Raw genomic sequence first — 56,613 nt, 5'->3', positions numbered from 1 at the left:
ACGCCGGCGGAACCCGCCTGGTGATCGTGGAGTCGCCTGCGAAGGCGAAGACGATCGCCGGGTACCTCGGGCGCGGCTACATCGTGGAGTCCAGCATCGGCCACATTCGAGATTTGCCCGAAAAGGCCGACGACATCCCCGAAAAGTTCAAGGGCGAGGCATGGGCCAGGCTCGGGGTCAACGTGGACAACGAGTTCGAGCCGCTCTACGTCGTCAACCCGGACAAGAAGTCGCAGGTCTCCAAGCTCAAGCAGCTGCTCAAGGACGCCGACGAGCTCTACCTCGCCACCGACGAGGACCGCGAGGGCGAGGCCATCGCCTGGCACCTCCAGGAGGTGCTCAAGCCGAAGGTGCCCGTGCACCGCATGGTGTTCCACGAGATCACGCCGCAGGCCATCCAGGACGCGGTGTCGAATCCGCGCGCCCTCAACCTGCGCCTGGTGGACGCCCAGGAGACCCGGCGCATCCTCGACCGCCTCTACGGCTACGAGGTCAGCCCCGTCCTGTGGAAGAAGGTCAAGCCGCGCCTGTCGGCCGGCCGCGTGCAGTCGGTCGCCACCAGGCTGGTCGTGGAGCGCGAGCGCGAGCGCATCGCCTTCACCTCGGCCGACTACTGGGACCTGCGCGCGCTGTTCGACATCGGCCGCGACGAGGACCCGCGCAGCTTCGGCGCGACCCTGACCTCCCTGGACGGCCGCAAGGTCGCCCAGGGCCGCGACTTCGCCAGCACCGGCACGCTCAAGAGCGCCGAGGTCCTGCACCTCGACGAGCAGGCCGCCCGCGCCCTGTCGCAGCGCTTGGAGAACTCCTCCTACGCGGTCACGTCGGTCGAGAGCAAGCCGTACACGCGCCGGCCGTACGCGCCGTTCCGCACGACCACGTTGCAGCAGGAGGCCAGCCGCAAGCTCGGCTTCTCGGCCAAGTACACGATGCAGGTGGCCCAGAAGCTCTACGAGAACGGCTACATCACCTATATGCGTACCGACAGCACCACGCTGTCGGAGACCGCGCTGGCCGCCGCCAGGAGCCAGGCGGGGCGGCTGTACGGCGCGCAGTACGTCCCGGACAAGCCCAGGGTGTACGCGAGCAAGGTGAAGAACGCCCAGGAGGCCCACGAGGCGATCAGGCCCTCCGGGGACGAGTTCCGCACGCCGGGGGAGACCGGCCTCAGCGGTGACATGTTCCGCCTGTACGAGCTGATCTGGCAGCGCACGGTGGCCTCCCAGATGAAGGACGCCGTCGGCGAGTCGGTGAGCGTCCGCATCGCCGGCACCTCCAGCACCGGCGAGAAGGCCGAGTTCAGCGCCTCCGGCCGGACGATCACCTTCTACGGCTTCCTCAAGGCGTACGTGGAGGGGGCCGACGACCCCTCGACCGACCGTGACGACTCGGTCAGCCGCCTGCCCAACCTCGCCCAGGGCGACGCGCTGACGGCGCTGGAGCTGGAGGCCGAGGGCCACTCGACCCGCCCGCCGGCCCGCTTCACCGAGGCCTCGCTGGTCAAGGAGCTTGAGGACCGCGAGATCGGGCGCCCGTCGACGTACGCGTCGATCATCGGGACGATCCTCGACCGGGGGTATGTCTTCAAGAAGGGGACGGCGCTGGTGCCGTCGTTCCTGGCCTTCGCCGTGGTCAACCTCCTCGAGCGGCACTTCGGCAATCTGGTCGACTACGACTTCACCGCCGAGATGGAGAAGGTCCTCGACGACATCGCCAACGCCCGCGCCGAGCGGGTGCCCGAGCTGCGCCGGTTCTACTACGGCGACCAGGGTGACGACGGGCTGAAGGAGCTGGTCAGCGACCTCGGCGAGATCGACGCGCGTGAGATCAGCTCCTTCCCGATCAAGGGCACCGACATCGTCATCCGGGTCGGCCGGTACGGGCCGTACCTGGACCGGGACGGCGCCCGCGTCAACGTCCCCGAGGATCTCGCGCCCGACGAGCTCACCGCCGACAGGGCCGAGGAGCTGTTCACCCAGCCGAGCGGCGAGCGTCAGCTCGGCGTCGACCCGGCCACCGGGCGGGTGATCGTCGCGAAGTCCGGGCGTTTCGGCCCGTACGTGACCGAGATCCTGCCCGAGGAGGAGCCGCCGCCCGCCGAGGGCGCCAAGCGGAAGGCGAAGAAGGACGTCGCCAAGCCGCGCACGGGGTCGCTGCTCAAGTCCATGTCGCTGGACACGATCACGCTGGACGACGCGCTGAAGCTGCTGTCGCTGCCGCGCGCGCTGGGCGAGATCGACGGCGAGGAGGTCACGGCGCAGAACGGCAGGTTCGGCCCCTACATCAAGAAGGGGACGGACTCCCGGTCGCTGGCCTCGGAGGACGAGCTGTTCACGGTCACGATCGACCAGGCCAAAGAGCTGTTCGCGCAGCCCAAGACGCGGGGCAGGGGCCGTGCGGCCGCCGCTCCGCCGCTGCGTGAGCTCGGCGTGGACCCGGTCTCCAAGCAGCCGGTCGTGGTCAAGGAGGGCCGTTTCGGCCCGTACGTGACCGACGGCGAGACCAACGCGTCGCTGCGCAAGGACGACTCGGTGGAGCAGATCACGATCGAGCGTGCCGCCGAGTTGCTGGCCGAGCGCCGCGCCCGGGGCCCGGCGCCTAAGCGCCCGCGGGCCAAGGCGGGGGCGAAGGCCGGAGCCAAGTCGTGAGATACCGGGATGTGTGAGCGGGGCGTCGCCGATACGGCGGCGCCCCGGTCTCGTTCGCGGCCCCGGTGGACGCCCGCGCCGCGCAAGCCGGGCTCCTTCGCGGGGCCACGGCGGGCGCGGCGGGCTCAGGCGAACGCTGCGGGGCTCAGCCGAACAGGGTGCGGCCCCAGTAGTCGCCGGCGTCGCGCAGGCCGGGAGGGCAGGCGAACAGGGCGCTGGAGACATGCTTGATGTACTCGTTCAGCTTGTCCTTGCGCGCCAGTTCCATCTGGATCGGCACGAACTGCTTGTGCGGGTCGCGCTGGTAGGCGATGAAGAACAGCCCCGCGTCGAGCCGTCCGAGCCCGTCGGAGCCGTCCACGTAGTTGTAGCCCCGGCGCAGCAGGTGGGCGTTCCCGTGCGTGGACGGGTGCGCGAGCCGGACGTGGGAGTCCATCGGGATCATCGGCGTGCCGTCGGGCTTCTTGGCCGCGAAGTCGAGCTGGTCGAACTCCTTCTTCTTGCCCAGCGGCGCGCCCTCGCCCTTGTCGCGGCCGAAGATGTCCTGCTGCTCGGACAGCGAGGTCCGGTCCCAGGTCTCGATGTTCATGCGGATCTTACGGGTCACCATGTAGCTGCCGCCGGCCATCCACGCGGGGCCGTCCCCGGGGGCCACCCAGAGCTGGTCGCGCAGCAGGGCGGCGTCCTCCAGCTTGAGGTTCGCGGTCCCGTCCTTGAAGCCCATGAGGTTGCGCGGGGTGGCCTGGGCGCGCGAGGTGGAGGACGTGCGGCCGAAGCCGAGCTGGGACCAGCGGACCGACACCTTCCCGAAGCCGATGCGGGCGAGGTTGCGCACCGCGTGCACGGCGACCTGCGGGTCGTGGGCGCACGCCTGGATGCAGATGTCGCCGCCGGAGATCTCCGGCCGCAGGTCCTCGCCGGGGAACTTCGGCAGGTCGGCCAGCGCGGCGGGCTTCTTGGCGGCCAGGCCGAACCGGTCGTCGAACAGGGAGGGCCCGAAGCCGATGGTGATCGTCAGCCCGGACGCGGGCAGACCCAGTGCCTCGCCGGTGTCGTCGGGCGGGGCCTCCACGGCGCCGCCGACCGCGCCGAACGTCCCGGCGTCCTTGCCCTGGGCCATCCGCGCGGCCGCGGCCGTCCACTCCTGCAGGAGGTCGACGAGCTCGGCGCGATTCTTGGTGATGACGTCGAAGCTCACGAAGTGCAGGCGGTCCTGCGCGGGCGTGACGATGCCGGCCTGGTGCTCGCCGTAGAAGGACACCGGGTCGGAGGTGGAGGCGGCGGCCGCGGGGGCGGGCCCTTCCATCACGCCGCGGGTGGCGAGCGCGCCCGCGCCGGCGGCCGCGACGCCCGCCGCGCCGATGCCGAGCAGCCTGCGCCGGTTCATCTGCGTCATCGGACCTCTCCTGCCCGCGCGCGGCGGCGGCGAACGCGCGTCACTTGGCCACCACCGCGGCGACCCTGCTGATCGGCTCGGCCAGCGCGTTGATCGCGTCGGAGAGCTCCTTGAGGTCTTCCTTGGACAGGTCGGTGTGCAGCTTCCAGCCGTCGCCGTCGTGGTGCTTCTCCAGCGTCGCCTCGGCGGCGGCGAACTTCTCGTCCAGGGTCTTGGCCAGGGCGGGGTCGCGCTCGTCCAGGACGGGGCGCAGCGCGGCGACCGCGGCCTGCGAGCCTTCGAGGTTGGCGGCGAAGTCCCACAGGTCGGTGTGGGAGTAGCGGTCCTCCTCGCCGGTGATCTTCCCGGTGGCGACCTCGTCGAGGAGCTCCTTGGCGCCGTTGGCGAGCTTGAGCGGCGGCACCTTCTCCGACGAGGCCAGCTCGACGATCTTCTTCACGTCCGCCATCAGCTTGTCGGCGACGGGGCCGTCCTTGCTGATGTCCTTGGTGATCCACAGATCCTTCTCGATCTTGTGGAACCCGGTCCACTCCTCGCCCTTGGCCAGGTCGCCCTCGCGGGCGTCGATGGCGGGGTCGAGGTCGCCGAAGCTCTCGGCGACCGGTTCGATGCGCTCCCAGTACGTCCGCGCGACCGGGAACAGCTTCTTGGCCTTGTCCATGTCGCCCGCCTTCACGGCGTCCACGAACTCCTGGGTCTTGGTGAGCAGCGTGCCGGCCTGGCTCTTGACGTACCGCTGATAGTCGGTGGTGGCCTGGGCGAGCTTGGCGTCGCCGCTGAGCGGCGCGGCGGCGCCGCTCACCTTGAGCGGGTTGCGGATGCCCTTGCCGATCATGCCCGGCTTGCAGGCGGTCTCGTAGGTGCCGGCGGGCAGTTCGATGAGGACCTCACGGGTGAGGCCGGGGACGACGTTCTCCACCTCGCCCATGACGCGGTCGCCGGCCGCGTAGACGTAGAACTCGGTGACCTTGGTGCCGCCGTTGGTCACCGCGAAGGTCGAGGTGCCGGCGGGCAGGTCGGTGGCCGAGACCTTGCAGTCGGTGTCGGAGGCGGCGACGCTGATCTTGCCCGGCTTTCCCCCTGCCTGGGCGGAGGTGTCCGCGCCGCCGCCCGTCGAGGAACACGCGGTGAGCCCCGCCAAGGCCAGCGCGCCGGCGGTGAGGACGAGGGGGGTGCGCATGATTCTCCAGAGATGGTCGAGGTGGTGCGGCCGGGACGCGGCGCGGCAGGAACGTCTGTTCATGAGATGGCGTCTGATCATGGGAGCGTCACGAGGAGGTGGACGCGGGCGTCGCGGACGGCGCGCGGGAGGCGTCCTTCTTGCGGGGCGGCACGAGGAACAGCACCAGCACCGGCACGAGGTAGGCGACCCAGGCGATCGTCTCGAGGATGGTGGGCTGCGGGGTGAAGTTGAACATGCCGCTCAGCAGCGTGGTGTACCAGGCGTCCGGGGGAAGGGCGCCGGACAGGTCGAACGCGGGAGCGGTCAGAACCTGCACCACGCCGGACTCGATGAGGTCGTGGACGCCGTACTTGAAGATGCCGGCCGCCACGATGATCAGCAACAGGCCGGTCCAGGTGAAGAACTTGGTCAGGTTGATGCGCAGCGCGCTCGCGTACAGGGCCCAGCCGAGCACGACGGCGGTGAGCAGGCCCAGGCAGATGCCGATCAGCGGGGACGCGCTGGTGGTGGCGCCCTGTGCGGCGGCGAAGAAGAGCAGCGCGGTTTCGAGGCCCTCGCGCGCCACCGCGAGGAAGGCCATCACGACGACGGCGGTCGCGCCGAGGTTGAGCGCCTCGGTCAGCTTGGCGCGCAGGTCGCCGGACATGCGGCGGGCCGCCGTCCGCATCCAGAAGATCATGAAGGTGACGAAGACGGTGGCGGCCAGCGAGGCGATCGCGTCGAAGAACTCGTGCGAGCGCGAGTCGAGGTTGGCGGCGGTGAAGGTGAGCAACGCGCCGAAGGCCACCGACAGCGCGACGGCGGCGGCGACCCCGGCCCACACGAGCGGCAGCCGTTCCCGCCGGTCGCTCTTGACGAGGAAAGCGACAAGGATCGACACGACAAGGGTCGCCTCAAGGCCCTCTCGAAGACCGATGAGATAACTGGCGAACACCGCTGCTCCTCGACGCTTGCTTAGCCTTACCTAAATTAGGACAGACTTACCTTAGCCTTGGCAAGAGCGCGCCCGTCAGCAGGGGCGCCCCTTTTATCGACGGCAGGGAAGGCCGGCCGGCGCCTCCTCGGCATCCCGTTCCCCGTGGCCGGCGCGGGAACGCGTCCGGGTCGGCAAAGCCTGGAGGCCGCCGACGTCCGCCCGGCGGGCGCACACGTTCGGGAGAACGTCATCTCGAGGCGAGTGTCTGTTCACCGTGGGGAGGCTGCCCGAGATGTGCCGTACGTACCTCCGGAGCGGGCGATTTCTCCCACTCCGGGAGCGGCATGCAGGTCGCGGGAGGCCCTCTGTGGCGCAGAGGTGACACTTGAGTGGCCTGAGTGCCATCCGGTGCCTGTGAGATCATCCGGCGATCGACCGCACGCGCCGGGCGGGGCCGGGTCCGCGCTCGTGGAACCAGGAACCTGTCCTACTTTTCGCCACATCTTTCCTGCGAGGGGCAGGGACTGGTAATACCCTCAGGTGAGGACCACGCGGGCGAATCCGTCTTGCGTTCGATCCGCCCCATGCCCAGCGAGCACCTGGATACGCTGACATCATGACCACCTCCGGCCGGTCCGCCTCGCGTCGCAGACCTCCCCACGTGCTGGCGAACGCCCCCTTCCGCCGGCTGTGGACGGCCATGGCGGTGTGCAGCCTGGGTGACTGGCTCAACATCATCGCGATCACCGCGTTCGCGGCGTACCTGACCCAGGGGGCGGGGTACAAGGCGCAGAGCCTCGCCATCGGCGGCGTCTTCGTCGTCAAGATGCTGCCCGCCATCGTGCTGGGGCCGCTCGCGGGCGCGTTCGCCGACCGGTTCGACCGGCGCCTCACCATGTTCCTGGCCGACCTCGCGCGCTTCGCGCTCGTGCTGTCGATCCCGCTGGTCGGCAGCTACCAGTGGATCATCATCGCGACGTTCCTCGTCGAGTGCGTGAACCTGTTCTGGGTGCCCGCCAAGGACGCCACCGTCCCGAACCTCGTGCCCAAGGACCGCCTGGAGGAGGCCAACCAGCTCAATCTGCTGGTCACCTACGGCACCGCGCCGGTGGCCGCGGCGCTGTTCGCCGTGCTGTCGGTCAGTGTCGAGGTGCTCGGCAAGGCGGTCCCGAGCATGGTCCTGGAGCCCGCCCACCCCGCGCTCATCGTCAACGCCCTGGCCTACCTGGTCTCCGCGTTCCTGATCTTCACGCTCCGCAGCATCCCCAAGGGTCACACCGCCGCGGTCGCCACCCCGTCGGTGCTGCGGCAGATCGTCGACGGCTGGCGCTTCGTCGGCGGCAACCGCATGGTCCGCGGGCTGGTCATCGGGATGCTCGGCGCGTTCGCCGCGGGCGGGGCGGTCATCGGCGTCGCCAAGGTGTACGTCGTGGCGCTCGGCGGCGGGGACGCCGCGTACGGCACGGTCTTCGCCGCCGTCTTCCTCGGCATGGCGTCCGGCATCTTCTTCGGCCCCCGGCTGCTGCGCGAGCTGTCGCGGCGGCGCCTGTTCGGGCTGGCGATCGTCACGGCCGGCGTCGTGCTGGCCGGCACCGCGCTCATCCACAACCTGGTCATCGTCGTCATGCTGGTCGTCGTGCTCGGCGCCTGCGCGGGCATCGCCTGGATCATCGGGTACACGCTCATCGGCCTGGAGGTCGAGGACGGCATCCGCGGCCGCACCTTCTCCTTCCTGCAGTCCATGGCCCGGGTGACCCTGCTGCTCGTGGTCGCCGTCGCCCCGGCCCTCGCCGGCGTGTTCGGCACCCACGTCATCACGCTCGGCGCCCACCTGGACTACCACTTCGACGGTCCGAACCTCGTCATGCTCATCGGGGCGTTCGTCGCGATCGTCGTCGGCGCGCTCGCGCTGCGCCACATGGACGACCGGCGCGAGGTGTCCATCACCTCCGACCTGATGGCCGCCTTCCGCGGCGAGCGGTACGTGTCCGAACCCGCCGAGCTGTCGCACGGCCTGTTCATCGCCTTCGAGGGCGGCGAGGGGTCGGGCAAGACCACCCAGTCGCGGCTGATCGCCATCTGGCTGCGCGACCAGGGCTTCGACGTGGTGCAGACCCGCGAGCCGGGCTCCACCAAGGTCGGCATGCGGCTGCGGGCCATCCTGCTCGACTCGGCGCACCAGGGGCTGTCCGCGCGGTCGGAGACCCTGCTGTACGCGGCCGACCGCGCCGAGCACGTCGAGAAGGTCATCCGGCCCGCCCTGCACCGCGGGGCGATGGTCGTCTGCGACCGGTACGTCGACTCCTCGCTCGCCTACCAGGGAGCCGGGCGCGAGCTCGACCAGCAGGACGTCGCCAAGGTGAACTCCTGGGCCACCAGCGGGCTGGTCCCCGACCTGACCGTGCTGATCGACGTGCCGCCGTCGGTGGGGCTGACGCGCATGGTCTCGCCGGCCGACCGCATCGAGGCCGAGCCGCTGGAGTTCCACGAGCGGGTGCGCCGGGAGTTCCGCGCGCTGGCCGCCGCCGAGCCCGACCGCTACCTCGTCGTGGACGGGCAGCGCACGCAGCAGGAGATCTCCCTGCTGATCCAGGACCGCGTCCGGGAGATCCTGCCCGACCCGGTCCCCCAGGAGACCGAGGCCATCACCGGCACGATGCCCGCCATCCGCGACTAGTCTTGCCTGCGTGACGGTCTTCGACGACCTGGTCGGCCAGGACGAGGCTGCGGACGTTCTCGGACGTGCCGCCGCGGCCGCCGCCGAGGCCCTCGCGGGAGGGCGCGGCGCCGGCATGACGCACGCCTGGCTGTTCACCGGTCCCCCCGGGTCGGGCCGTTCGGAGGCCGCCAGGGCGTTCGCCGCGGCGCTGCTCTGTCCCGACCAGGGCTGCGGCCACTGCGACCTGTGTCACCAGGTCGCCATCGGCTCCCACCCCGACGTCGAGACCGTGCGGCCCGAAGGGCTGTCGTACAGCGTCAAGCAGACGCGCGAGCTCGTGCTCCGCGCGGCGGGCGCCCCGACGCTCGGCCGGTGGCGCGTCATCCTGTTCGAGGACGCCGACCGCTCCACCGAGGCCGCCGCCAACGCGCTGCTCAAGGCCATCGAGGAGCCGCCGCCGCGCACGGTGTGGCTGCTGTGCGCACCGTCCCCGGACGACATGGTGATCACGATCCGGTCCCGGTGCCGGGTGGTCACCCTGCTCACGCCTTCGACGGCGGCCGTCGCGCACGTCCTGGCCACGCGCGACGGTGTCGCGCCCGAGGTGGCGGAGTTCGCCGCGCGGGCCACCCAGGGGCACACCGGCCGGGCGCGGCGGCTGGCCCTGGACGAGGAGGTACGGCGCCGGCGCGAGGCCGTCCTGTCGCTGCCGCGTTCGCTCACCGGCGTCGGCGAGTGCGTCGACGCCGCCGAACGCCTGGTCAAGACCTCCGCCGAGGACGCCGAGGAGGCCACCGCGCACCTCAACGAGGCCGAGACCACCGAGCTGCGCAAGATCTACGGCGAGGGCTCGTCGGGCAAGGGCCTCAACAGGGGGCTGGTGCGCGGCGGCGCCGGGGCGATCAAGGAGCTGGAGGACCGGCAGAAGTCGCGCGCGACGCGCATCAAGCGCGACTCGCTCGACGTCGCCCTGCTGGACCTGGTCGCCTTCTACCGCGACGTCCTGGCCGTCCAGTTCGAGGCCGAGGTGGAACTGTCCACCGAAGACCGCAGGGCCGACCTGGTCGCGCTGGCGCGGTCGAGCCCGCCCGAGGACACCCTGCGGCGCATCGACGCGATCATGCTCTGTCGCGAGCGACTGGCCGCCAACGTCAACCCCCAGATCGCCGTCGAGGCGATGGCCGTCTCCCTCTGGCGCCCCTGACCTCAGACCGGCCCGGTCGCCTGGATCGTCGACTCCGACGGTGACGGCGACGGTGTCGGGCCGGGAGGGAGGCTTGCGTCGGCGAGTCGTTCCATGAGCTCGCCGGCGAGGTGCAGGATACGGCGCTCCGCCGGAGACAGATGGTGCTCCATCGCCCGGCCCAGCCACGCGTCCCGGTAGGACATGTCACGCACGAGGGCGGCCATGCCCTCGGGCCTGAGGGTGATCAAGGACTGGCGTCCGTCGCCCGGGTCGCGTTCGCGGGCGACCAGCCCCTCGCGTTGCAGCTCGGCCAGGACGCGGGTCATCGACTGCGCCTGCACGCGTTCCAGCTCGGCGATCGCCTTGGGCGTCATGCCGCCCCGGTGGTACAGATGCGAAAGGACGCTGAGCTTCGCGCTGCTCAAGACCCCTTCCGGCCGTTCGGCCCGCAGCCGCCTGGCCAGCCGCATCGCTCCCCGCCGTACCGCCGAGACCTCGGCCCGCGCATCGTCCTCTTCCACGATCAGATAATACGCTTTCTCGTACTATCTAGCCGTCAATCGCGGGAATCTGATACGTACATGCTTATGAGTTGGCGCATACGCTTCGGCTGCCGGTCCCAGCTGCCGGACCGCTTCGCGGTGTTCCACGGGTTCCGCGCGTTCGTCGCCGCCGTGGGGACGTTCGCCACGCTCGCCGTCCTCGCCCGCTGGGCCCACGCGTCGTCCGGGGTGCTCGTCCTCGGTGTGGTGATCGCCTTCTCCCTGGACCGGGTGTCCCGTGGCGGGGCCGGCTGGAAGAGTCCGCTGGTGATCCTCGGGCTCCCGGCGGTGACGGCCTGCGTGGCGGTCGTCGGCGCGCTCATGCTCGTCAGTCCCCTGGCGGGGAGCGCCCTGTTCGTCGTGCTCGTCTTCGTGTCGATCCACCTGCGGCGGTACGGCCACGCCGCGTCGGCGTTCGGGCGGTTGATGGCGCTGCCCCTGCTGGGCCTGTTCATGGCGCCGGTCCCGGTCGGCGGCGACCCGCTCGCCGCGCTGGGCTGGTCGGCGGTGGCGGCGCTCGTCGCGGTCGCGTGGAACGGCGTCGCGGCCGTGACCATGGCGCGCCTGCGTCCCCGACCGGCGCCTCCCCGCGATGGGACGGCCGCCGTCCCACTCCCGTCGCCGTCGCCGTCGCCGTCCTCGTCGCCGTCCCCGCTCTCGTCCTCGGCGGCGGCGTCCGGGTCCGTGCACACCCGGCTGGCCGCGCAGTCGGCACTGGCCCTGGCGCTCGCCTTCACGGCCGGCCACCTGCTCTTCCCCGCCCACTGGCCCTGGACGGTGGTCACGGCCCTGGTGGTCACCATCGGAGCCCGGTCGCGGGGCCACGTCCTGCACAAGGGTGCCCAGCGCTTCGCCGGCGCCCTGGCCGGGGCGGGCACGGCGACGTTGATCGCCGGTCCGGTCACGGGGCACCCGGTGGCCGCGGTCGTGGCGATCTTCGCGTACCTGCTGGTGGGTTTGATCCTCCGCCAGGTGGACTACGCGTACTGGTCGTTCTGCATGACGAGCATGCTCGCCCTGCTGTACGGGCTGCTGGGCCAGGCCGGTCCGGCGTTCCTCGTCGGGCGTCTGCTGCAGATCGTGCTCGGCACCGTCTGCGCGGTCCTCCCGGCGTTCGTCCTGCTGCCGATCAGAACCGAGGCCGTCGTGCGCCGGAACCTGTCGCGCACACTGGAGGCGCTCGGCGATCTTCTGCAAGGCCCGCCGGATCAGGAAAAGCGCGCGCGGTTCGACGAACAGGCCGCGGCGCTGAAGATCGCCGCCGAGCCTCTGGTCGCCCTGCGGCGCGTCCTGCGGCCGTTGGTCCCCGTGCTGCCCGCGCACCGGACCCGTCCGGGGCTGGCGGAATGCGCGGAAGACCTGGCCGCATGCGGCGACCAGGTCGCCACGCTCACCGCCCCGCCACCGCCCCGTTCGTCTTCCACTCCTTCGGCGACCGCGGCACCCGTCACCCCGCCCGCCGCAGTGGAGCCCGGTCCGTCCTCCGCCCCGTCCCACCGCGCGGCCCGGATCGCGTTGCGCAGGAACATCGGAGCCATCCGGCTGACTCTGGGCCGTCGCCCCGCTCCCGCGTGGGTGCCCGTCGAACTCCCGCCGCTCGACCATGAGCAGCCGGCGGGCCAGGGCGCCGATCCGGTGCTGCGGGCCCTGGTCGAGCTGGAAGGCAGGCTGCGGTCGGTGCACGCCACCCTCACCGCCGGCCACGGCGCCTCCGGCATCTCTGGTGCCGCCGCCGCGGCGGACGCCCCCGCCGCCGCACCGCGATGAGCGGCGCCGCCCCGAAGGGTTGCCTCCTGCGACCGATCTGCGCGTAATGTGGGCCGGAAGCGCGCAGGCGCTGGCCGTACCGGGCGTGACGGCGAGGAGGCGGAGGCGTTCCGTGGGCATGATCATGGCCGTGAGCTTCACCCGCTACGGACGGCTCTACTATCTCGATCCGGGCGACCACAGTCCCAAGGTCGGCGACAAGGTCCTCGTGCCGACCGAGGCCGGGGCGGAAGTGGCCGAGTGCGTGTGGGCGCCGCAATGGGTGAGCGACGACGTCGAGGGCCTGCCCGTCTGCGCGGGCATCGCCGGCGAAGACCACCTTGAGCGGGACGAGGGTAACCGGCGGCGGCGTGCCGAGGCCCGCAGCGTGTCCAAGCGCCTCATCAAACGGCACGAGCTACCGATGAAGATCGTCGGTGTCGACTACCTCGACGCCGAGAACGTCTACACCGTGTACTTCTCGGCTCCGCACCGGGTGGACTTCCGCGCCCTGGTCCGCGATCTCGCCCGCAACCTGCGAGCGCGCGTGGAGCTGCGCCAGATCGGGCCGCGCGACGAGGCCCGCCTCCAGGGCGGCATCGGCCCCTGCGGCCGTGACCTGTGCTGCGCCACCTTCCTCAAGGACTTCGAACCCGTCTCGGTCCGCATGGCCAAAGACCAGGACCTTCCGGTCAATCCGCTCCGCATCGCGGGGGCCTGCGGGCGGCTGATGTGCTGCCTGAAGTACGAGCACCCGCTGTACCAGGAGTTCCGTTCGGCGGCGCCGCGCGTGGGGGCGGCGGTCGACACGCCCGAAGGGGAAGGCACGGTCATCGGCCACAACGTGCCCTCCGACTCGGTCGTCGTGCGCCTGAACGACGGGGGACGCCGGTGCGCCTGCTCCCGGGCGAGCGTGTGCTCGCCGCGCCAACAGCACGACGCGAGGTACGGCGGACGGGATACCGTCGAGGAGTGAAAGCCCACGTGGGCGGGGTACAACCAAGACGCCGTGCGGTTGATCGACAGCCGGCGTCGCACAACGGGGGAACGGCCCGCGGGGCCTCTGTGACAGAGGCCGGCGGGAATCAGCGGCAAGGGCCCGCCGACGGGCCCGCCGCGACGAAGACGTCTACAACGGGGGATGGGTGGCGGCGCGATGATGCGCTTTTCCGGCGCTAGCCGTACGGCTACCGCATTTGTGGCGGCGATGCTGTTCGCCTCGGCCTGCTCGGCGACGGGCGACGCGGGCAACCGCGCGGACGGGCCGACCTCGACCGGTGGGGACGCCGCCAAGGCCCCCTCGGCCGCGCTCGCGCCCTACTACGGGCAGAAGATCGCGTGGACGGACTGCAAGAACGGCTTCCAGTGCGGCAAGCTCGAAGTGCCCCTGGACTACGCGGCCCCGTCCGGCGACCGCATCGCGATCAGCGTGATCCGCCTCCCCGCGACCGGGAAGCAGCGCATCGGGTCCGTCATCCTCAACCCGGGCGGACCGGGCGGCTCCGGCATCGAGTACGCCCGCGCCGCCAAGACCGTGCTGACGCCCGCCATCCTCGCCCGGTTCGACACGGTCGGCTTCGACCCGCGCGGAGTCGGGGAGTCCGCGCCGGTCCACTGCCTGTCCGGCCCCCAACTCGACAAGTTCATCGGGCTGGACGGCACGCCCGACGACTCCGCCGAGGTCAAGGAGCTCGCCAAGGGCGCCAAGGACTTCGCCGAAGGATGCCAGGCCAAGTCGGCCAAGCTCCTCCCGCACGTCGGCACCGCCGACGCCGCCCGCGACATGGACGTCCTGCGCGCCGTCCTCGGCGACCAGGGCATGACGTACCTGGGCAAGTCGTACGGCACCTACCTGGGCACCGTCTACGCCGACCTGTTCCCGAAGAAGGTGCGCGCCCTGGTGCTGGACGGCGCCATCGACCCCGCCCTCGCCCCGGTCCCGACGGTCAACGCCGCCCAGGCGCGCGGCTTCGAGGTCGCGTTCCGCTCCTTCCTCGCCGACTGCTTCAACCAGACCACCTGCCCGTTCTCCCCGAAGAACACCGACGCCGCGCTCGCGCAGCTGACCACCCTGCTGAAGAGCACCGACGAGCACCCGCTGCGCAACAACACCGGCGACGGCCGCAAGATCGACGAGTCGTGGACGACCCTCGGCATCGTCACCGCCCTGTACGACAAGCGCTCCTGGCCCGTGCTCCGCACCGCCCTCGCCCAGGCCTTCCGCGGGGACGGCACCACCCTGCTGCGGCTGGCCGACATCCTGGTCGACCGTCACCAGGACGGCAGCTACTCCAACCAGACCGAGGCCAACATGGCCGTCAACTGCATCGACCACCCCTACCCGCGAGACACCGCCGCCTACGAGGACGCCGCCCGCGCGGCGCAGAAGGAGTCCCCGCACTTCGGCGCCTACGTCATGTGGGGCTCCCTGCCGTGCGAATACTGGCCGGCCAAGCCCATCGGCACCGACAAGCCGCTGAAGGCCGCCGGCTCCCCGCCCATCCTCGTCGTCGGCACCCAGCGCGACCCCGCCACGCCGTACGAGTGGGCCAAGGCCCTGGCCTCGCAGCTGTCCTCAGGAGTGCTCCTGAGCTACGACGGCGACGGTCACACCGCCTACCGCACCGGCTCGAGCTGCATCGACGCCGCCGTCGACCGCTACCTGCTCAGCTTGACCACGCCCAAGACCGGCACCCTCTGCCCCAAGGTCACCTGACCCCGCCATCCGCCCGCCACCGACGTGAGCGAGAACGCCCGGAAACCTGTAGACTTCCACACGCTGCGGGTACCCCGTGGCACGCCGCCTTAGCTCAGTCGGCCAGAGCGACGCACTCGTAATGCGTAGGTCAAGGGTTCGATTCCCTTAGGCGGCTCCAGCTCAGAGGCCCCTCCCAAGATCAGGAGGGGCCTCGTTGCTAACACTCTTGCTAACGCGGCCTGGTCGTTCGAGATCTCACTTTTAGCATTTGGGCTAGATCTCACTTTTGCCGTAATCGGTTATTCGAAAAATCTCGCACAGATGTCTTAGTGATGTCATATTGCTAATCCCCTCCTTCTGCTAGATATTTACTTCTGCGATGATTATTTGCGCACAGTCTAAAAATTCGAGCTGTCTCCGCAGACCGGATGACGTGGGCATATACCCGAAGGGTGATGGCAGGGTCGGCATGACCTAGCCGGGCCGCTACCACGTGCACAGGGACGCTGGCCAAGAGAAGTGTGGTCGCGTGAATATGGCGAAGATCGTGTAGGCGTGCGTACGGGAGTGGTTCCGCCGGCGGGTCGTCCTTTTTCTGCTTGTTGTAGGTATTGATGAGGTCGCGCATCAGGCCGGTCACCGTGTCCGGGTAGATGGGTACTCCCCGGCATCTCGCGGTCTGGTCTGGTCTGGTTCGGGCAGAGGGGTTCGGGGAGCGGGCGGGCGGTGAATGTTTCATCTCGGGATCGATGATCTTCAGGTGGCATCCCATGTGACGCAGAGGCACCGCCCGCGGCCGAGCCCCACGTCAAGGCGCGGTCACCCGCGTGAGGCGCCCCCGTCGCCGGACCTGGCGTGCCGCCCGCCATTGGACGGCTTCGGTGAGCGGGCAATCCGATATGCCACATTCGCCGGGAGTCGTGACAATATTTCTGACAGCATTGTCAGAGAGGTGCTGTCATTCCTGACGGACTCTGTCGCATTTTGCTGGATCTGGCAGCGAGCGGACCTCACGGGGTGCGGTGGGCGGCGCCGTACCTCGAGCCCGGGCCGCGCCGTCGCCGCAATGCGCCGGCCGGCTTCTCGGTGGTGACCGCGCACCGCGGTGCCGCCGGCGCCGCGCGAGACCCCTCCCCTGGCAACCCCACCCTCGAACGACCCCGGTAAGGACTGATACGAATGTTCGCCTTAACCACCCGCGGACGGCCGTGGCCGCGCGCTCTGGCCGCCTTCGTGGCCGCGCTCGCCTCGGTGGCCGCCATGATCGTGGCGAGCTCGACGCCCGCGTCGGCGGCCACCTCGACCGTGGTCGGCGTGGCGTCCGGCCGCTGCCTGACCGTGGCCGGCAACTCCACGACGCCAGGCGCCCGCGTCACCATCTACGACTGCAACGGGCAGGCGAGCCAGACGTGGACCTCCACCACGGCGGGAGAGCTCCGGGTGTACAGCTCCCCGAGGTGCCTGGACGTGGTCGGCCAGGACACCACGCCCCCGGCCACGCTGCAGATCTCCACCTGCACCGGGGCGGCCGGCCAGAAGTGGCGGATCAACTCCGACGGCAGCATCGTCGGCGTGCAGTCCGGCATGTGCCTGGACGTGAGCGGAGGCCGGACCACAAACAACACCCCGGTGCAGTTGTGGACGTGTAACGGGCAGAGCAACCAGAAGTGGACGACGTCCACCGGAAGCGCCGACACCCAGCCTCCGACGGTGCCGGGCAACCCGCGGGTGAGCGGCCTGGTGTGCGACTCGGTCACGTTCGCGTGGAGCGCCTCCACCGACAACGTCGGAGTGGCGTTCTACGACGTCTACCACGACGGTCAGCTGATGAAGTCGGTGAGCGGGACCACCCTGTCCACCACCCTCACCGTGGTCCCCGGTTCGACGTGGGGTCTGTACGTCAACGCGCGCGACGCGGCGGGCAACGTCTCCCAGGCGAGCGCGACGGTCACGATCACGCCACCGCAGTGCCAGTCCGACACCCAGGCGCCCACCGCCCCGAGCCGGCTCACCGGCTCTGCGTCCGGCACCACGGTGACGTTGCAGTGGACCGCGGCCACCGACAACGTCGGGGTCCGCGCCTACCTCGTCTACCGCGGCGGCACGCTGGTGGGCACGGTCACCGGCAACCCGCCGGCCACCACCTTCATCGACAGCGGGCTGTCGGCGAACACGAGCTACCAGTACTACGTGGTGGCCCGCGACGCGCAGTCCAACGTCTCGTCGCGCAGCAACACCGCGACCGTGACCACCGGCGGGGGGTGCGCCGACTCGGTGTGCGGGGTGACGCAGATCGCGACCGAGACCGACCTCCCGTGGGGTCTGCTCACGCTGCCCGACGGCACGATCCTCTACAGCCGCAGGGACGTCCACGACATCATCCACCTCGACCCGGCCACCGGGGCGAAGACCAACATCGGCACGGTGCCGAACGTCGACGACACCGACGGTGAGGGCGGCCTCATGGGGCTGGCCATCGCCCCCACCTTCGCCAGCGACCACTGGCTGTACATGATGCACACGACGTCGACCGACAACCGGATCGTCCGCATCAAGCTGGAGAACGACCAGCTCACCCTCAGTTCTGAGCAGATCCTGCTCACCGGGATCCTGCGCAACAAGTACCACAACGGCGGCCGCCTGCGGTTCGGCCCGGACGGCAAGCTGTACGCCAGCACCGGCGACGCCCAGAACGGCGACAACGCGCAGAACCTGAACGGCCTCAACGGCAAGATCCTGCGGCTCAACCCGGACGGCACCGTGCCGTCGGACAACCCGTTCGGCACCTACGTGTGGAGCTACGGGCACCGCAACCCGCAGGGGCTGGCGTTCGACTCGCAGGGCCGGCTGTGGGAGCAGGAGTTCGGCAACTCCATCATGGACGAGACCAACCTGATCACCAAGGGCGGCAACTACGGCTGGCCGGCGTGTGAGGGGACGACGGGCACCTGCGGCACCGCCGGGTACATCGCGCCCAAGCGCACCTACCCCGTGGCGGAGGGCTCCTGCTCCGGCATCGCCATCGTGAGCGACGTGATCTACATCGCCTGCGAGCGCGCCACCCGGCTGTACCGCGTGCCGATCAGCGGGAGCAGCCTGCCCAGCGCGCAGGTGTTCTTCAACGGCACCTACGGCCGGCTGCGCACTGTGGAGCCCGCTCCCGACGGCGGCCTGTGGCTGACCACCAGCACCCAGGGCGACAAGGACGGCATCCCGAACAACGGAAACGAGAAGATCTTCCACGTCACGCTCGGCTCCTAGCCGGCACGACGGCGCGGCCGGTGGTCTTCGCGGACCACCGGCCGTCCGGCCGTCCGGCCGTCCGGGCGCGGCCCGGTCCGCCGCGGCGGCCGGTGCCGGGCCACAAGGGGCGCCGCCACGAGCTCAGGAGCCGCCGAGCCCCGGTATAGGCGGCCAAGCGGAATAACGCGAAGAGCCGGTGTCCTTCCGCGGCCTTGAGGAAAGCACGGAGCCGGCCCGTGATCCAGATCGTTCCTGGCTCGTCGCGCTCAACTCGAGGTCGCTTCGCCCGCTCGACCGCCGACACTCGCCGTACCCATGCCGAGGCTGAGACTCCGGTAAGCCGTCACCGCGACGGGAGAGGGAGCCGCGGTCACCGAGTTCCCTGCGGGAGATGGCCGCAGCGGTCAGGCGAGGGTGATCAAGGTCAAGGCGGTGGAGGAGCCGGGCAGGATGTCGCGAAGGGCCATGTCGAGCCGCTTCCGGCTCACCTGTGCCAGGGTTGCGGTTATGACCGATACTCCCTGGGAGCCGCCGTTGGCCGGTGACGAGGTCGCGCACCTGGTGGGTGCGCTCGAGCGACTGCGTACCACCTTCCGCTGGAAGGCCGACGGCCTCGACGAGGATGGGCTGCGGACCCGCGTCGGCGCCTCCACGCTCACCCTCGGCCGCCTCCTCAAGCACCTGGCCGTGGTGGAAGACCACATGTTCAACGTCAAGTTCCAGGGCAAGTCGATCGGTTCACCGTGGGAGGAGCACTGGGAAGGCGGCGATGACTGGCAGTTCACCTCCGCCGACACCGACGGCCCCGAGCATCTGTATCGGCTGTGGGACGACGCCGTCGCCCGTTCGCGCGCAACGCTGGAGGCCGCGCTGGCCGGCGGCGGCCTCGATCAGCTCGCTCACATCTCCACTCCCGGTGGGGAGCACGCCAGCCTGCGCCGGCTGGTCTGCGACCTGATCGAGGAGTACGGCAGGCATACCGGCCACGCCGACCTTCTCCGCGAGGCGGTCGACGGCCGGGTCGGCGAGGACCCTCCTCCCGGCTGGGGCCCGGTGAGTTGAGCATCGGTCATGCCGGCTTGTCGGCGGCTCTGGGAGGTGTTCACGCCGGGTCGGGGGAAGAAGGCCCAGGCGGGAAGCGAACCATCGGGTAGGGCGCGGCGTAGGGCTTCGGGGCCGTGCGCCTCGACGGCCCGGGCGCACAGCGCATCCGATCAGCATCGGGATCGGCGGCACGGCGACCATCGGTTCCGTCTTCCGTGAGTCGCTTCGCCCACACGAGGAGCCGCCTTGCGCTTCCCCCTCTTGAGGGTGCTTCCTCGAACCGCTTTCCGGGTGTTTCCAGCTATGTGGGCGTGTTCTGGGACAGGGCGTTGAAGGCCGTCGTCGCTTGCTGGTCCAGGTGGATCCGGGTGACCGCGACGTTGTCGGCCAGGTGGGCGAGGTTGCGGGTGCCGGGGATCAGCAGCGTGGCCGGGCTGTGGCCGAGCAGCCAGGCCAGCCCGGCCTGAGCAGGGGTGATGCCGAGGCGTCCGGCGTGCGCGATGACGACGGGGTCGTCGGTGACGCTGGGCAGCCGGTCGAAGGCCGATCCGAGCGGGAAGTACGGCACCCAGGCGATCCCTTGCTCGGCGCACTCGGTCAGCATGTCCTCGTGGTCGCGGGTGAGGACGTTGTACAGGTTCTGCACGCAGACGATGCCGGCCGGAAGGGCCTGCCGCAGCTGCGCGAGGTCGACGTGGCTCAGGCCGATGCCGCCGATCTTGCCCTCGTCGCGCAGGGCGATGAGCTCGGCGAGCTGGCTGTCCAGGTCGACCAGTTGGTCGCCACTGGCGATGATGCCCGGTGGCACGTCGGCCCGGCGCAGGTTGACCACCGCGAGGCGCTCGGTGCCGAGGGTGCGCAGGTTGTCCTCGACCGACGCCCGTAGTTCCGCCGGCTTCTGGGCGGTGACCAGCCGCTCGGTCGGATGCGTCACCGCGCCGACCTTGGTGACGATCTGCAGGTCGTCGGCGTACGGATGCAGAGCGGTCCTGATGAGGTCGTTGGCCGCGCCGTAGAACTGGGCCGTGTCGAGGTGGTCGACGCCGAGTTCGATCGCGCGGCGCAGAACCTTGACGGCTTCCGCGGGGTCGCCGTGTTCGAGCTGCATGGCGCCGAAGCCGGCCCGCAGGACATCGTGATCGCCCAGCTTCCCGTACGCGTACGCATGCGTCGTGGTCATGATCGTGGACCTCCGGATACGATGACCGTAAGCGGAACCGATTCCGCTCAGTTCGGTCTGACCCTAGCAGAAGCGGAACCGATTCCGCTTGAGAGGTTGAGGTGATCGCGGTTTCCGAGTCCGAGCGACGCCCCGGCGCCCGCAGGGACGCCCAGCGCAACCGCCAGCGCATCATCGACGCGGCCACCCGCGCCCTCACCGCCGGCCCAGAGCCCGTCAAGATCGAGGCCATCGCCCGCGAGGCGGGAGTCGGCGTCGGCACGCTCTACCGCAACTTCCCCTCCCGCGACGCCCTGGTCGAGGAGGTGTACCGCAGCGAACTCGCCCGCCTGTGCGCCATGGCCGCGCAACTGGTGAGCGACCTCCCGCCGGCCGACGCCATGCGCGAGTGGATGCGCCGCTACCAGGACTTCGTCGCCACCAAACACGGCATGGCCGAAGCCCTGCGCGCGGTGATCGCCAGCGGTGCGATCAGCTCCGGGCAAACCCGCGAGCACCTCGAGGTCGCCATCGCCACCATCCTCGACGCCGGCCGGGCCGACGGCAGCCTGCGTGCCGACGTCCGACCGGCCGACGTCTCCGCCAGCATGGCCGGCATCATGCTGACCGCCGCCGACGTCGCCCAGGCCACCCGGATGCTGCAACTCCTCGTCGACGGCCTGCTCGCCCGGGATGTCGATGGCCTGCTCGCCCGCGATCGGTCCTGAAGGAGCCGCCACGCGGCCCGCCTTCGCCTCTCTGGCCGGCCGTTCAACCGCACCGCCCGTACCACCGCCGCCGGTACAACCTGTCGCGGGCGCCCGGGTGACAGGGCTGGAGCGACGCCTTGGCCGCCCTTAACGAACCCGCATGGCCGGCTCTGGAGGGGATTCCGGACTCGCGGGGCAGGGGTGCGACGAAGTGGCGTGTCCGGATCGGGACACGCGGACAACCGGGGCTCTTCGTGCCCCGTCTCTCCTGAGTCACTTCACTCACACAAGGAGCCATCTTGCGCGCCCGCCTCTTACTCGCCGGGGCCCTGGTGTCCGGCGGCCTGGTCGTCCCCTCTCTGCCCGCCGCCGCTGCCGCCGCGCCGCTCGGGGCCCTGGCCGCCAAGGTGAAGGCGGTGGTCGACGGCGACACCGTGGACGTGGTCTACAAGGGCAGGACACTGCGGGTGCGACTGCTGGACGTCAACGCGCCCAACAAGGGTCAGTGCTGGGCGGCGGCCGCGACCGCGCACACCGCGGCCCTGCTCGCCCCGAGGACGACCGTCCGCCTGCTCAAGGACAAGACGGCGCGCGACTCCGCCGGCCGGTACCTGTTCTACGTGTGGAACACCGCGGGGACGTTCGTGAACCGCAACCTGGTCCGCTACGGGTACGCCAAGGCGGGCCAGATGGGGGCCAACGCCAGGTACATCAAGCCGTTGCGCGAGGACCAGGCCGCGGCCAGGGCCGCCCGCCTGCGCATCTGGTCGGGCCGGTGCGACGGCGGCCCGCAGGCCACCCCCAAGCCCAGCCCCAAACCCACCCCCAAGCCCACCTCCGAGCCGCCGCCCCCGCCGTCCGGGAACGACCCGCGCTTCAGCACCTGCGCCGAGGCCAACCGCAACGGCTACGGCCCGTACTACCGCGACAAGGACCCGGAGTACCACTGGTACCAGGACCGCGACGGCGACGGCATCGTCTGCGAACGCTGACACATGCTCGAGCGCGCCTTCCCGAGACTCGGCACGATGACCAGGGTGGGAGACGCAGGCTTGTGACCTCAGGGGACGGCCGCGTGCGGCCGTTCAGGGCCTGAGTGTTCGCGGATGTGGTCGGCGTAGCCGACCGCGACCGTGTCGTAGGAAGCGCGGGTGTCCGCCAGCCAGCCGTCCCCGTTCATGGTCCGACACGGTAGTGCAGATCTGGCGAACAGCCGGATGTCCGTCATGTCGACGCGGACGGCGACGGGCTCCTCGCCGATCGCGTGAGGGGCCAGGGGCGGGTCGGTCAGGTTCACCGGCCACTCCAGCGATGGTCAGTTGAGCCAGATGACGATGCCGGTCAGGCCGTTGAGGACGGCGGCGACGCCGGCGCGCAGGGCGCGGGCGGCGCGGTCGGGGGTGAAGGTGGCGGGGTCGTACTCCGAGGACATGCCGAGTCCCTCGCCGCGGAAGGACGCTCCGGTCCAGTCGGCGGCGGTGACGTTGGCGGTGGGCTCGGCGAGTTCGGCGCCGATCACGAGGAACCGCTGGTCGAGGTGGTTGGGGGTGACCATGGCCAGCGGGTCGACCAGGTCGTTGCCGGCGCTGACGACCAGGTCGGGCTTCAGGCGGATCGCCTCGCTGATGCGGGCGATGTACTGGTCGGGCCGGGTGGCCGTGACGGCCTTGAGGCTGACGCTCTCCTGCTCGGCCCACTGCGTCACGGCGTTCACCAGCGTCCTGGTCTGGGGGTCGGTCCCCGCGGTGAGCAGCACCACTCGGTAACCCTCCGACGGACGGGTGCCGTCCCACGAGCCGGGGCGCGGGGTGATCGTCGCCTCCGGGGCGGGCGGAGCGGACCGGTCGAGGAATCCGGGGCCGAGGGCGCCCATCGCGCTCGGCCTGGCGTGCGGCCGGGACCAGTCGTCCTCGGAGCCGCATCCGCCGGCCAGCAGGGCGGCGGTCGCGACCGCCACGGCCAGCATTCCGGCGGGCAGACGTCGAGAGCGCATGGGGGTCGTCCTTCGGGCGTGACGGGAGGTGCGTCTACTTCCTACCTCATTGCGAGCCCTCATCCACTATGGGCGATATTTCGGTAAGACGTGGTTCTTGACCCGTTTCCAGGTGCGCCGCCGCTCGTTCATGTCGGCCGAGCAGATTGCGTTCGCCAACCGAAAGGAGTCACATGTTCCGCGCCACCCGGCGTCGTGCCTGTGCCGTCGTCGCCGCGGTGATCGTGGCCGTCCTGCTCAGCGCCGTACCCGCTCTCGCCCATGGATTCAGCTCGACCGTCTACGTCGACCTCACCTCGCCCGGCACCGGGCACGTCCGCGCCCGGCTCGGGCTGGAGTACGACCTGCTCGTCGTCTCAGCCGCCGACGCGCAGAAGGATGATCCGCTCTTCCGGGCGGGGACCGCGGCGTTCGAGGCCGGCGACGCGGCGCGGCAGGGCGCCGCGCTCGACGCCCATGCCGCCTCCGTGCTCGCGTACGTGACCGGGCGCTTCGACGTCACGGCCGAGGGCGAGGCGTGCGCCCCGTCCCAGGACGGCGGGTACACGATCGAGCAACGCGAGGGCGTCCCGTACGCGGTGCTGGTGCTCGACTACCGGTGCCCGGATGCGGCCGACTCGCACGAGGTGCGCAGCGGGCTGTTCCCGGACTCCGAGAGCTACGTGCGCGACAGCAAGACGGTGGTCACCTACGGCCTGGACCTGACGTCGGGGAGCGCCGCGCTCGATTCCAGGCATCCGTCGTTCTCCACGCACCAGTCATGGGCCGAGCGCTTCTGGGAGTTCTTCAGGCTCGGGGCCGAGCATCTGCTCACCGGGCTGGACCACATCCTGTTCCTGCTCGCGCTCATCGCGGGGTCGCGCCGCCTGCGCGAGATCGTGCTCGCGGCGACGACCTTCACCCTCGCCCACTCCGTGACCTTCATCCTGGCCGCCCTCGGCCTGGTGCGGCTGCCGGCGTCGTTCGTCGAGCCCGTCATCGCGCTGTCGATCGCGGTCGTCGCGGGCTGGCATCTGTGGCGGATCTGGCGGCGCCGGTCACACGCCACCGACCTCGTGCCCACCGGGCGCGGTCACTTCGGGTTGGACACCGCGGGCTGGACGCGCCTGGCGGTGGTCTTCTGCTTCGGCCTGGTGCACGGGCTGGGCTTCGCCGCGGCCCTGGGCATCGACCAGGCCTTCTCGTGGACGCTCCTGTGGTCGCTGCTGGTGTTCAACGTGGGCATCGAGGTCGTCCAGCTGGCGATCATCATCGCGGTCTTCCCGCTGCTCGCGCTGCTGCGCCGCCGCCGTCCGGTCGCGGGTCTGTGGACGACGGGAGCGGTCGCGGTGGGCGTGGCGGCGATGGGCCTGGTGTGGTTCGCGCAGCGTGTTCTCGGCATCTGAGATCGCATGCGTGTTCTCGCATCTGAGAGCACATGCGCGATCTCGGCATCTGAGATCGCATCACAACTTCCGGTGCGCGCAACAGTACGCCTGTCTCATGTTCACCTTGAGGACACCGACGTCGGAAACCGTGACAAAGCTCCAAAACACCCTCAAATGGACGGAAACCTGATGAAGCTCGAAAACCGGGCACAGGGCCCCGGGGTCGTCCGACGCCGGCTCGCCCTCGGCGCCACGGCGGCGGTCATGGGCGTCAGCGCGGTGCTGGGCGGTGGCCTGACGGCCGCGGTCCACGCCACCGCCGGCGCGACGACCACCGGAATCATCCTCGGCGTGGGCGCCGACGAGTCGCAGCGCGTCGTGTCCTGGTACTCCTCGGCCGGCACCGCGCAGGTGGTCCAGGTCGCGCCGACCAAGCAGGTGCGCCACGGCGAGTTCCCCAAGCACACCACCACCTTCCCGGCGACGGTCACCGCGAACGTCGTCAACGGCGGCTACAACGCGCACGCCACGATCGACGGCCTGAAGAAGAACACCGCCTACTCCTATCGCGTGGGCACCGAGGGCGACTGGTCCCCGGCCTACTCGTTCAAGACGCGCGACTTCAAGGGCGACTTCGACTTCCTGTTCTTCGGCGACCCGCAGATCGGCTCGTCCGGCGACACCGCCAAGGACGGCGCCGGCTGGGCGGACACCGTGAACGTCGCCCTCGCCGCCAACCCCAGGTCCGAGCTGCTGGTCTCGGGCGGCGACCAGGTCGAGAGCGCCAACACCGAGACGCAGTGGGACGCCTTCCTCGCGCCCGACAAGCTGCGCCAGTACCCGTGGGCCGCCACCATCGGCAACCACGACGTGGGCGGCAAGGCCTACGAGCAGCACTTCTGGACGCCCAACACCGACCGTTCGGCGCCGTACTACAACGGCGACGCGGCCACCCGGTCCGGCGGTGACTACTGGTACGTCTACAAGGGCGTGCTGTTCATCGACCTCAACAGCAACGCCTACGCCGCGGGCTCCGACGCCGCGCACATCAGCTACGTCTCCAAGGTCGTCAAGGAGCACGGCGGCGAGGCCAAGTACACGGTGCTCGTGTACCACCACTCGATCTACTCCCCGGCCAGCCACGCCAACGACGCCGACAACCAGCTGCGTCGCCAGGACTTCCCGACCGCCTTCTCCAACCTGGGCGTCGACCTGGTCCTGCAGGGCCACGACCACAGCTACTCGCGCAGCTACGTGATCAAGAACGGCCAGAAGGCGAACAAGGCCGAGCAGCCGGGCGCCGCCGAGGTGGCGCAGGGTCCGGGCGGGGTCATCTACGTGACGGCGAACTCCGCTTCGGGTTCCAAGTACTACGACCTCACCGCTCCGAACACCACCAAGGACCCGAACTACGGCCCCGACCCGCTCAACCCCAAGAGCCACTGGGCCAACTCGGTCGAGAACCAGGAGCACGTCCGCACCTACGTCAAGGTGCAGGTCCGCGGCGACCGGCTGGTCGTCGAGAACCTGCGCAGCGGCACCTGCGCCGCCCCCAACGCCGCGGTCGAGCTGGGCCAGGAGTCCTGGTGCGGCCCGAACAGCGGCGCGGGCCCCGCGCAGCCGGTCGGCTCCGCCGTCGACAAGGTGGTCATCCGCCCCTACAGCGACGACCACCACGACAACGGCCACGGTGACGACCACGGCAACGGCCACGGTGACGACCACGGCAACGGCCACGGTGGCAAGGGCGAGGACCACAAGCCCGCCGCGACCGAGGCCGCCTGGCTGAAGTAACCGGCCGGGAGCGATGCCGGGGACGCCCACGCTGAACCGGCCCGCCCCCGTTCCCCCTGGTGGGGCGGGCGTCTTCGGGCGCCCGTCCCACCGCACGCGTTCCACCCGCCGTTGGGTGGGCGTCCGGACGCCCGCTCCGCCGCACGCGTTCCACCCGCCGTGGGGTGGGCGGCCTCGGGGGCCCGCTCCGCCGCACGCGTTCCACCCGCCGTTCCCGACCGTTCGAGGATCACCAGATGCGCCCGCCCAGACCGCGTACGACCCCAGCCCTCGCCCAGGCCACCGTCGTGGTGCTGCTCGCCGTGCTCGGCCTGCTCGGCGCGGGGGCCGGGCCCGCCGCGGCGGCGGACGGCGACGTCTCCTGGACGGTCGGCACGGCCGCCGGCGACTTCGGCTCCGGCCGGGAGAACTACCGTTACACCCTCGACCCGGGCGGTCGGCTCCAGGACGGCCTCGTGATCGTCAACCACGGCGCCACGCCGCTCCACCTCGCCGTCTACGCCGCTGACGCCTTCACCGCCGAAGGCGGCCGGCTCGACCTGGTCGCCAAGGACGCGACCTCGACGAAGGTGGGCGCGTGGGTCCACGCGGACCGGCCCGACGTGACGGTCGCGCCCGACGGGTCGGTCGAGGTGCCCTTCACGGTCGCCCTGCCGGACGACGCCGCCCCCGGCGAGTACATGGGCGGCATCGTCACCGCACCGGCCGGGGCCGGCGAGGGGGACGGGCGTCTCGGCATCCGCATCCGCCTGCGCGTCGGCGGCGCGCTCAAGCCGGGCCTGTCGGCGGAGGATCTGCGGGTGCGCTACTCGGGCACGCCCGATCCGTTCGGGAAGGGCGAGGCCACCGTCACCTACACGGTCCGCAACACCGGCAACGCCATCCTCGCCGCCCGGCAGGCGGTGTCCCTGTCAGGGCCCTTCGGACGCTTCGGCGTCCGCGCCGGGCAGATCGGCGACTCGCCCCAGTTGCTCCCGGGCGACACCTGGAAGGTCTCGGTTCCGGTGCGCGGGGTGACCCCCGCGCTGCGCCTGACGGGGACGGTCGCTCTCACCCCGCTGCTCACCGACGCCGCCAACTCGGTCGCCCCGCTCGCCGTCGTCCAGACCACGGCCGGCGCCTGGACCATCCCCTGGACGCTGCTCCTGCTCGTCCTCATCGTCGTGTGCGGCCTCACCGCCGCCGCTCTGGCCATCCGCCGCCGGCGCCGGACGCGGCCCGCGCGGACCGGGTCAGCGGCGGCGCTTGGCCCAGTGGACCAGCAGGATTCCGCAGGCTGACGGGAAGGCCTCGGCCAGCTCGTAGGAGTCGTGGGCCATCGAGGCGTCGAAGATGCGGGGACCGTCGCCGGCGACGCCGGGGTTGACGGCGAGCAGCAGGTCGTCGACGAGGTCGTGGCGCAACAGCGCGCGGGCGAAGCCGGCGCCGCCGAAACACACCAGGTCGCCGGTGGCGGCGGCCTTGGCCTGGCGCGTGGACTCGGCGAGCGGCCCGGTGACGACCGTGGTGTTCGGCCAGGCCGAGACGGTGCCGTGCTCGGTGATGACGAACTTGGGCAGCTCGCCGATGCGGTGCGCGAACCGGTGGTCGGGGTCGCCGGGGTGCTGGTCGGCGGTTCGCTTCCAGTGGTCGAGGTACCCCTCGGAGACCATCGGCCGGCTCAGGACGATGCCGGAGACGGAGTCGAGGAGGTCGTTGAAGCGCTTCCTGAGGTCGGGGCTCCAGGGCCAGTCGGGCCCCCAGTCCCACAGGTTCCAGGTGGAGCCGGGGACGTGGCTGTCGACGCATCCGTCGATGGAGGTCTGCATGTGGAGGATGAGGCGGCCCATGTCCGTCCGTTCTCTCTCGGTGTGCCAGGGGTGTCTCAGGCCGGCGGCGAGGCCGGCGCCTGGAGCAGGTCGGTCAGGTTGCGCGCCGCCCGCGGGTCGCCGTCGAGGTGAAGGTCGCCGGAGCGGACGGCGTCCGCCGGTGTGCGCCGGCCGGCGAGGACGGCGCGCAGGGTGTCGAGGTCGGTGGTGAGCGTCGCGTCCGGCCGTCCGGCGTCGCCGCGGCTGATCTCGATGGACCCCTCGGTGACCTCCACGGCGTAGGTCTCGGGGGCGACGCGCAGTTCGTAGGTGCCGCGCAGCTCGTCGGCGCGCGCGGCGTCGAAGCGGGCCTTGACGCCGAGCAGCAGGGAGTCGCGGCCGAGCTCGCGGTCGGGCGGGGAGGGCGCCCGGCTTCCCCAGCGTCCGAGCCCGAGGAGCACGGGTTCCAGCTCGCGGCCCCACTCGGTCAGCTCGTAGAGGTGCACACGGGCCGGCGCCCCGAGGTCGCGGCGCCGGACGACGCCGTGGCCGGTCAGGTCGGCCAGCCGCTGGGTCAGAACGTTCGGGCTCACGCCGGGCAGGCCGGCGAGCAGGTCGTTGAAGCGTTTGGGACCGAGGAGGAGATCGCGCACCACCAGCAGTGCCCATCGGTCACCGATGACGTCGAGGCCGCGCGCCACGCCGCACGCATCTCCATAGCTCCGCCTGCCGCTCATGCCCGCCAGGCTAGCAGATAACTCCTAAATTAGGATCTTTGCTTGTATATTAGGAGTTGAATCCCGAGCGTCGGGGTCCATGAGCTGCACGAGAACCAGGCCTCGTCCGGGTTCACCAGGAAGGTGAAGGCGCGCCGGACCCCCGGAGTGCGTTCCATCCGCGGCCCCCTGTCCAAACCGGCGGGGGTGCCGCGTCGGTAGAGCGGAGCCGCCGCACGGCGGCCACGGATCTGCGGTGGAGGAACCAAGATGAGCGACGATCCGCACGCGAAGACGAAGACGGAGACGGCCACGGCGGACGACGTCCTGGCGTCACACCCCGATGAGCCCGAACTGCTCGCGGCCTTCGAGGCGACGATGGCGGCGTGGGCGGGCGGCGACGCGAACGCGTTCGCCGACGGTTACGCCGAGGACGCCACGGTGGTGCTGCCCGGGGTGCACCTGAGCGGCAGGGCCGACATCCGGGCCCGCATGGGGGACGCGTTCGCCGGGCCGCTGAAGCACTCGCAGCGCATCCACCAGGTGCGTGGCATCCGTTCCCTCGGCCCCGCGGGCTCGCCCGGTGACCACGCCGTCATCGTCCTCACGCGAAGTGCCACCGTGTTCGCCGGCGAGGCCGAGCCTCCTGCCGACCGGTGGGAACTGGCGACCTGGACGCTCTCGCGGCGCGACGACCGCTGGCTCGTCGAGGCGTACCACAGCTCTCCCGCGGCCTGATCACCCCTCGGGTCCGCCCGTCACGGACCACCGCGGTGCGAGGAGAACCCCGCGCTCGCCGGCGTTCTCGGACCGGCCGGCCGTTGTCGCCTCGTCCCGCAGGCCGCCCTCATACCCGCGAACCATCGAACAGGACCGCTACTCACGATCGAAAGGACGCGATGTGGTGTCACACCAGAGCCGCGTCGTGGCTCTTCATGTCGTCCGCCATGTCATCTGACCAGAGAACGGGGAACGATTCATGCTGACTCGCAGGGATTCGCTGCGTCTGCTCGCGGGGGCCGTCGTGGGAGCCGCCGCGCTGCCCGCCCGGCAGGCGGCGGCCGCCGCGCTGCCCGCCCGCCCGGCCGTCGCGGCCGGCACTCCACCCACCTGGACGGTCACCGGCTCGAGTTCGCCGTCGTTACAGCCCTTCGACGACCTGCTGAGAAGCTTCATGGAGGCGCAGAGCATCTCCTATGCCTCGCTCGCCGTGGTGCGGCAGGGCAGGCTGGTGCTCGCGCGGGGATACAACTCCACGTCGGGCCCGGTCCTGGCCCAGCCGACGTCGTTGTTCCGCCTGGCCAGCGTGAGCAAGCCGGTCACGGCCACCGCGATCATGAAGCTCGTCCAGGACGGCAGGCTCAGCCTGTCGGCCAAGGTGGCGCCGATGCTCGGGCTCAGCACGGCCGCCGACTCCCGGCTCGGTGAGGTCACCGTGCTGCACCTGCTGCAGCACCTCGGCGGCTGGGACCGCTCGGTGTCGTTCGACCCGATGTACCGGTGGGACTTCGCCATCAGCGGCCAACTCCACGTGCCGCTGCCGGTGACGCAGGCGAACATCATGGACTACACCTCCAGGTACACGCTCGACTTCAAGCCCGGAGACAGGTACGCCTACTCCAACTACGGGTACATGCTGCTCGGCAAGGTCGTCGAGAAGGTCACCGGCCTGCCGTACGCGACCTACGTCCAGCAGAACGTGCTCGCCCCGGTGAAGATCACCCGCATGGTGCAGGGCCGCACGGCCCAGAACCTGCGACGGTCCTCGGAGCTCCCCTACTACTCGGAGATGGCTTCCGCGACGACCGTGCTGGACAACTCCGGGGCTCAGGTGCCGATGCCCTACGGGGGGTTCAACCTGGAGAACATGGCCGCGCACGGCGCCTGGCTCTCCTCGGCCGTCGACATGGCGAAGTTCACCACGATCTTCGACGCTCCCGGCCTGCTCACCTCGTCGTCGATCACGCAGGTGTTCGCCCCGCCCGCCATCGACTGGGACGGCTCGTACTACGGTATGGGCTGGTCCGTCCGCCCCGTCGGCGGCGCCCTGAACACCTGGCACGACGGGGCGTATCCCGGCACCTCCACCCTCATGGTCCGGCGGTACGACGGGCTGAGCTGGGTCGTGCTGTTCAATCGGTGGAACGACGCCCTGCAGCGGAACTACACCGATGACATCGACTACCCGTTGCACCAGGCGGCCGACGCGGTCACCTCCTGGCCGGCCACGAACCTGTTCCCGACCTACGGTCTGTGACCCTCGCCTGATCAGCCGTGGCGGGCGCCCCGGCGGGGACCGCCCCGTCGGGGGGCCCGCCTCGTTGTAGTGGTGACGGCGGCGAAAGCCGGTGAACGGAGTGAGGAGGCCGCATGCCGGACTACATGGTGTTGCTCTACGCGCCGGAGGACGAAGACCGGCAGGAGGAGAGGTTCGCGGAGATGCCGGTATGGCTGGAGGTGACCGAGAGCCTCAGGAAGGCCGGGCTGCTCGTCGCGAACGCGCCGCTGCACCCGGTGGCCGCCGCGACGACCGTCCGCGTCCGTGACGGCGAGGTGGAGCTGACCGACGGTCCGTTCGCGGTGACCAAGGAGGTCCTGGCGGGCTACTACGTCCTCAGGTGCGCCGACCTGGACGAGGCGCTGCGCCATGCGGCGCGCATGCCGATCGCGCGCCACGGTTCGGTGGAGGTGCGTCCGATCATGACCACGGCCGAGATCCCGGCCCACGGTCCAGAACCGGCATCGTGAACACGACGGAACCGAGCCACCTGGAACCAGGGACGGGCGACCCGGCCGGGGCGGCGGTCGTGCGGGTGTTCCGCGATGACCGGGCGGCGGTGCTGGCCACCCTGATCAGGTACGCCGGCGACTTCCAGATCGCCGAGGACGCCGTGCAGGACGCGTTCGCCGCCGCGCTCGCCACGTGGCGGCGTGACGGGGTCCCGGCGAACCCGGCGGCGTGGATCACGGTGACGGCGCGGCGGCGGGCGATCGACCGGCTGCGCCGCGACCGGTCGGTGTCCGACCGCGCCGAGCGCCTGGCCGCGCTGCTGCGCCTGGACGAGCAGGAGCACCCCCCGATGGGCGAAGCGAGCCCGATCACCGACGACCGGCTGCGGCTGATCTTCACCTGCTGCCATCCGGCCCTGAACCTGGCGGCCCGTGTCGCGCTGACGCTGCGCACGCTCGGCGGCCTGACCACCGGCGAGATCGCCCGCGCGTTCCTGGTCGCGGAGCCGACCATGGGCAAGCGCATAGTCCGCGCCAAGCGCAAGATCGCCGACGCCGCCATCCCGTACCGGGTGCCCACCGGCGACGAACTGCCCGGACGCGTGCGCGGGGTGCTCCGGGTCGTGTACCTGATCTTCAACGAGGGCTACTCCGCCGGCGAGGGCGACCGTCTCGTGCGCGGAGAGCTGTGTGACGAGGCGATCCGGCTGGGACGGCTCGTGTGCGAGCTCATGCCCGGCGAGGCCGAGGCGTGGGGGCTGCTGGCGCTGATGCTGCTGCACGACGCGCGTCGCGCCGCGCGGGTCGACCGGCACGGCGGCTACGTGGCGCTGCCCCGGCAGGACCGGTCGTTGTGGGACCGGGACCGGATCGGCGAAGGGCTCCGCGCCCTGGAGCGCGCGGCCGGGTTCGCGCGTCCCGGCGAGTACCAGATCCAGGCGGCGATCAGCGCGCTGCACATGCAGGCCTCCGGCGAGGACACGACGGACTGGGCGCAGATCGCGCGGTTGTACGGCGCCCTCGGCAGGCTCACTCCCTCTCCGGTCATCGAGGTCAACCACGCGACCGCGGTCGGGTTCGCCTTCGGGGCCGCGGCGGGCCTGGCGTTGCTCGGGCCATTGCTGGACGAACCCGCCCTCGCGCAGTACCAGCCGTTGCACGCCGCGCACGCCGAGCTGCTCAGGCAGGCCGGTGACCGGACGGGCGCCGCGCGCGCGTACGAGCGGGCGATCGAGCTGTCCGGCAACGCCGTGGAACGGGCCGAACTCGAACGGCGCAGGATGACACTGACGTCGGGCTGAGGGACGGGGGGCCGGGGCGGCGGCTCCCGGCCGCCGCCGGCCGGAGGGGCACGGCATCCTTGGGGGATGGACCCGACACTCGCTGAGATCAGCCTCCCCGGACGGGTGGAGGACACCGACGGCATCAGCGCCGAAGAGCTCGCGCTGGCGGCACGCAACCACGGCATACCGCTGGAGGCGCTGCGGTACGACGTCACGCCGCTCGGGTTGCACTACCTGCTGATCCACTACGACATTCCGGTGATCGACCCGGTGGAGTGGCGGCTGGAGGTGGGCGGCCTGGTCTCCCGGCCGGCGACGTTCGGCCTGGCGGACCTGAAGGAGCTGCCCCGGCGCACCGTGCGGGTGACCATGGAATGCGCGGGCAACGGGCGGGCCAGGCTCGCGCCCCGCCCGGTGAGCCAGCCCTGGCTGGTGGAGGCGGTCGGGACGGCGGAGTGGACCGGGGTGCCTCTGCGCGAGGTGCTCGCCGCGGCCGGCGTCGACCCCGGCGCGGTGGAGGTGGTCTTCACCGGCGCCGACCACGGCGTCGAGCGCGGAGTCGAACAGGACTACCAGCGCAGCCTGCCGCTGTCGGAGGCCATGCGCGAGGAGGTGCTGCTGGCCTACGAGATGAACGGCGCGCCGCTCGCGCCGCAGCATGGCTTCCCGCTGCGGCTCGTCGTCCCCGGCTGGTACGGCATGGCCCACGTGAAGTGGCTGCGCGACATCGAGGTCCTTCGCGAGCCCTTCACCGGGTACCAGCAGAGCGTCGCCTACCGCCTGCGCCGGCAGCCGGACGAGCCCGGCGACCCGGTCACGCGCATCAGCCCCCGGGCGCTCCTGGTGCCGCCGGGTTTCCCCGACTTCATGTCCCGCACGCGGGTCGTGCGGCCGGGGCCGGTGACGCTCGAAGGCCGCGCCTGGTCCGGCGGCGACGCGGTCGAGCGGGTGGAGGTCAGTGTGGACGGCGGGCGAAGCTGGTCACCCGCGGCGCTCGCCGAGCCGGACGGGCACCGGTGGGCGTGGCGGAGGTTCACCTTCGACTGGCACGCGGAGCCGGGGATGCACGTCCTGTCGGCGCGCGCGACCACCGCCGGCGGCCTGGGCCAGCCCGAGACACAGGCGTGGAATCGGGGCGGGTTCGCCAACAACGCGATACAGCGGGTGGCGGTGGCCTGCCTGGGGGCATAGCGCACAGCGTCCGGCACGTGAGAAGCGCGGAGGCGCGGCGCGGTCTCGGCGGTCCTTCGCGCCGCGCCGGGTTCGTGCTCAGCCGTTCGTGCGGTCCGTGGCATGCGCGCTGGTGGGATGGGGGACGGGTAGGCGCAGGGTGGCCACGGCGCCGCCGTCCGGCGCGTTGGCGAAGGTCAGCGTGGCGCCGATGACGTGAGCCTGACCGAGAGCGATGGTCAGCCCGAGGCCGTGGCCGTGCCCGCGTTCGGCCGCGCCGGTGCGGAACCGTTGCGGTCCGCCGTCGAGCACGGCGTCCGGGAAGCCGGGGCCGTGGTCGCGCACGACGACCGACGTGCCCTCCACGGCGACCTCGACCGGGGCGCGGCCGTGCCGGTGGGCGTTGATGACCAGGTTGGCGACGATGCGGTCCAGGCGCCGCGGGTCGGTCTCGGCCATGGCCGCTCCGGCGTCAGCGACGCGCGCGGGGAGCCCCGTACGGGCCACCGACTCCTCGACGACCTCGCCCAGCGGCACCCGGGCCAGGTCGGCACGCTCGACCCCCGCGTCGAGCCGCGAGATCTCCAGCAGGTTCTCGACCAGGGCCCGCAGCGCCCCCACCCGATCTCTGACCAGATCGGTCGCCTCGCTCTCCGGCAGCAGCCCGGCGGCGGTGACCAGGCCCATCAACGGGGTGCGCAGTTCGTGGGCGACGTCGGCGGTGAAGCGCCGCTCGCTGAGCAGGCGGTCGCGCAGGCTGTCGGCCATCAGGTCGACCGTGGCCGCGATCTCGCTGATCTCGTCGCCGCGCCGGCCGCCCGCCACGGACCCGGCCCGGTCGTGCCCGCGCCCGGAGGTGCGGGCGTCGAGGTCGCCCGCGGCGATGCGGCGCGCGGTGCGGGCCACCCGTCTGAGCCGCCGGTTCGGCAACTCGGCCGCGAGCGCCGCCAGCGGTACGACGACGGCGAGCGCGGCCAGCGAGGCCATGACGATGTGCCGGTCGAGGGCGCGCAGGCTGCGCAGGTCGGCGCCCATGTCGACCTGCGCGGCCAGCACCCGGCCGTCGACGCGCTGGGCCGCCCACATCCACGGGACCTCGGGGTTGCCGTCGTCGTACCAGGTGGCCATCTGGTCGCTCCGCCGGACCTGCCGGGTCAGGGCCGCAGGCGGCGGCGCGTCGGCCGCGAAGGTGCCGCCGGTGGAGCCGGTGCGCCGGTAGGCGTCCACGATCGGCAGCAGCGCGGCCGTGGCCCGTTCCCTGCCCAGGGCGAGGGAGCGGTCGAACGTGCTGCGATGGACCAGCACCCCGATGCCCAGCGCCATCCCGCACGCCGCGAGGGCCACCAGCGCGGCGATCTTCCAGCGCAGCGAGTTCACGTTCAGCGGGCCGGGCGCCGGCCGCACGGCGGTGTCGTCCATCTCAGCGCCGCAGCTTGTAGCCGAAGCCGCGGACGGTCTCGATGCGCTCGGCCCCGATCTTCTTGCGGAGCCGCTGCACGCACAGGTCCACGACGCGGCTGTCGCCGTCCCAGCCGTAGTCCCAGACGTCGCGCAGGAGCGTCCGCCGATCGAGCACGATGCCCGGATTGGCGGCGAACTCCAGCAGCAGCCGCAGCTCGGTCGGCGCCAGCGCCACCTGCCGTCCGGCACTGAAGACCTCCAGGCCGGCCGGGTCGATGGCCAGGTCGCCGAACACGAGCAGGCCGTGCGGGCCGGCCGGGCCGCCCGCGGGGGAGGGGACGTTCCGGCCGGCCGCGGCGCCAGGACCGGCGGCGGCTTGGGAGGTGGGCGCGGTGGGCGCTTCGAGGGCGGGCGCGGAGGTGGGTCCGACGGTGGGTTCGGCGGTGGGTTCGGCGGTGGGTTCGGTGGAGGCGAAGGTGGCGCGGCGCAGCAGTGAGCGGATCCTGGCCACCAGCACGGAGATGTCGACCGGCTTGACGACGTAGTCGTCGGCGCCGGCCTCCAGGCCGGAGACGACATCGAGGGAGTCCCCGCGCGCGGACATCATCAGGATCGGCTCCAGGCTCGATTCCCGGATCCTGCGGCACAGCCCGATGCCGTCCAGCACGGGCAGCATGACGTCGAGCAGCAGCAGATCGTGCCGCCGCTCCCGGAACAGCTCCAGCGCGGTCAGCCCGTCGCCGGCCACGGTGACCCGGTAGCCGTAGCGCTCCAGCGCCATCGCCACCGTCTTGCGGATCACCTCGTCGTCCTCGACGAGCAGGATCGTGACCGGCTCGGACGCGCCGCCGCGAGCGGTTGGAACAGACATCTCCTCCAACCTATAGCCGTCCCGAGGGTGGTGACCGACCGCGCCCGGCGCCAGGTGGGCAGGTCGAACAGCCAGGTCGCCCCCATCTTGGGGAGTACGGCCTCCACCAGCAGGCACACGGCCACCACCAGCGCGGTCATCAGCACCGGGTGAACGACCGCGAGGACGTACCGCGCCTGCGTCCCGGCGTGGGACAGGGGCGCGACGAGCGCCCGGTGCAGCAGGGCGAGCACCGGCATGTGGATCAGGTAGACGGCGAGGGTGCGGCGTCCCAGCCAGGCCAGAGCGCCGCCGACCACGGGGACGGCGGCCACCGCCGGGGCCGCGGACACGCCGAACACGGTGGCCAGAACGCAGACGGTCGGCCAGACACCGGGCAGATGCCGCGTACCGGTCACCGCCATCACGGCCAGCGCCAGCGAGTACGCGGACCCGGCGAGCAGTGCACGCCGCCCGCCCGTGGTCGAGGCGAATCGCTCCACCTGCGGGCGTAGGTGCAGCCCGGTGAGGAAGAACACCAGGTTCTGCAGCAGGGACCCTCGGTTTCCCGCGGTGGGTAGGACGCCGGCCGACACGACGACCGACAGGACGAGGGCGGCGGCGATCACCACGGGCGCCGGCACCCGACGCAGGGCCTTCGCGAGCGCGAAGTAAAGCGCGAGGGCGTAGAGGTACCACAGGTTGGGCGGGCTGATCGTGAGCTGCTCGGCCAACTCGGCCCAGCCGTGCGCGCCGGCGGTGCCGAACCCGGGGGCGAAGCCGAGCAGCACCGTGTGGATCGACACCCACAGCACGTACAGGTAGAGGTGCCGCGTCACCCGGCCGCGCGCCACCGTGCGCCAGGGCCGGTGGAAGGCGCCGGCGGCGAACATGCCGGAGATCGTGAAGAACAGCGGCATCCGCAGTGTCAGGAGCTGGTCGCCGAGCATGCCCCAGATGCCCGGGATGGGCACGCCGAGATTCCAGCCGACCCGCAGGTAGTGCTTCGTGATGACGTGCCAGAGCACCACCAGCAGGATGCACGCGCCCTTGGTCGTGTCGGCCCACCCCATCCGCTCCGCCGCCCGCTGGGGGCGGAGAAGCGTGGGCGTGGGGCTGGGCGTGGGAATGGGGAACATCGCGGACCACCTCGGGGAGAACCGGTGTGCCGTACCGGCCCACCGGGGCAACCCTGGGCGAGGCGCGTGTCCGCGATGCCGTGACGGCGCATCCGCGACCGCTCAGCCGTGTATCAACTCAACCGGCGCCGCCATCGCCATCGCCACTGGCGCCGCCCGCTGGAGCGCGTCGCATGCCTGCCGGTCTAGGAGCGGGACGCGTCCGCTGCCATGGCACGGGAGGCGTGGGCCAGGGCGGTGATGCCCGCGCCGGCCAGCAGCCCGGCCGGGATCAGGTAGGCCGGCGCGGAGGCATCCAGGCCGAACGGCGGCAGCCCGGCGACGGTGCGCAGGACCAGCACCGTGAACAGGCCCGCGTACCCGGCGATCGCCATCGCCACCAGCCACACCTGACGGCGCCGGGACAGCCCGCCGAGTCCCAGCAGCCACGCGATGACGCCGAGGACCTGGACGGCGTGCATGGGGACGGCGTGCGCGGACTTCATCGCGCCGGCGGCGCCGTAGGTCGTCATCGAGACGGTGAGCGGCGTGGCGCCGGCGTCGACCAGCGCGTCGCCGTGCATGATCATCCAGGCGCCGGCGGCGAGCGCCGTCACCAGCCCCACCAGCCCCGCCCGGAGCGCCCAGGCCATCGGCGCGGGCGCGGTCGTGCGGACGAAGGAGGCGACCGCCATGACGACGATGACCAGGACCATGCCTCCGATGACCCACCCCGCGGCCTGGAACAGGGCCTTGTCCAGCGGCGTCGTCTCGTTGAAGTGCGAGGCGACGCCGCGGGCGTGCTGCATGGAGATGTAGGCGACCTCTCCGGCGGCCGAGGAGCACAGCAGGACCGACAGCACCCAGCCGATCCACCGGCGCACCGGCAGGTACGCGGCGACCGCGCCGAGCGTCGCCGTGGTCATGCCGAACGACACGCCGAAGGTCACGGGCTTGCGCCAGGACAGCGGGCCGGACGCCGTGCCGCCCATCACGGCCCACAGGACCGCGTGGCCGAGCCCGATGGCGATCAGGATCGCCCCGGTGACGTAGGCCAGGCGCCGGTAGCCGGGAGCCTCGTCCCACGAGGCGCGGGCCGCGGCACGGGCGCGGCCGAACAACGCCGCGACCCCGCTCCTGGGCAGCGGGTTCACGCTCAGCGGCGCGCCGAATCCGGTGGCGGAGGTTGTGTCGGTCACGGGACGGGCGGGGACGCCGGTCGCCGGGAGCGAAGATGCGGTGAGGGCGGAAGGGATGATCGTGCCGGGGCGGGGGGTTGGGCTGGACATCGGGAGCCTCCCTGAGGGCCGCGATGACGGCGCGGACGCCGAGGACACCAGGACCGTAGGCCGCCGCCCCTTCCGCCCGGATCCCCCGCGCCGCCCAGATCGTCCCTCCCCGGCGCAGGGGATCCGGCGGTCGTTGATCCCTCTTGCGAGGGAGGTCTTTTCCGGGCGCGAAACGGATACTTGCCGCATGGCAATCAGCCGATCATCGTTGTCCGCGGCCTGGGCCGGGGCGCGGCCGCCGGTCGCGGACGCGTCGCTCGGCGGGGTGCTCGCGGCGGTGTCGCTGCTCGCCCTGGTGCTGCGGGCACGGGCCGAGCACATGCCGCCGCCCGGCCCGGCGGCGGTCGTGCTGGTGCTGCTGATCACCCTGCCGTTGGCCTGGCGCCGGCGCCACCCGTTCTGGGTCAACCTCGCAGTGGGCATGGGATCGGCCGTGTACGGGGCCACGCCGCTGCCCGACCTGGTCACGCCGGTGCCGATCGGCGGCGTCGTCGCCCTCTACAGCATGGCCGCGTGGTGTGAGAACCGTCGCTGGTCGGTGGCCATCGGCGTGCTGAGCGGCGGCGCGGTCATGGCGGTCGCCCTCGCCCCCGCGACCGACAGCGACGCGCTCGACCTCGCCTTCGGCGTGCTGTCGCTGGGCAGCGCCTGGGTCCTGGGCGACAGCGCCCGCATCCGCCGCGCGTACACCGCCGAGCTGGAGGCGCGCACCGCATGGCTGGCACGCGAGCGGGACTTCGAGGCACGGCGCGCGGTGACCGCCGAGCGGGCCCGCATCGCGCGGGAGCTGCACGACGTGATAGCCCACCACGTCAGCATGATGGTGGTGCAGGCCGAGGCCGGTCCGGTCGCGGCCGAACGCGACGGCCTCGCGGCGGGGCGGGCCTTCGACACCATATCCGGCATCGGGCGCCAGGCCCTGGTGGAGATGCGCCGTCTGCTCGGCGTGCTGAGGGAGGAGACCGGCGACGGGGGACCGAGCCTCACTCCCCAACCCGGCGTGGCGGAGCTTCCCGCGCTGGTCGAGCAGGTGCGCAGGACCGGTCTGGACGCGACGCTACGGGTGGAGGGCGATCCGGTGCCGCTGCCGGCGGGGGTGGACCTGTCGGCCTACCGCATCGTGCAGGAGGCGCTGACCAACGTGCTCAAGCATGCCGGTCACACACGAGTGCGGGTGCGGGTCCGGTACGACCAGGACGACCTGCGCGTCGAGGTCCGCGACAGCGGATCCGGCGACGGGCGTCCCGTTCCGGACGACGACACGGCCGGTGGACGCCCGGTCGCGTCGGAGGGGTGTTCCGTCCTGGACGGCGCTGCGGCCGGTGGAACGGTCGCGCCGGGCGGGCCTCCTGTCCTGGACGGTCGTGGTACGGCGCGGGGGCCGGTCGCGCCGGGCGGGCGTCTCCTGCTGGATGGCGGTGTGGCCGGGGGGTCGGTCGCGTCGGACCGAAGCGCGGCACGGGGCGCGGGGGACGGCGCGGAAGGACTCGGCCAGGCCGTGGCGCGGGGGCACGGCCTGGCCGGCATGCGAGAGAGGGCGCAGCTGTTCGGGGGCGAGCTCACCGCCGGGCCGGGCCCGGGCGGCGGTTTCACGGTGGCGGCGCGGCTGCCGATCGGAGGGACGCGGTGAGCATCACGGTCGTCGTCGCGGACGATCAGGAGTTGGTGCGGGCCGGGTTCCACATGATCCTCGACGCTCAGCCGGACATCGAGGTGGTGGCCGAGGCGGCCGACGGCGCCGAGGCGGTCTCGGCGGCCCAGCGGCTCAGGCCCGATGTGGTGCTCATGGACATCCGGATGCCCAGAATGGACGGGCTCGAGGCGACCCGCCGCCTCGCAGGACCGGGCGTCGCCTACCCGGTCAAAGTGCTGATGCTCACCACGTTCGACCTGGACGACTACGTCTACGAGGCGCTGCGGGCCGGGGCGAGCGGCTTCCTGCTCAAGGACCTGCGCCGGGACGACCTGGTCAACGCCGTGCGCGTGGTCGCGGCCGGCGAGGCGCTGCTCGCCCCTTCGGTCACCAGGCGGCTCATCGGCGAGTTCTCCCGGCGCCCGCGCCCGCCCGAGAAGGCCCCCGCCGTCCTCGGGACGCTCACCCCCAGAGAGCGCGAGGTGCTGCAGCTCATGGCACGGGGAGGGTCGAACGCCGAGATCGCGGCCGGCCTGGTCATCGGCGAGCAGACGGTGAAGACCCACGTCAGCAACATCCTGGCCAAGCTGTACCTGCGCGACCGGGTACACGCGGTGATCCTCGCCTACGAGATCGGCCTCATCGAACCCGGAACCGCGTGACCGCCGCGAACTCCCACGCCCGTACCCGTCGGGCTCGGCTCTGCTGACATCCGTACGCGCAGGGTTGGCTGTCCTGGGGTCCGTACGTGTCGGGTTGGCTGTCCTGGGGTCCGTACGTGTCGGCTTGGCCCCCCGGACGCGCGCTTGTCGGCTTGGCTGTCCGGTCGCAGGGTCACTTGAGCGGCGCCGGGTCGGAGGGTCGGGGGTACGGCGAAGTCGGCGCCGGCGTACGGCGAGCGGCCCTGCGTACGGCGAGCTCGAAGGCTGGCGGTATTCGGCGAGAATGGCGTAGAACTGCCCGATGAGCAGTGAGACACTTACCGGCCGCCTCGCGCGGGCCGTCGAGCAGGGACGGGTTCCCGATCTGCACGCCGTCATCGCCGTCCACCGGGGCCAGGTGATCCTGGAGCACTACGGAGAGGGCGAGGACCACCTTCTGAACGAGCCGCTCGGCCATGTCCGGTTCACGCCGGACACCCTCCACGACGTCCGTTCGGTGACCAAGAGCATCGTCTCCCTGCTCTACGGCATCGCCCTGGCCGACGGCCGGGTGCCCGAGCCGCACGAGCCGCTGCTGCGGCACTTCCCCGAGTACGCCGACCTGGCCGAGGACCCACGGCGGTCCGCGCTGACGGTGGGGCACGCGCTCACCATGACCCTCGGCCTGGAGTGGAACGAGAACGTCCCCTACACCAGCGCCGCCAACAGCGAGATCGCGATGGAGATGGCCCAGGACCGCTACCGGTACATCCTGGAACGGCCGGTCGCCGAGGAGCCCGGCACGCGGTGGACCTACTGCGGGGGCGCCTCCGCGCTGCTGGCGAGGCTGGTCGAGAAGGGGACCGGGGCGAAGATCGAGGACTACGCCCGCGCCAGGCTGCTGGAGCCGCTCGGCGTCACCTCCTTCGAGTGGTCGACCGGCGACGACGGGGTGGCGCTGGCGGCCTCCGGCCTCCGGCTGACCGCCCCGGCGCTGCTGGAGGTCGGGCGGCTGGTCCTCGACGGCGGGCGGGACCTGGTGCCCGCGTCCTGGCTGGAGGTCGCCACACGCCCGCACGTGCGGATCGACGAGGGCTTCCACTACGGCTACCAGTGGTACGCGGGCGACGGCTGGACGGGCGGGTTCGGCAACGGCGGCCAGCGCCTGTACGTGTCATCGCCGCTGGACCTGGTGGTCGTGGTCAACGCCGGGCAGTACAACGTCCCCGACCAGCCGACCGCCCAGGTGGTCCTGGACGAGGTCATCCTCCCCGCCGTCCGCGCCTGACCTCGCCCGCTCCTTCTGGCCGGCCGGTCCCACCGGCGTGCCGTCCGTCCGCGACCGGTGCGCCGTGGGGTGTCAGGAGGGCGGCCTCGTGGCGATGACGACGGTGGCGGAGTACTCGTCGGAGGTGGCCACGCGCGCGCGCAGCCCCGCGCGTTCCACGGTCTCCACCGCCCGGGACGCCTGGCGTTCGCTGGTCTCGAACAGCAGGTGCCCGCCCGGCCTCAGCCAGAGCGGCGCGCCCGCGGCCACCCTCCGCAGGACCGCGAGGCCGTCGGCGCCGCCGTCGAACGCCATCCGCGCCTCGTGCAGACGGGCCTCGGCGGGGAGCAGGTCGATCGCGTCGGTGGGCACGTAAGGCGCGTTGGCCAGCAGGACGTCCACGCGTCCGCGCAGGGTGGGGGGAAGGGGCGCGTACAGGTCGCCTTCGTAGACCCGGGCAGGCCCGGCGAGCCGGGCGGCGACCGCGGCGACGTTGCGGCGGGCGCAGGCCACGGCGGCGGGGTCGATGTCGGCCGCGTGCAGTTGCGCGCGCCGCGCCGTCACGGCCAGCGCCACGCCCAGCGCGCCCGAGCCGCAGCACAGGTCCAGGATCACCGCGTCCGGCGCGGTGAGGGTCACGGCCTGGTCGACGAGGAACTCGGTGCGGCGACGTGGGACGAAGACGCCGGGGTCCACGGCCACCCGCAGTCCGCGGAACTCCGCCCAGCCGAGGACGTGTTCGAGCGGCAGCCCGGCGGCACGCCGGTCCACCATGGCGGCGACGCCGGCGGGCGTCGTGGCCGTGGCGAGGATCAGGCTCGCCTCGTCCTCGGCGAACACGCATCCCGCCGCTCGCAGCCGGGCCGCGACGGCCACCGCCGAGCCGGGGTCACGGCCCGCGGCCGGCCCGGCGGCCAAAGGTGCGGGAGCGGTCGCTGGACGCACGGCGGCGCCGGCGAGGCCGGGGATGAGGGGGGCCGTGGAGGGGGCGACGGCGGGGGAAGGGGAGCGGTGCGACGGTGAAGCCGACATGTGAGCCTTTCGGGGATGCCTCGCGGGCGCTCCCGGGCTCACCTACACCGTGCGGATCGCACGACCTGGAGCAGGGAGCGCCCAACCGGGTACAGCGGTAATGGGGCTCACCTCCTAGGTCGGTCCACCAATGCGGACGGCACCACTATATGCGTCATTCCATGACCTGGCCTCCTCTTGGGGCCGGTTCCGACCCGGGTTTCGGTCCGCGACTCGGTGCGCCCGCGCCGCTCCTGCTCGCGGTGTGGCGGCTCAGGAGGAGTTCGCCGGGGCGGTCCCCGGTGTGAAGGCGGGCAGCAGGGCGGGCAGGACGGCGGCGCCGTGGGAGGTGACGGTGAGCTCGCGGGTGCCTTCGCGCGCCTCGATGAGACCTCGTGCGACGAAGGCGTCGAGCACGGCCTTGCCCAGGACGCCGCCCAGGTGGGGCAGGCGGTGGACGCGGTCGAGGCATGCCGTGGCGAGCTTGCGGCGGCGGGCGTCCACGGCGTCCAGGTCGACGCCGAGGTCGGCGAGGAAGCCGGCGCCGGCGCCGAGGGTGAGCGCGCTGTCGCGCCCGTCCGGGGGACGCAGGGCGCCGCGTTCGACGAGGGCGCCGAACACCGCGACGCCGAGCAGGCCGGCGGCGTGGTCGTAGCAGGTGTGGGCGATGTCGTCGGCGGTCGCGGGGCGGCCGGGGCGTACGGCGAGGTCGGCGTGCGCGTACCGGGCCAGCGCGGTGAGCACGTCGGCGAGCCCCGGTGAGGCGACCTGGTAGACGGCGTGCCGACCGGTGTGCTCGACGGCGACCAGCCCGGCGGCGCGCAGGCGGGCGAGGTGGTTGCTCATGCGCGGCGCGGAGACGCCGAGGACGTCGGCGAGCTGGCTGAGGGTGTGCGGGCCCTCGGCGGAGAGCAGTTGGAGCGCGGTGAGCCGCACCGGGTCGGCGAGTTCACGCGCGAGAGAGACGACCGAGGCCAGCACCGGCTCGCGCGCGTCCACCCATCCGCCCCTCATCGTCCCTCCCCGTTGCACGATACCACTATTCACCAAGTCCTGAATGGTGGTTGTCCGGACGGCCCGCGGGTCGTTACATTCACCCTTAAGCGATTCGTGAAGGGTGGTTGGTGGAATGGTGCTGACGCCGACGACGCAGGCCGCCGCCGAGACCGCCGGGCTGCGGCGGCTGCTGTGGGGGAGGGGCATCTCGGCCCTGGGCGACGGCCTGTGGTTCACCATCTGGGCGCTGTACTTCACTCGCATCCTGCATCTGTCACCCGCTCTGGTGGGCCTGGCCATGGCCGCGGCCGGCGGCGTGGGCCTGCTGACGGCGATGCCGCTCGGCGCCATGGCCGACCGGTACGACCCGCGCGCCATCCTCGTCGCCGTGACCCTCCTGCGCGGGGCCGCCATGGCCGCCTACACGCAGGTCAGCGCGCCGTGGGCGTTCGTCCTTGTGACGGTGGTCTTCGTCGCGCCCGCCAACGGGGCCTCGGCCGTCCGCACGGCCCTGGTCGCGGAGCTGGTCACCGGCACCGAGCGCCGGGTGGGAGCCCTCGCCCGGCAGCGGGTGGCCCAGCACGCCGGATACGCGCTCGGCGCCGGCGCGGGCGCGGTGGTGCTCGCGACGGACCGGCCGTCCGCCTACCTGGCGGCCATCTGTGGCAACGTGCTCAGCTTCGCCGTCCTGGCGGCGCTGACCGCCACCATCGCCCCGCCGCCGGGGCCGCGCGCGGCGCGCGAGCCTCGCCGCGGAGTCCAGGTCGTCCTGCGCGACCGTCCCTACCTGGCCGTCATCGGCGCCACATCGATGCTGTCGCTGTGCTGGGCGATGCTCGCGACCGGCCTGCCGTTGTGGATCGCGAACTTCACGCGCCTGCCCCTGTCACTGAGCGGAGCGGTCGTGGTGATCAGCTCGGTGGGCATCGCCGCGTTGCAGGTCCTGGTCACCCGGTTCACCGGCACCACCGCCCAGGCCGCGCGCACCGTGGTCTGGGCGGGCGGGTCGCTGGCCGTGAGCTGCGTGCTGCTGGCGACCACGGCCGGGCGCGCCGGCGCGGTGGCGATCGGGGTGGTGACGCTCGCCGCGCTGTTCCACGTGGCCGGCGAGCTGGGGTACGTCGGCGGCGGCTGGGGCCTGTCGGTGGAGTTGATGCGCGAGGATGCCCGGGGCGCCTACCAGGGGGCCTCGGAGGCGGCGACCGCGACCGTGCAGATGTTCGCGCCGGCCGTGTTCACGCTCGCGCTCACCGGGCTCGGCGCGACCGGATGGCTGCTGATGGCCGGGGTCTTCCTCGCCTGCTCCGCGCCCGTCCCCGCGCTCACCCGGTGGGCCGTGCGCACCCGGTGACCCGTCGTCCGCAACCCTTCTTCGACGGGCCGTCCGACCTCGCCGATCCGCCTCCAGGCCGGCTGCCCGTGCGGGCGGAAGGGGCCGGTCCGGTGCCACCGGACCGGCCCCCGAGCCGGCGTCCGGTCAGCCGCAGTGCTCGAAGGGGCTGTCGTAGGCGGAGGACCCCGCCTTGCCGCCCCACTTCACGCAGGTGTCGGAGGCGGAGGCACGGACGGGCCCCGCGTAGTAGGCGAAGGCGCCCGAGTCGGTCACCCGGCTCTTGCCCTGGACCTCCAGATAGGCGGAGGTCGTGGTCGCCGAGCCGACCGACGCCGTCTTGATCGTGGTCACGCAGTTGTTGCCGTTGGAGGTGTTGTAGAGCAGGTAGACCCTGCCCGCGCTGCCGAGGGCGGCGGAGTCGATGACGCTGTAGCCGCTGCCGCAGACCTCCTCGGGCGAGTAGGGGTTGTTGCTGCCGGAGCAGTTGTGCGAGGTCAGGGTCTGCGCGGGGTAGCCGAAGGTGACGCCGTTGAAGACGGCCTTCTGGATGTTGGCCGGGTAGGAGGTGTCGGTCGTGCGCACCTCGTAGTGCAGGTGCGGCGAGATGTTGTTGCCCGGCTTGCTGGTGTTGCCCACCTCGCCGATCTTCTGTCCCTGCGAGACCTGCGCGCCGACGCCGACCGAGCGCAGGCTCAGGTGGGCGTAGTAGGTCGACCAGCCGCCCCCGTGGTCGATCTTGACCAGGTTGCCGAAGCCGTTGGTCGATCCCTGGTGGGCGGAGATGACCACCGTGCCGGCGGCGGCGGCGACCACCGTGTCGCCGTAGTCGGCGTCCGCAGTACTGCCGCGGTTCCAGTCGATCTCCCACGACTGGTGGGCGCTGCTGCCGCTGGAGTTGCCGCTCCACGACTGGTTGCAGGGGAAGGGCATCTGGAAGTTCGGGCGGGGACCGGCGGCGCTCGCGCCCGGGGCCAGCGCGACGCCTCCCGCCAGGCTGAGCAGCAGGGCGGCGCCCGCCGTCAACAATCCTCTGAGGTTCATGCGGATCCTTTCTCGCAGTTCCGGCGGGTGGCGCCGACGACGGCTCGGCGGGGCCGGTTTCGGGATACTCGGGAGGAAACTCCGAAGGACCGTCCGAGGTGTCGGAGGCTCGGCTCCTTCGCTTCGCGTACAGCGTCCGGATAAGCCGTATAAGAAACGTCCAAAACGGATACAAAGAGATCCAGAGCTTTGAGTGACCGACCCGGTGAAGCGGGTGCAGAGTCTCAAAGGAGCAGGCGGGCATGACGACTGATCGGCCCACATTCAGCGTTCTCGGACCTTTGGACGTACGGCTCGGCGGACGGCCTGTACGCCTCGGCGGCACCAAACCGCGGATGCTGCTCGCGACTCTGCTGCTCCACGCCAACCGCGTGGTGGGCACCAGCCACCTGATCGAGGTGCTGTGGCCGGAGCGCCGGCCGCGCTCGGCGGTGGAGAACCTGCGGACCTACGTCAGCTCCCTGCGCGCCGCCCTCGCCGAGGCCGCGCCCGCCGCGGCCGATGGGGGGCCCGCCGGAGAGCCGTCGGCGGAGGAGGCGGCGTCCTGCGGGGGCGGGGCCGTCATCCGGGCCAGGCAGTCCGGTTACGTGATCGACGTGTCCCCCGGGGACCTCGACCTGCTCGCCTTCGAGCGGCTTCTCGCCGAGGGTGGCCGGGCGCGGGCCGAGGGCCGCGCAGCCGAGGCCGCGGACCTGCTGTGCCGGGCGCTGTCCCTGTGGCAGGGCACTCCGCTGGACGACCTGCCGGGCAGCCCGCTGTGGGAGGGCCGCCTGTCGCCGCTGGCCGAGACCCGGCTCACGGCGGCCGAGGAACTGCTGGCCCTGCGGGTGTCCCTCGGGCAGTACACCGCCGCGATCGGCGAGCTGCGCGTCCTGCTGGTGGAGCATCCGTTCCGCGAGAGCCTGTGGCGGCAGCTCATGCTCGCGCTGCACTGGAGCGGACGCCAGGCCGAGGCGCTGCGCGCGTACGCCACGGTCCGCGACCGGCTGGTGGAGGAGCTCGGGGTCGAGCCGGGCGCCGAGCTGCGCCGCACCCACGCCGCCGTCCTGGCGGGCGTCCCGTCTCCCGCCGGGGAGCCGTCCGGCGGGCGGGTCGCCGAGGTGGCGGGGGAGCCGTCCCTGTGGCGGCTGCCGCCCGACATTCCCGACTTCACCGGCCGGACGGCGGACGTCGCCACGCTGGTCGACGCGCTCGCGCCGGACCGGGCGGCGGGCCCGCCGGCGATCACCGTGGTCGTCGGACCGCCAGGGGTCGGCAAGTCAGCCCTGGCCGTGCATTGCGCGCACGCGGTACGCGACGGCTACCCCGGCGGGCAGCTGTACCTGGACCTGGGCGGCACCACCCCCGCGCCGGCCGACCCGGCCGACCTGCTCGCCGAGGCGCTGCGCGCGCTGGGCGTGGCCGAGGGCGCGCTACCCGCCGGCGTGCGCGAGCGTTCGGCCCTGTACCGGTCGCTGCTTGCCGGACGCAGCGTCCTGCTCGTGCTGGACGACGCGGCGGGCGCCGCGCAGGTGCGTCCTCTGCTGCCGGGCGGCGGCTGCTCGGTGCTGGTCACCAGCCGGCGCAGGATCACCGAGCTGCCCGGGACGCTGCAGGTCGAGCTGGACGTGCTGACGCCGCCCGAGTCCGAGGAACTGCTCGGCAAGATCGTGGGCGTCCAGCGGCTGGAGCGCGAGCGGGACGCGGCGGCGGCCATCGCCCGGTCGTGCGGCCACCTGCCCCTGGCCCTCCGCATCGCCGGGGCGCGCCTGGTGGCGCGGCCGGGGTGGCCGCTGCGCCTGCTGGAGCGGCGGCTGGAGGACGAGGCCCGCAGGCTGAGCGAGCTGCGGGTCGGCGACCTCGCCGTCCGGGCGAGCGTGGAGCGGAGCTACCGGCTGCTGCCCGAGGACGCCGCGCGGGCGTTCCGGACGCTCGGCCTGCTCGGCCCGCGCTCGCTGCCCGCCTGGGTCATCGACGCCGCGCTCGACCGGCACCACGCGGACGAGGTGGTCGACGACCTGGTGGACGCCAACCTGCTCCAGCTCGTCGGCGGCGACCCGGCCGGCCGGCCGCGGTACCGGCTGCACGACCTGATCCGCTGCGGCGCGCGGGAGAAGGCCTACGCCGACCCGCAGGGGCTCGCGCTCGGCCGGGTCGTCGGGGCGTGGCTGGCGGTGGCCGAGCGGGCCACCGCGCGGCTGCCGACCACGGTGTTCGGCCTGATGTCGCCCACGGCCACCCGCTGGGAGCCGGCCGACGCCACCGTCGGGCAGATCGGCGCCGACCCGCTGTCGTGGTTCGACACCGAGCGGGAGGCGCTGGTGGGGACGGTGCGGCTGGCCGCCGACGCGGGCATGGCCGACTCGGCGTGGGGCCTGGCGGCGTCCCTGGTGCCCTACTTCGACCTGCGCGGGCACTACGACGCCTGGCGCGGGACCCACGAGATCGCGCTGGAGGCGGTGCGCGCCAAGGGTGACGCGCGCGGCGAGGCGGCGCTGCTGCGCGGTCTCGGCCAGGTGTACCTGTACCAGGACGGGTACGCCGAGGCGGCGGAGATGTTCCACCGGTCCTACCAGCTGTTCCGGCGGCTCGGGGACGGCAGGGGCGAGGCGATCGCGATCTGCGGGCTGGGCGCGGTGGACCAGATCCGCGGCGAGCGGCTCAGGGCGCTCAGGCGGTTCCGGCAGGCGCTCGGCATGTTCCTCGGCATGGGCGACCCGGCGGGGGAGGCGTACGCGCGGCAGGCCATCGGCAAGGTGTGCCTGGAGTCGGGCGACCTCGCGGCGGCGGCGCGGTGGCTGGACGAGGCGCTGCGGCTGGCCCGGGCCATCGGCGACCGCCACCGCGAGGGCTGCGTGTTCAACCACTTCGGCCGGCTGCACGACCTGGCCGCCGACTTCGACCGGGCGACCTCCTACCAGGACCGGGCGCTGGACATCTTCGAGAGTCTCGGCGACTGCCACTGCGCGGCGTACGCGATGCAGAGCCTCGGCAACCGCCGCGCGGTCCGCGGTGAGCGGGTGCGCGCCTCGGCGCAGCTCGAACGGTCACGCACGATCTTCCGGCGGCTCGGCGACCGCAGCGGGGAGGCCAGCGCGACGCGGATGCTCGGCGAGCTGCACCGTGCGGCCGGTCGCGCCGACCTGGCCAGGGACTACCTGCACCAGGCGTTCACCCTGCAACGCGCGCTGACCGCGCCGGACGCGGGGTCCGCGGGCGATCCGGCGGGTCAGCGGGCCCCGGTGGACGTTGGAACCGTAGGCGATGCGGCCGGTCAGCGGGCCGCGGTGGACGTTGGAACCGTAGGGGATGCGGCGGGTCAGTGGGCCGCGGCGGTGGAGATGCCGACGCCGCCGCGGGTGTCGCCGCCGTAGCGCCGCTTCTCGCCGGCGATGTCGAGCGGTCTGATGCTCGATCGCGCGGCGATCGTCTCGGGCGTGAGCAGCCCGGCGGGCACCAGCCAGGAGACCTCGAACTCGATGCCGTCGGGGTCCTTGGCGTACAGCGCCTTGGTGGTGGAGTGGTCGGAGGTGCCGACCAGCGCGCCGAGGTCGCGCAGCTTGGCGGCGATCTCCTCCAGGTCGTCGAGGGTCTCGACCTCCCAGGCCAGGTGGTAGAGGCCGACGGTCGCCCGCCCCGCCTCCGAGGCCCCGGCCTGCGGACCGATCTGGAACAGGCCGAGGTCGTGGTCGTTGTTCGACGCGGGGGCCTGCAGGAAGGACGCGCCGGGGAAGCCCATGACCACGCGGAAGCCGAGCGCCTCCTGGTAGAAGGCGACGCTGCGCTCGACGTCGCGGACGTACAGGACGGCGTGGTTGAGACGGTGGACCGGCATGGCGCCTCCAGTAGCTTGAACTCTCAAGTAAGCATACCTCGCATATGGTTGAGAATTCAACTATCGACTCGTCAAATAGATGGGCCCATCAGTGATGAGGGGCGAGCAGGTAGGCGCCGGGGTCGGCGATGATGCGCTGGAGCACCTGACCGGCGGCGCCCAGCGCCGCGGCGTCGGCCCCGACCTGCGACACGACCACCGCGGGGACGCGGGCGCGCATCTGCCCGAGCCGCTGGTGCAAGGTCTCCTCCGCCGGCCCCGACACCCACGGGAACAGCGGGGCGAAGATGCCGCCCAGCACGATGGTGTCCGGGTCGAGCAGGTTGACCGCGCTGCTGAGCGCGACGCCGAGCGCCGTCCCCGCCCGCTCGCAGGCGGCCAGGGCGTCGCGGTCGCCGGCCCGCAGCCGGGCGACCAGCGCGGACATCTCCTCGCCCGGGGGCAACAGGGCGTCCTGCCCGGCGTACCGTTCGAGGCACCCCGAGCCGCCGCACCGGCACTCCGGGCCGTCCGGCGCGACGACGACGTGGCCGAGCTCGCCCGCGTATCCATGCGCGCCCCGGAACAGCGCCCCGTCGACGACCAGGCCCGCGCCGATGCCGATCTCGCCGGAGACGTGCAGGAAGTCGCCGAGCGCGGCGCCCGAGCCGAACCACAGCTCGCCCAGGGCGGCGAGGTTGGCCTCGTTCTCCACCAGCACCGGAAGCGGCAGCCCCAGGGCGCCCGCGACCGCCACGTCCCGCCAGCCGAGGTTGGGGGCGCGGTGGACGTTGCCGGTGGACCGGTCGACCGGGCCGGGCAGGGCGACGATGCCACCGGCGACCGACAGCCCGAGCCCGGCGGCCTCGGCCAGCACGGACGTGGCTAGTGCGCGCAGCCGGACGATCACGTCCTCGGGAGAGGCGGCGCGGTTGTCCACAGCCTGTGCACGGAGCAGCCGCACCGTCCGGCTGAGATCGACGACGCAGGCCGCCAGGTAGTCGACGTTGATCTCCAGGCCGAGGGCGGCCACGCGGTGCCCGCTGAGGCGGACGGCGACGCCCGGCCGCCCCCGCTCGCCGTCCCCGACCGTGCCGGACTCCACGGCCATGCCCGCGTCGATGAGGTCCGCGACCAGCTTGGACACCGTGGTCTTGGACAGGCCCGTGGCCTCGGCGAGCGCGGCGCGCGTCAATGGCCCCCGGCGGTCCAGTGCTCCGAGGACCACGGCGAGGTTCCTCGCCCGCATCGCGTCATGCCGTACGGCCTGGGTCATCGACAGGTCTCTCCGGTACCGATCACAGCCTCCAGTGTGGTCCGGTGAAGTGGCTCGGCGGTCCCTCTTGACCTCGGGCGGATCCGGGCCGAGTATTTAGTCCACAACATAGACTAAATCGGGAGACACTCCGTGGACGCGTACACACCCAAGAAGGAAGACAAGTTCACCTTCGGCCTGTGGACGGTGGGCTGGCAGGCGCGCGACCCGTTCGGCGACGCCAGCCGAGCCCCGCTCGACCCGGTGACCAGCGTGCACCGCCTCGCCGAGCTGGGCGCCTACGGCGTGACGTTCCACGACGACGACCTCCTCGCCACCGAGCCCGACCGCGACAAGGCCATCAAGAACTTCAAGCAGGCCCTCAGCGAAACCGGCCTCAAGGTTCCCATGGCGACCACGAACCTGTTCACCCACCCCGTCTTCAAGGACGGCGGCTTCACCAGCAACGACCGCGACGTCCGCCGCTACGCGATCCGCAAGGTCATCCGCAACATCGACCTCGCCGCCGAGCTGGGCGCGACGACCTACGTCTGCTGGGGCGGGCGCGAGGGCGCCGAGTCCGACGGCGCCAAGGACGTGCGGGCCGCGCTCGACCGCTACAAGGAGAGCCTGGACATCCTGTGCCAGTACGTGCTCGACAAGGGGTACGACATGCGCTTCGCGCTGGAGCCCAAGCCCAACGAGCCGCGCGGCGACATCCTGCTCCCCACGATCGGTCACGCGCTCGCGCTGATCGGCGAACTCGAGCACCCCGAGATGGTCGGCCTCAACCCCGAGGTGGGCCACGAGCAGATGGCCGGGCTCAACTTCGTGCACGGCATCGCGCAGGCGCTCTGGCACGGCAAGCTCTTCCACATCGACCTCAACGGCCAGCACGGCCCGAAGTACGACCAGGACCTCGTCTTCGGCCACGGCGACCTCAAGAGCGCGTTCTTCCTGGTCGACCTGCTGGAGAACGGCGGCTACGAGGGCCCGCGCCACTTCGACTACAAGCCGCTGCGCACCGAGGACGCCGAGGACGTGTGGGTCTCGGCCGCCGCCAACATGCGCACCTACCTCATCCTCAAGGAGAAGGCGGCCGCCTTCCGCGCCGACCCCGAGGTGCAGGCTGCGCTCACCGACTCGCGCGTCACCGAGCTGGCCCAGCCGACCCTCGCTCCCGGTGAGACCTACGAGAACCTGGCCAACGACGACTTCGACATCGACAAGGCGGCCGAGCGCGGCTTCCACTTCACCCGGCTCAACCAGCTCGCGCTCGAGCACCTCCTCGGAGTGCGGGGATGACGCTGGTCGCGGGAGTCGACTCATCGACGCAAAGCTGCAAGGTCGTCATCCGCGACGCCGAGACCGGGGCCCTGGTCCGCGAGGGCAGGGCCCCTCACCCCGCCGGCACCGAGGTGCACCCCGGCCACTGGTGGGACGCCCTCCAGCGGGCCCTCGCCGAGGCGGGCGGGCTGTCGGACGTGGCGGCGCTGTCGGTGGGCGCCCAGCAGCACGGCATGGTCTGCCTGGACGAGAACGGCCAGGTGGTCCGGGACGCGCTGCTGTGGAACGACACCCGCTCGGCGCGCGCGGCGCAGGACCTGGTGGCCGAGCTCGGCGGGCCGCAGGCGTGGGCGGAGGCGGTCGGCAGCGTCCCGGTCGCTTCCTTCACCGTGACCAAGCTGCGCTGGCTGGCCGAGCACGAGCCGGACAACGCGGCCCGCACCGCCGCGGTGGGCCTGCCGCACGACTGGCTCACCTGGCGGCTGGCCGGCGCGCCGGGCGTCAACGCGCTCACCACCGACCGCGGTGACGCCTCGGGCACCGGCTACTGGTCGCCGGGTACGGGCTCCTACCGTCCCGACCTGCTCAAGCTCGCGATGGGCCACACCCCCGTGGTGCCGCGCGTGCTGGGCCCCACGGCGCAGGCCGGCCGGGCCGGTGAGGTGATGCTCGCGCCGGGCACCGGCGACAACATGGCCGCCGCGCTCGGCGTGGGCCTCGGCCCCGGCGACGTGGTGGTCTCCATCGGCACCTCGGGGACGGTCTTCGCCTGCGCCGGCGAGCCGAGCCACGACCCCTCGGGGGCCGTGGCGGGCTTCGCGGACGCGACCGGCCGGTTCCTGCCCCTGGTGTGCACGCTGAACGCCGCCCGGGTGCTCGACGCGGCGGCGCGGATGCTGGGCGTCGGCCTGGACGAGCTGGGCGATCTCGCCCTGCAGGCGCCCCCCGGCGCGGACGGGCTGGTGCTGGTGCCCTACCTGGAGGGCGAGCGGACCCCGAACAAGCCGGACGCCACCGGCTCGGTGCACGGGTTGCGGCTGGCCAACTCCACGCCGGCGCACTTCGCGCGGGCCGCCGTGGAGGGCATGCTGTGCGGGCTGGCCGACGGGCTGGACGCGCTCGGCGTCGAGCCGCGGCGCATCCTGCTGATCGGCGGGGGCGCCCGGTCGCGGGCCGTGCGCCAGATCGCGCCCGCGGTCTTCGGGCGTCCTGTCGTGGTGCCCGAGCCGGGCGAGTACGTCGCCGACGGCGCGGCCCGCCAGGCCGCGTGGCTGCTCAGCGGCACCGCCGAGCCGCCGGCGTGGCTGGCGGGCGAGCCGGAGGTCTACGAGGCCGACCCGGCGCCCGGCGTCCGCGCCCGGTACGCGGAGGCGGCCGCCACCGTCTGACCCGGTGCCGGGGCCCGCACGCCGGGCCCCGGCACCCACCGTGGGCGAGCGTCCCCGCGACCGGCGGACGTCCCTGGGACCGGCCACGGTAGGCGGGGAGGACCCTGAGGGACCCCGAGATCGCCTCAGGGGTCGTTCAGGGACGGCACCGGATGTTCGAGACGGCCGTTCCGGGACAGTCTTGGACCATGCTGAGAAGGCTTTACCCCCTGGCCGCCGGAGCGGGCATGCTCGCCGCGTCGATCGCGGCGCTGCTGGCCGCGTCGCTCACGATGGCGGCCGGCCGCGTCGGCACCCCTTCGGGCGTCCTGGACCTCACCATCGGCCGCGCCGCCGCGCTCGAGCCCGGTGGCGTCACCGAGCCGGCGCTGGCTCTGGTCGGCCTTGCCACGCTGGGTCTGCTGGCCGGCATGCGCGCCGTCGCGGCGCCGCTCGCGGGGTGGCCGGAGCGGCTGCTGCTGGCGTGGGCGGTGTCGCTGATGGGCGCGGCCGTCGTGCCGGTCGCGGGGGTCGCGGACGCGCTGATGGCGCTGGCACTGATCAGCATGGCCGCCGCCGCGGCGCTGATGGCACGGCGGTTCGGCGAGGACGCGCGGTGGGCGGCGCTGGCCCGTCCGCTGGAATGGCTCGCGCTGGGCGCGGGCGGCGGGCTCGCCGTGCTCACCTATGTGGCCCTTCCCGGGCACCAGGTTCTGATCGGTGTGGCGGAGTGGGCCCTGCTCGCGGTCGAAGTCGCCGTTCTCGCCTTTTCCGCCGTGCAACTGGTGCGCGTCGCCCTGCCGGCGCGGACGCGCATCGCCACGATCATGGCGATGGCTGCGACCATGGAAAACGCTACAAGTGGCGCACGAAACACCACTGCGGTGTTAAGCCGACAGTAAACGCAGAAGCGCTTAATTCACGATATATCACAGAAGCATCAAGAAAATCAGCCGCCACAATGCTATCCTCATCGGCGATCTTCACCCTCGGCTGCCGGTCCCTTACGGCATCCCGCCAACCGATGAGGTGCCATGGCATCGAGCAGGTCCATCAGATTCAAGATCTCCGCTTTGCTCGTGATCCCGCTCCTCTCGCTGACCGCACTCTGGATCTTCGGGACGAGCGTCACCACGCGGGACTCCCTGAACCTGCTCGCCGTGTCGTCGTTGTACGAGGAGATCGGCAACCCCGGCGACCAGTTGACGATCGCCCTCCAGCGTGAGCACCTGCTCTCCGCCGAATACCTCGGCGCCCCCTCGGAACGGACCCAGACCGAGCTGCTGCGCCAGCGCCAGCAGGTCGACCTGCTCCGCCAGCGGATGCGCAGGCTCGCCCTCACCGAGACCGCCCAGTCCAGGCTTTCCACGCCCGAGATGCGCGCGCGGTTCGCCGACGTGATGGCCGTGGTCGACAAGCTCGACGCCACCCGCGCGTCCGTGGACAGCGGGGCCATGGACCTGGTGACGCTGACCCGCGACTACGCCCTGGTGCCCGACGCCATGCAGAAGCTGGTCGTCAGCATGTCGCTCACCGGCGGCCTCCAGCTGTTCCACCAGTCGCAGAGTCTGACCGCGATGGCGTACGCCAAGGACCACCTCTCGCGCGAGCGGGCGCTCGCCGCCGGCGCGATGATCGAGAACCGGCCGCTCAACCCCGGTGAGCTGAGGATCTTCTCCGCGCTGGCCACCACCCGCCGGTTCCTGTTCGACCAGGGGATGGCCGAGCTCGACCCCTCCGTGCGCGCGCCGTTCGCCGCGCTGGCGCGCTCGGAGGAGTACCGGCGCTTCTCCACCCTGGAGAACGACATCGTCCTCGGCGAGGGCCGCACCTTCTCCCACAAGACCTGGCGGACGATCACCGACCGGGTGGAGGGCTCCTACCAGGGCACGCTCACCCGCGCCGGCGCCGCGCTCGCCGCCGGCGCCGAGCCGGTGGCCATGGCCTCCTTCGTGCGGGCCGGCCTCGCGGGCGCGCTCGGGCTCATCGCCGTCGTCAGCTCGCTCCTGGTCGCCTTGCGCGTGGGACGCCGGCTGACCCGGGAGCTCGGCGACCTGCGGACCGCCGCGGCCGACCTGGCGACCGTGCGCCTGCCGCGCGTCGTCGAGCGGCTGCGCGCGGGCGAGGAGGTCGACACCGCCGTGGAGGTGCCGCCGCTGGTCAGCACCGCCACCACCACCGAGGTGCGCGAGCTGACCGCGGCGTTCAGCAGCGTCCAGTGCACCGCCGTGCGGGCCGCCGTCGAGCAGACCCGGCTCCGCGACGCCGTCGGCGAGGCGTTCCGCAACCTCGCCCGGCGCAGCCAGTCGCTGCTCCAGCGGCAGCTCCGGCTCCTGGACGGCATGCAGCGGCACGCCGAGG

46 protein-coding genes and 1 tRNA gene (2 of these 47 running past the window's edge) are annotated in these 56,613 nt (G+C 72.1%); 28 read left to right on the top strand and 19 right to left on the bottom strand.

The features are described from left to right. Positions 1 to 2,648, top strand: the 3' portion of a protein-coding gene (gene topA, locus ABZT47_RS18070; RefSeq protein ID WP_354842789.1) for a type I DNA topoisomerase. It extends 49 nt beyond the left edge of the window; 2,648 of the gene's 2,697 nt are visible here — the last part of the coding sequence; its start codon lies beyond the left edge, outside the window; its stop codon occupies positions 2,646 to 2,648. Between the two features lie 145 nt (positions 2,649 to 2,793). On the opposite strand, the gene efeB is transcribed toward topA, so the two are convergent. The 3 genes from efeB to efeU all read right to left on the bottom strand — a co-directional run bounded on the left by efeB (position 2,794) and on the right by efeU (position 6,161). Then, positions 2,794 to 4,044: an iron uptake transporter deferrochelatase/peroxidase subunit gene (gene efeB / locus ABZT47_RS18065; RefSeq protein ID WP_354842786.1), complete on the bottom strand. Its 1,251-nt coding sequence runs from the start codon at positions 4,042 to 4,044 to the stop codon at positions 2,794 to 2,796. 40 nt (positions 4,045 to 4,084) lie between these two features. Next, entirely contained in the window at positions 4,085 to 5,224 is a 1,140-nt protein-coding gene (gene efeO, locus ABZT47_RS18060) for an iron uptake system protein EfeO (protein WP_354842783.1), read from the bottom strand. A gap of 88 nt (positions 5,225 to 5,312) precedes the next feature. Further along, positions 5,313 to 6,161 carry an iron uptake transporter permease EfeU gene (gene efeU, locus ABZT47_RS18055; protein WP_354842780.1) on the bottom strand — a complete coding sequence of 283 codons (849 nt, stop codon included), beginning with the start codon at positions 6,159 to 6,161 and terminating at the stop codon, positions 5,313 to 5,315. Positions 6,162 to 6,759: 598 nt separating this feature from the next. On the opposite strand from efeU, the gene tmk reads away from it, so the two are divergent. Both tmk and ABZT47_RS18045 read left to right on the top strand, forming a co-directional pair. Then, positions 6,760 to 8,820, top strand: coding sequence for a dTMP kinase (gene tmk, locus ABZT47_RS18050; protein ID WP_354842777.1), 2,061 nt, complete (start codon positions 6,760 to 6,762; stop codon positions 8,818 to 8,820). Between the two features lie 10 nt (positions 8,821 to 8,830). Continuing rightward, positions 8,831 to 10,006 (top strand): DNA polymerase III subunit delta', encoded by a 1,176-nt coding sequence (locus ABZT47_RS18045; RefSeq protein WP_354842774.1) that lies wholly within the window; start codon positions 8,831 to 8,833, stop codon positions 10,004 to 10,006. A gap of 2 nt (positions 10,007 to 10,008) precedes the next feature. Here ABZT47_RS18045 and ABZT47_RS18040 read toward each other — a convergent pair whose 3' ends face one another. Continuing rightward, a complete protein-coding gene (locus ABZT47_RS18040) occupies positions 10,009 to 10,509 on the bottom strand; it encodes a MarR family transcriptional regulator (RefSeq protein WP_354842772.1) in 501 nt (166 codons plus the stop codon). 66 nt (positions 10,510 to 10,575) lie between these two features. Here ABZT47_RS18040 and ABZT47_RS18035 point away from each other — a divergent pair, with 66 nt between their 5' ends. From ABZT47_RS18035 to ABZT47_RS18020, 4 genes are all read left to right on the top strand, one after another. Then, the gene (locus tag ABZT47_RS18035) at positions 10,576 to 12,297 is read left to right on the top strand and encodes an FUSC family protein (RefSeq protein WP_354842769.1); all 1,722 of its coding nucleotides are present in this window, start codon (positions 10,576 to 10,578) and stop codon (positions 12,295 to 12,297) included. A 118-nt stretch (positions 12,298 to 12,415) separates the two neighbouring features. Beyond that, a complete protein-coding gene (gene ricT / locus ABZT47_RS18030) occupies positions 12,416 to 13,252 on the top strand; it encodes a regulatory iron-sulfur-containing complex subunit RicT (RefSeq protein WP_354843173.1) in 837 nt (278 codons plus the stop codon). 231 nt (positions 13,253 to 13,483) lie between these two features. Then, entirely contained in the window at positions 13,484 to 14,992 is a 1,509-nt protein-coding gene (locus ABZT47_RS18025; protein WP_354842766.1) for an alpha/beta hydrolase, read from the top strand. Positions 14,993 to 15,075: 83 nt separating this feature from the next. Further along, positions 15,076 to 15,152, top strand: a tRNA-Thr gene (locus tag ABZT47_RS18020). A gap of 165 nt (positions 15,153 to 15,317) precedes the next feature. Here ABZT47_RS18020 and ABZT47_RS18015 read toward each other — a convergent pair. Then, the gene (locus ABZT47_RS18015; protein WP_354843170.1) at positions 15,318 to 15,713 is read right to left on the bottom strand and encodes a tyrosine-type recombinase/integrase; all 396 of its coding nucleotides are present in this window, start codon (positions 15,711 to 15,713) and stop codon (positions 15,318 to 15,320) included. 440 nt (positions 15,714 to 16,153) lie between these two features. Between ABZT47_RS18015 and ABZT47_RS18010 the strand changes: the two genes are divergently transcribed. After that, the gene (locus ABZT47_RS18010) at positions 16,154 to 18,235 is read left to right on the top strand and encodes a PQQ-dependent sugar dehydrogenase (RefSeq protein WP_354842763.1); all 2,082 of its coding nucleotides are present in this window, start codon (positions 16,154 to 16,156) and stop codon (positions 18,233 to 18,235) included. A gap of 489 nt (positions 18,236 to 18,724) precedes the next feature. After that, positions 18,725 to 19,279, top strand: a complete 555-nt coding sequence (locus ABZT47_RS18005; RefSeq protein WP_354842760.1) for a DUF664 domain-containing protein — start codon at positions 18,725 to 18,727, stop codon at positions 19,277 to 19,279. A gap of 283 nt (positions 19,280 to 19,562) precedes the next feature. Here the strand turns inward: ABZT47_RS18005 and ABZT47_RS18000 are convergent, their stop codons facing one another. Beyond that, positions 19,563 to 20,441, bottom strand: a complete 879-nt coding sequence (locus tag ABZT47_RS18000) for an aldo/keto reductase (protein WP_354842757.1) — start codon at positions 20,439 to 20,441, stop codon at positions 19,563 to 19,565. A 101-nt stretch (positions 20,442 to 20,542) separates the two neighbouring features. Between ABZT47_RS18000 and ABZT47_RS17995 the strand changes: the two genes are divergently transcribed. Continuing rightward, the gene (locus ABZT47_RS17995; RefSeq protein WP_354842754.1) at positions 20,543 to 21,148 is read left to right on the top strand and encodes a helix-turn-helix domain-containing protein; all 606 of its coding nucleotides are present in this window, start codon (positions 20,543 to 20,545) and stop codon (positions 21,146 to 21,148) included. Between the two features lie 281 nt (positions 21,149 to 21,429). Continuing rightward, a complete protein-coding gene (locus ABZT47_RS17990) occupies positions 21,430 to 22,122 on the top strand; it encodes a thermonuclease family protein (protein ID WP_354842751.1) in 693 nt (230 codons plus the stop codon). 68 nt (positions 22,123 to 22,190) lie between these two features. On the opposite strand, the gene ABZT47_RS17985 is transcribed toward ABZT47_RS17990, so the two are convergent. After that, positions 22,191 to 22,427 (bottom strand): hypothetical protein, encoded by a 237-nt coding sequence (locus ABZT47_RS17985; RefSeq protein WP_354842749.1) that lies wholly within the window; start codon positions 22,425 to 22,427, stop codon positions 22,191 to 22,193. Between the two features lie 18 nt (positions 22,428 to 22,445). Next, positions 22,446 to 23,123, bottom strand: a complete 678-nt coding sequence (locus ABZT47_RS17980) for a hypothetical protein (RefSeq protein ID WP_354842747.1) — start codon at positions 23,121 to 23,123, stop codon at positions 22,446 to 22,448. 173 nt (positions 23,124 to 23,296) lie between these two features. On the opposite strand from ABZT47_RS17980, the gene ABZT47_RS17975 reads away from it, so the two are divergent. From ABZT47_RS17975 to ABZT47_RS17965, 3 genes are all read left to right on the top strand, one after another. Beyond that, positions 23,297 to 24,508 (top strand): HupE/UreJ family protein, encoded by a 1,212-nt coding sequence (locus tag ABZT47_RS17975; RefSeq protein WP_354842744.1) that lies wholly within the window; start codon positions 23,297 to 23,299, stop codon positions 24,506 to 24,508. Between the two features lie 171 nt (positions 24,509 to 24,679). Beyond that, positions 24,680 to 26,284: a metallophosphoesterase family protein gene (locus ABZT47_RS17970; RefSeq protein WP_354842741.1), complete on the top strand. Its 1,605-nt coding sequence runs from the start codon at positions 24,680 to 24,682 to the stop codon at positions 26,282 to 26,284. A 236-nt stretch (positions 26,285 to 26,520) separates the two neighbouring features. Then, entirely contained in the window at positions 26,521 to 27,564 is a 1,044-nt protein-coding gene (locus ABZT47_RS17965) for a DUF916 domain-containing protein (protein WP_354842738.1), read from the top strand. Here ABZT47_RS17965 and ABZT47_RS17960 read toward each other — a convergent pair. Next, positions 27,517 to 28,092 (bottom strand): dihydrofolate reductase family protein, encoded by a 576-nt coding sequence (locus ABZT47_RS17960; RefSeq protein ID WP_354842735.1) that lies wholly within the window; start codon positions 28,090 to 28,092, stop codon positions 27,517 to 27,519. The two genes, ABZT47_RS17965 and ABZT47_RS17960, sit on opposite strands and share 48 nt — an antisense overlap. A 56-nt stretch (positions 28,093 to 28,148) precedes the next feature. Continuing rightward, complete coding sequence (locus ABZT47_RS17955; protein ID WP_354842732.1) at positions 28,149 to 28,808, bottom strand: winged helix-turn-helix transcriptional regulator; 660 nt, start codon at positions 28,806 to 28,808, stop codon at positions 28,149 to 28,151. 249 nt (positions 28,809 to 29,057) lie between these two features. Here ABZT47_RS17955 and ABZT47_RS17950 point away from each other — a divergent pair, with 249 nt between their 5' ends. The 5 genes from ABZT47_RS17950 (at position 29,058) to ABZT47_RS17930 (ending at position 33,991) form a co-directional block, all read left to right on the top strand. Then, complete coding sequence (locus ABZT47_RS17950) at positions 29,058 to 29,525, top strand: SgcJ/EcaC family oxidoreductase (RefSeq protein ID WP_354842729.1); 468 nt, start codon at positions 29,058 to 29,060, stop codon at positions 29,523 to 29,525. 241 nt (positions 29,526 to 29,766) lie between these two features. Further along, positions 29,767 to 31,044 carry a serine hydrolase domain-containing protein gene (locus ABZT47_RS17945; protein WP_354842726.1) on the top strand — a complete coding sequence of 426 codons (1,278 nt, stop codon included), beginning with the start codon at positions 29,767 to 29,769 and terminating at the stop codon, positions 31,042 to 31,044. Positions 31,045 to 31,157: 113 nt separating this feature from the next. Continuing rightward, positions 31,158 to 31,535, top strand: a complete 378-nt coding sequence (locus ABZT47_RS17940; protein WP_354842723.1) for a YciI family protein — start codon at positions 31,158 to 31,160, stop codon at positions 31,533 to 31,535. Further along, on the top strand, positions 31,532 to 32,818 hold the full coding sequence (locus ABZT47_RS17935; protein ID WP_354842720.1) for a DUF6596 domain-containing protein: 1,287 nt from the start codon (positions 31,532 to 31,534) through the stop codon (positions 32,816 to 32,818). Before ABZT47_RS17940 ends, ABZT47_RS17935 begins: the two co-directional genes overlap by 4 nt. A gap of 66 nt (positions 32,819 to 32,884) precedes the next feature. Beyond that, positions 32,885 to 33,991: a sulfite oxidase gene (locus tag ABZT47_RS17930; protein ID WP_354842717.1), complete on the top strand. Its 1,107-nt coding sequence runs from the start codon at positions 32,885 to 32,887 to the stop codon at positions 33,989 to 33,991. 78 nt (positions 33,992 to 34,069) lie between these two features. Here ABZT47_RS17930 and ABZT47_RS17925 read toward each other — a convergent pair whose 3' ends face one another. The 4 genes from ABZT47_RS17925 to ABZT47_RS17910 form a co-directional block, all read right to left on the bottom strand. After that, positions 34,070 to 35,389: a HAMP domain-containing sensor histidine kinase gene (locus tag ABZT47_RS17925; protein ID WP_354842714.1), complete on the bottom strand. Its 1,320-nt coding sequence runs from the start codon at positions 35,387 to 35,389 to the stop codon at positions 34,070 to 34,072. A gap of 1 nt (position 35,390) precedes the next feature. After that, on the bottom strand, positions 35,391 to 36,242 hold the full coding sequence (locus tag ABZT47_RS17920; protein WP_354842712.1) for a response regulator: 852 nt from the start codon (positions 36,240 to 36,242) through the stop codon (positions 35,391 to 35,393). After that, positions 36,170 to 37,360 (bottom strand): acyltransferase family protein, encoded by a 1,191-nt coding sequence (locus ABZT47_RS17915; RefSeq protein WP_354842709.1) that lies wholly within the window; start codon positions 37,358 to 37,360, stop codon positions 36,170 to 36,172. The genes ABZT47_RS17920 and ABZT47_RS17915 overlap by 73 nt, the downstream gene beginning before the upstream one ends. A 185-nt stretch (positions 37,361 to 37,545) precedes the next feature. Continuing rightward, on the bottom strand, positions 37,546 to 38,628 hold the full coding sequence (locus ABZT47_RS17910; RefSeq protein WP_354842706.1) for a hypothetical protein: 1,083 nt from the start codon (positions 38,626 to 38,628) through the stop codon (positions 37,546 to 37,548). A 187-nt stretch (positions 38,629 to 38,815) separates the two neighbouring features. On the opposite strand from ABZT47_RS17910, the gene ABZT47_RS17905 reads away from it, so the two are divergent. The 3 genes from ABZT47_RS17905 to ABZT47_RS17895 all read left to right on the top strand — a co-directional run bounded on the left by ABZT47_RS17905 (position 38,816) and on the right by ABZT47_RS17895 (position 42,190). Further along, positions 38,816 to 40,258 carry a histidine kinase gene (locus ABZT47_RS17905; RefSeq protein WP_354842703.1) on the top strand — a complete coding sequence of 481 codons (1,443 nt, stop codon included), beginning with the start codon at positions 38,816 to 38,818 and terminating at the stop codon, positions 40,256 to 40,258. Then, positions 40,255 to 40,923 carry a response regulator transcription factor gene (locus tag ABZT47_RS17900; RefSeq protein WP_354842700.1) on the top strand — a complete coding sequence of 223 codons (669 nt, stop codon included), beginning with the start codon at positions 40,255 to 40,257 and terminating at the stop codon, positions 40,921 to 40,923. The genes ABZT47_RS17905 and ABZT47_RS17900 overlap by 4 nt, the downstream gene beginning before the upstream one ends. Positions 40,924 to 41,224: 301 nt before the next feature. Beyond that, positions 41,225 to 42,190 (top strand): serine hydrolase, encoded by a 966-nt coding sequence (locus ABZT47_RS17895; protein WP_354842697.1) that lies wholly within the window; start codon positions 41,225 to 41,227, stop codon positions 42,188 to 42,190. Positions 42,191 to 42,262: 72 nt separating this feature from the next. Here the strand turns inward: ABZT47_RS17895 and ABZT47_RS17890 are convergent, their stop codons facing one another. Together ABZT47_RS17890 and ABZT47_RS17885 are read right to left on the bottom strand one after the other, a co-directional pair. Continuing rightward, complete coding sequence (locus tag ABZT47_RS17890) at positions 42,263 to 43,201, bottom strand: putative protein N(5)-glutamine methyltransferase (protein WP_354842694.1); 939 nt, start codon at positions 43,199 to 43,201, stop codon at positions 42,263 to 42,265. 252 nt (positions 43,202 to 43,453) lie between these two features. Continuing rightward, on the bottom strand, positions 43,454 to 44,194 hold the full coding sequence (locus ABZT47_RS17885; protein WP_354842691.1) for a metalloregulator ArsR/SmtB family transcription factor: 741 nt from the start codon (positions 44,192 to 44,194) through the stop codon (positions 43,454 to 43,456). Between the two features lie 115 nt (positions 44,195 to 44,309). Between ABZT47_RS17885 and ABZT47_RS17880 the strand changes: the two genes are divergently transcribed. Continuing rightward, on the top strand, positions 44,310 to 45,527 hold the full coding sequence (locus ABZT47_RS17880) for an MFS transporter (protein ID WP_354842688.1): 1,218 nt from the start codon (positions 44,310 to 44,312) through the stop codon (positions 45,525 to 45,527). Between the two features lie 126 nt (positions 45,528 to 45,653). Here ABZT47_RS17880 and ABZT47_RS17875 read toward each other — a convergent pair whose 3' ends face one another. Then, positions 45,654 to 46,550 carry a M23 family metallopeptidase gene (locus ABZT47_RS17875; protein ID WP_354842686.1) on the bottom strand — a complete coding sequence of 299 codons (897 nt, stop codon included), beginning with the start codon at positions 46,548 to 46,550 and terminating at the stop codon, positions 45,654 to 45,656. A 242-nt stretch (positions 46,551 to 46,792) separates the two neighbouring features. On the opposite strand from ABZT47_RS17875, the gene ABZT47_RS17870 reads away from it, so the two are divergent. After that, entirely contained in the window at positions 46,793 to 49,903 is a 3,111-nt protein-coding gene (locus tag ABZT47_RS17870) for a BTAD domain-containing putative transcriptional regulator (protein WP_354842684.1), read from the top strand. Here ABZT47_RS17870 and ABZT47_RS17865 read toward each other — a convergent pair. Both ABZT47_RS17865 and ABZT47_RS17860 read right to left on the bottom strand, forming a co-directional pair. Next, entirely contained in the window at positions 49,849 to 50,364 is a 516-nt protein-coding gene (locus ABZT47_RS17865; protein ID WP_354842682.1) for a VOC family protein, read from the bottom strand. The two genes, ABZT47_RS17870 and ABZT47_RS17865, sit on opposite strands and share 55 nt — an antisense overlap. Positions 50,365 to 50,452: 88 nt before the next feature. Continuing rightward, entirely contained in the window at positions 50,453 to 51,619 is a 1,167-nt protein-coding gene (locus ABZT47_RS17860; protein ID WP_354842679.1) for an ROK family transcriptional regulator, read from the bottom strand. Between the two features lie 132 nt (positions 51,620 to 51,751). Between ABZT47_RS17860 and xylA the strand changes: the two genes are divergently transcribed. The 4 genes from xylA to ABZT47_RS17840 form a co-directional block, all read left to right on the top strand. Further along, positions 51,752 to 52,903, top strand: coding sequence for a xylose isomerase (gene xylA, locus ABZT47_RS17855; RefSeq protein ID WP_354842676.1), 1,152 nt, complete (start codon positions 51,752 to 51,754; stop codon positions 52,901 to 52,903). Further along, complete coding sequence (gene xylB / locus ABZT47_RS17850; protein ID WP_354842674.1) at positions 52,900 to 54,273, top strand: xylulokinase; 1,374 nt, start codon at positions 52,900 to 52,902, stop codon at positions 54,271 to 54,273. Before xylA ends, xylB begins: the two co-directional genes overlap by 4 nt. A gap of 188 nt (positions 54,274 to 54,461) precedes the next feature. Further along, complete coding sequence (locus ABZT47_RS17845; RefSeq protein ID WP_354842672.1) at positions 54,462 to 55,154, top strand: DUF998 domain-containing protein; 693 nt, start codon at positions 54,462 to 54,464, stop codon at positions 55,152 to 55,154. A 132-nt stretch (positions 55,155 to 55,286) separates the two neighbouring features. Beyond that, positions 55,287 to 56,613: the 5' portion of a nitrate- and nitrite sensing domain-containing protein gene (locus ABZT47_RS17840; protein WP_354842670.1), read on the top strand. It continues 1,316 nt past the right edge of the window; only the first 1,327 of its 2,643 coding nucleotides appear in the window; its start codon is at positions 55,287 to 55,289; its stop codon lies beyond the right edge, outside the window.

Origin of the sequence: Sphaerisporangium sp. NPDC005289 (assembly GCF_040607455.1) — a bacterium.
Classification (GTDB): Bacteria; Actinomycetota; Actinomycetes; order Streptosporangiales; family Streptosporangiaceae; genus Sphaerisporangium; species Sphaerisporangium rhizosphaerae.
Note: the sequence above shows the minus strand (reverse complement) of the source record. Positions and strands in the feature narration are given on the sequence as shown.

What these genes read in the sequence shown, in the direction of transcription:
- efeB (WP_354842786.1), bottom strand. Translation starts at nt 4,044, where the DNA reads ATGACGCAGATGAACCGGCGCAGGCTGCTCGGCATCGGCGCGGCGGGC.
- efeO (WP_354842783.1), bottom strand. Translation starts at nt 5,224, where the DNA reads ATGCGCACCCCCCTCGTCCTCACCGCCGGCGCGCTGGCCTTGGCGGGG.
- tmk (WP_354842777.1), top strand. Translation starts at nt 6,760, where the DNA reads ATGACCACCTCCGGCCGGTCCGCCTCGCGTCGCAGACCTCCCCACGTG.
- ABZT47_RS18035 (WP_354842769.1), top strand. Translation starts at nt 10,576, where the DNA reads ATGAGTTGGCGCATACGCTTCGGCTGCCGGTCCCAGCTGCCGGACCGC.
- ricT (WP_354843173.1), top strand. Translation starts at nt 12,416, where the DNA reads ATGATCATGGCCGTGAGCTTCACCCGCTACGGACGGCTCTACTATCTC.
- ABZT47_RS18025 (WP_354842766.1), top strand. Translation starts at nt 13,484, where the DNA reads ATGCTGTTCGCCTCGGCCTGCTCGGCGACGGGCGACGCGGGCAACCGC.
- ABZT47_RS18015 (WP_354843170.1), bottom strand. Translation starts at nt 15,713, where the DNA reads ATGAAACATTCACCGCCCGCCCGCTCCCCGAACCCCTCTGCCCGAACC.
- ABZT47_RS18010 (WP_354842763.1), top strand. Translation starts at nt 16,154, where the DNA reads ATGTTCGCCTTAACCACCCGCGGACGGCCGTGGCCGCGCGCTCTGGCC.
- ABZT47_RS18005 (WP_354842760.1), top strand. Translation starts at nt 18,725, where the DNA reads ATGACCGATACTCCCTGGGAGCCGCCGTTGGCCGGTGACGAGGTCGCG.
- ABZT47_RS18000 (WP_354842757.1), bottom strand. Translation starts at nt 20,441, where the DNA reads ATGACCACGACGCATGCGTACGCGTACGGGAAGCTGGGCGATCACGAT.
- ABZT47_RS17980 (WP_354842747.1), bottom strand. Translation starts at nt 23,123, where the DNA reads ATGCGCTCTCGACGTCTGCCCGCCGGAATGCTGGCCGTGGCGGTCGCG.
- ABZT47_RS17975 (WP_354842744.1), top strand. Translation starts at nt 23,297, where the DNA reads ATGTTCCGCGCCACCCGGCGTCGTGCCTGTGCCGTCGTCGCCGCGGTG.
- ABZT47_RS17970 (WP_354842741.1), top strand. Translation starts at nt 24,680, where the DNA reads ATGAAGCTCGAAAACCGGGCACAGGGCCCCGGGGTCGTCCGACGCCGG.
- ABZT47_RS17965 (WP_354842738.1), top strand. Translation starts at nt 26,521, where the DNA reads ATGCGCCCGCCCAGACCGCGTACGACCCCAGCCCTCGCCCAGGCCACC.
- ABZT47_RS17960 (WP_354842735.1), bottom strand. Translation starts at nt 28,092, where the DNA reads ATGCAGACCTCCATCGACGGATGCGTCGACAGCCACGTCCCCGGCTCC.
- ABZT47_RS17955 (WP_354842732.1), bottom strand. Translation starts at nt 28,808, where the DNA reads ATGAGCGGCAGGCGGAGCTATGGAGATGCGTGCGGCGTGGCGCGCGGC.
- ABZT47_RS17950 (WP_354842729.1), top strand. Translation starts at nt 29,058, where the DNA reads ATGAGCGACGATCCGCACGCGAAGACGAAGACGGAGACGGCCACGGCG.
- ABZT47_RS17945 (WP_354842726.1), top strand. Translation starts at nt 29,767, where the DNA reads ATGCTGACTCGCAGGGATTCGCTGCGTCTGCTCGCGGGGGCCGTCGTG.
- ABZT47_RS17940 (WP_354842723.1), top strand. Translation starts at nt 31,158, where the DNA reads ATGCCGGACTACATGGTGTTGCTCTACGCGCCGGAGGACGAAGACCGG.
- ABZT47_RS17930 (WP_354842717.1), top strand. Translation starts at nt 32,885, where the DNA reads ATGGACCCGACACTCGCTGAGATCAGCCTCCCCGGACGGGTGGAGGAC.
- ABZT47_RS17925 (WP_354842714.1), bottom strand. Translation starts at nt 35,389, where the DNA reads ATGGACGACACCGCCGTGCGGCCGGCGCCCGGCCCGCTGAACGTGAAC.
- ABZT47_RS17920 (WP_354842712.1), bottom strand. Translation starts at nt 36,242, where the DNA reads ATGTCTGTTCCAACCGCTCGCGGCGGCGCGTCCGAGCCGGTCACGATC.
- ABZT47_RS17915 (WP_354842709.1), bottom strand. Translation starts at nt 37,360, where the DNA reads ATGTTCCCCATTCCCACGCCCAGCCCCACGCCCACGCTTCTCCGCCCC.
- ABZT47_RS17910 (WP_354842706.1), bottom strand. Translation starts at nt 38,628, where the DNA reads ATGTCCAGCCCAACCCCCCGCCCCGGCACGATCATCCCTTCCGCCCTC.
- ABZT47_RS17905 (WP_354842703.1), top strand. Translation starts at nt 38,816, where the DNA reads ATGGCAATCAGCCGATCATCGTTGTCCGCGGCCTGGGCCGGGGCGCGG.
- ABZT47_RS17895 (WP_354842697.1), top strand. Translation starts at nt 41,225, where the DNA reads ATGAGCAGTGAGACACTTACCGGCCGCCTCGCGCGGGCCGTCGAGCAG.
- ABZT47_RS17890 (WP_354842694.1), bottom strand. Translation starts at nt 43,201, where the DNA reads ATGTCGGCTTCACCGTCGCACCGCTCCCCTTCCCCCGCCGTCGCCCCC.
- ABZT47_RS17885 (WP_354842691.1), bottom strand. Translation starts at nt 44,194, where the DNA reads ATGAGGGGCGGATGGGTGGACGCGCGCGAGCCGGTGCTGGCCTCGGTC.
- ABZT47_RS17880 (WP_354842688.1), top strand. Translation starts at nt 44,310, where the DNA reads ATGGTGCTGACGCCGACGACGCAGGCCGCCGCCGAGACCGCCGGGCTG.
- ABZT47_RS17875 (WP_354842686.1), bottom strand. Translation starts at nt 46,550, where the DNA reads ATGAACCTCAGAGGATTGTTGACGGCGGGCGCCGCCCTGCTGCTCAGC.
- ABZT47_RS17870 (WP_354842684.1), top strand. Translation starts at nt 46,793, where the DNA reads ATGACGACTGATCGGCCCACATTCAGCGTTCTCGGACCTTTGGACGTA.
- ABZT47_RS17865 (WP_354842682.1), bottom strand. Translation starts at nt 50,364, where the DNA reads ATGCCGGTCCACCGTCTCAACCACGCCGTCCTGTACGTCCGCGACGTC.
- ABZT47_RS17860 (WP_354842679.1), bottom strand. Translation starts at nt 51,619, where the DNA reads ATGACCCAGGCCGTACGGCATGACGCGATGCGGGCGAGGAACCTCGCC.
- xylB (WP_354842674.1), top strand. Translation starts at nt 52,900, where the DNA reads ATGACGCTGGTCGCGGGAGTCGACTCATCGACGCAAAGCTGCAAGGTC.
- ABZT47_RS17845 (WP_354842672.1), top strand. Translation starts at nt 54,462, where the DNA reads ATGCTGAGAAGGCTTTACCCCCTGGCCGCCGGAGCGGGCATGCTCGCC.